Source organism: Mesorhizobium sp. 01N446 (assembly GCF_056399285.1).
Genome location: NZ_JBFTRA010000002.1, coordinates 671,581 through 727,431 on the forward strand (window position 1 = coordinate 671,581; position 55,851 = coordinate 727,431).

Annotated in this window: 57 protein-coding genes (2 of these 57 cut by a window edge); 18 read left to right on the forward strand and 39 right to left on the reverse strand. The window is 64.2% G+C overall.

The window, feature by feature from the left end; translation table 11 throughout:
• The 7 genes from AC1DPX_RS11520 to AC1DPX_RS11550 form a co-directional block, all read right to left on the reverse strand.
• Positions 1–14: the 5' end (the start) of a gluconokinase gene (locus AC1DPX_RS11520; RefSeq protein ID WP_202358970.1), read on the reverse strand. Its footprint begins 535 nt before the window's first position; only the first 14 of its 549 coding nucleotides appear in the window; the start codon lies at positions 12–14; its stop codon lies off the left edge, out of view.
• A gap of 2 nt (positions 15–16) precedes the next feature.
• Positions 17–1,003, reverse strand: coding sequence for an ABC transporter permease (locus AC1DPX_RS11525; protein ID WP_477237491.1), 987 nt, complete (start codon positions 1,001–1,003; stop codon positions 17–19).
• Positions 1,004–1,017: 14 nt separating this feature from the next.
• Positions 1,018–1,998 carry an ABC transporter permease gene (locus AC1DPX_RS11530; RefSeq protein ID WP_202358969.1) on the reverse strand — a complete coding sequence of 327 codons (981 nt, stop codon included), beginning with the start codon at positions 1,996–1,998 and terminating at the stop codon, positions 1,018–1,020.
• Positions 1,995–3,542, reverse strand: coding sequence for a sugar ABC transporter ATP-binding protein (locus AC1DPX_RS11535; RefSeq protein WP_477236654.1), 1,548 nt, complete (start codon positions 3,540–3,542; stop codon positions 1,995–1,997). The genes AC1DPX_RS11530 and AC1DPX_RS11535 overlap by 4 nt, the downstream gene beginning before the upstream one ends.
• 80 nt (positions 3,543–3,622) lie before the next feature.
• Entirely contained in the window at positions 3,623–4,750 is a 1,128-nt protein-coding gene (locus AC1DPX_RS11540) for a sugar ABC transporter substrate-binding protein (protein ID WP_019859208.1), read from the reverse strand.
• A gap of 306 nt (positions 4,751–5,056) precedes the next feature.
• Positions 5,057–6,091, reverse strand: coding sequence for an HTH-type transcriptional regulator GntR (gene gntR, locus AC1DPX_RS11545; protein WP_477236656.1), 1,035 nt, complete (start codon positions 6,089–6,091; stop codon positions 5,057–5,059).
• A 124-nt stretch (positions 6,092–6,215) separates the two neighbouring features.
• Positions 6,216–7,448 (reverse strand): MFS transporter, encoded by a 1,233-nt coding sequence (locus tag AC1DPX_RS11550; RefSeq protein WP_477236657.1) that lies wholly within the window; start codon positions 7,446–7,448, stop codon positions 6,216–6,218.
• Between the two features lie 178 nt (positions 7,449–7,626).
• On the opposite strand from AC1DPX_RS11550, the gene AC1DPX_RS11555 reads away from it, so the two are divergent.
• Complete coding sequence (locus tag AC1DPX_RS11555; RefSeq protein WP_477236659.1) at positions 7,627–7,917, forward strand: DUF3175 domain-containing protein; 291 nt, start codon at positions 7,627–7,629, stop codon at positions 7,915–7,917.
• A gap of 7 nt (positions 7,918–7,924) precedes the next feature.
• Here the strand turns inward: AC1DPX_RS11555 and AC1DPX_RS11560 are convergent, their stop codons facing one another.
• Together AC1DPX_RS11560 and AC1DPX_RS11565 are read right to left on the reverse strand one after the other, a co-directional pair.
• A complete protein-coding gene (locus AC1DPX_RS11560; protein ID WP_477236661.1) occupies positions 7,925–8,701 on the reverse strand; it encodes a FadR/GntR family transcriptional regulator in 777 nt (258 codons plus the stop codon).
• 103 nt (positions 8,702–8,804) lie between these two features.
• The gene (locus tag AC1DPX_RS11565; protein ID WP_477236663.1) at positions 8,805–9,701 is read right to left on the reverse strand and encodes an NAD-dependent epimerase/dehydratase family protein; all 897 of its coding nucleotides are present in this window, start codon (positions 9,699–9,701) and stop codon (positions 8,805–8,807) included.
• Positions 9,702–9,769: 68 nt separating this feature from the next.
• Between AC1DPX_RS11565 and AC1DPX_RS11570 the strand changes: the two genes are divergently transcribed.
• The gene (locus tag AC1DPX_RS11570; RefSeq protein ID WP_477236665.1) at positions 9,770–10,759 is read left to right on the forward strand and encodes an NAD(P)-dependent oxidoreductase; all 990 of its coding nucleotides are present in this window, start codon (positions 9,770–9,772) and stop codon (positions 10,757–10,759) included.
• A gap of 25 nt (positions 10,760–10,784) precedes the next feature.
• Here the strand turns inward: AC1DPX_RS11570 and AC1DPX_RS11575 are convergent, their stop codons facing one another.
• Together AC1DPX_RS11575 and AC1DPX_RS11580 are read right to left on the reverse strand one after the other, a co-directional pair.
• Entirely contained in the window at positions 10,785–11,567 is a 783-nt protein-coding gene (locus tag AC1DPX_RS11575; protein ID WP_477236667.1) for a FadR/GntR family transcriptional regulator, read from the reverse strand.
• Between the two features lie 181 nt (positions 11,568–11,748).
• Positions 11,749–12,738, reverse strand: coding sequence for a sugar-binding protein (locus tag AC1DPX_RS11580; protein WP_477236669.1), 990 nt, complete (start codon positions 12,736–12,738; stop codon positions 11,749–11,751).
• A 451-nt stretch (positions 12,739–13,189) separates the two neighbouring features.
• On the opposite strand from AC1DPX_RS11580, the gene AC1DPX_RS11585 reads away from it, so the two are divergent.
• The 11 genes from AC1DPX_RS11585 (at position 13,190) to AC1DPX_RS11635 (ending at position 23,388) form a co-directional block, all read left to right on the forward strand.
• Complete coding sequence (locus AC1DPX_RS11585) at positions 13,190–13,933, forward strand: ATP-binding cassette domain-containing protein (RefSeq protein ID WP_407660541.1); 744 nt, start codon at positions 13,190–13,192, stop codon at positions 13,931–13,933.
• Between the two features lie 55 nt (positions 13,934–13,988).
• Entirely contained in the window at positions 13,989–14,987 is a 999-nt protein-coding gene (locus AC1DPX_RS11590; RefSeq protein ID WP_202358958.1) for an ABC transporter permease, read from the forward strand.
• 207 nt (positions 14,988–15,194) lie between these two features.
• The gene (locus AC1DPX_RS11595) at positions 15,195–16,022 is read left to right on the forward strand and encodes a helix-turn-helix domain-containing protein (RefSeq protein ID WP_477236671.1); all 828 of its coding nucleotides are present in this window, start codon (positions 15,195–15,197) and stop codon (positions 16,020–16,022) included.
• Between the two features lie 107 nt (positions 16,023–16,129).
• On the forward strand, positions 16,130–16,573 hold the full coding sequence (locus AC1DPX_RS11600; protein ID WP_477236673.1) for an SRPBCC family protein: 444 nt from the start codon (positions 16,130–16,132) through the stop codon (positions 16,571–16,573).
• Between the two features lie 21 nt (positions 16,574–16,594).
• Positions 16,595–17,389, forward strand: coding sequence for an FAD binding domain-containing protein (locus tag AC1DPX_RS11605; protein WP_477236675.1), 795 nt, complete (start codon positions 16,595–16,597; stop codon positions 17,387–17,389).
• 61 nt (positions 17,390–17,450) lie between these two features.
• Positions 17,451–17,933: a (2Fe-2S)-binding protein gene (locus AC1DPX_RS11610; RefSeq protein ID WP_477236677.1), complete on the forward strand. Its 483-nt coding sequence runs from the start codon at positions 17,451–17,453 to the stop codon at positions 17,931–17,933.
• A 10-nt stretch (positions 17,934–17,943) separates the two neighbouring features.
• Positions 17,944–19,311: a xanthine dehydrogenase family protein molybdopterin-binding subunit gene (locus tag AC1DPX_RS11615; protein WP_477236679.1), complete on the forward strand. Its 1,368-nt coding sequence runs from the start codon at positions 17,944–17,946 to the stop codon at positions 19,309–19,311.
• Between the two features lies 1 nt (position 19,312).
• The gene (locus AC1DPX_RS11620) at positions 19,313–20,317 is read left to right on the forward strand and encodes a xanthine dehydrogenase family protein molybdopterin-binding subunit (RefSeq protein ID WP_010910368.1); all 1,005 of its coding nucleotides are present in this window, start codon (positions 19,313–19,315) and stop codon (positions 20,315–20,317) included.
• A 1-nt stretch (position 20,318) separates the two neighbouring features.
• Positions 20,319–21,200, forward strand: a complete 882-nt coding sequence (locus tag AC1DPX_RS11625) for an AAA family ATPase (RefSeq protein WP_477236681.1) — start codon at positions 20,319–20,321, stop codon at positions 21,198–21,200.
• The gene (locus tag AC1DPX_RS11630) at positions 21,197–22,501 is read left to right on the forward strand and encodes a vWA domain-containing protein (RefSeq protein WP_477236683.1); all 1,305 of its coding nucleotides are present in this window, start codon (positions 21,197–21,199) and stop codon (positions 22,499–22,501) included. Before AC1DPX_RS11625 ends, AC1DPX_RS11630 begins: the two co-directional genes overlap by 4 nt.
• Positions 22,501–23,388 (forward strand): amidohydrolase family protein, encoded by an 888-nt coding sequence (locus AC1DPX_RS11635; protein WP_477236685.1) that lies wholly within the window; start codon positions 22,501–22,503, stop codon positions 23,386–23,388. The genes AC1DPX_RS11630 and AC1DPX_RS11635 overlap by 1 nt, the downstream gene beginning before the upstream one ends.
• Before the next feature lie 55 nt (positions 23,389–23,443).
• On the opposite strand, the gene AC1DPX_RS11640 is transcribed toward AC1DPX_RS11635, so the two are convergent.
• The 14 genes from AC1DPX_RS11640 to AC1DPX_RS11705 form a co-directional block, all read right to left on the reverse strand.
• Positions 23,444–24,709: an ABC transporter substrate-binding protein gene (locus tag AC1DPX_RS11640; RefSeq protein ID WP_477236687.1), complete on the reverse strand. Its 1,266-nt coding sequence runs from the start codon at positions 24,707–24,709 to the stop codon at positions 23,444–23,446.
• A 40-nt stretch (positions 24,710–24,749) separates the two neighbouring features.
• On the reverse strand, positions 24,750–25,580 hold the full coding sequence (locus tag AC1DPX_RS11645; protein WP_477236689.1) for a carbohydrate ABC transporter permease: 831 nt from the start codon (positions 25,578–25,580) through the stop codon (positions 24,750–24,752).
• Positions 25,577–26,500, reverse strand: coding sequence for a carbohydrate ABC transporter permease (locus tag AC1DPX_RS11650; protein ID WP_477236691.1), 924 nt, complete (start codon positions 26,498–26,500; stop codon positions 25,577–25,579). The genes AC1DPX_RS11645 and AC1DPX_RS11650 overlap by 4 nt, the downstream gene beginning before the upstream one ends.
• The gene (locus AC1DPX_RS11655; RefSeq protein WP_477236693.1) at positions 26,493–27,644 is read right to left on the reverse strand and encodes an ABC transporter ATP-binding protein; all 1,152 of its coding nucleotides are present in this window, start codon (positions 27,642–27,644) and stop codon (positions 26,493–26,495) included. Before AC1DPX_RS11655 ends, AC1DPX_RS11650 begins: the two co-directional genes overlap by 8 nt.
• On the reverse strand, positions 27,641–28,477 hold the full coding sequence (locus AC1DPX_RS11660) for a metallophosphoesterase family protein (protein WP_477236695.1): 837 nt from the start codon (positions 28,475–28,477) through the stop codon (positions 27,641–27,643). Before AC1DPX_RS11660 ends, AC1DPX_RS11655 begins: the two co-directional genes overlap by 4 nt.
• A gap of 202 nt (positions 28,478–28,679) precedes the next feature.
• A complete protein-coding gene (locus tag AC1DPX_RS11665; protein WP_477237495.1) occupies positions 28,680–28,868 on the reverse strand; it encodes an N-acetyltransferase in 189 nt (62 codons plus the stop codon).
• Positions 28,869–28,877: 9 nt separating this feature from the next.
• Positions 28,878–29,210 (reverse strand): GNAT family N-acetyltransferase, encoded by a 333-nt coding sequence (locus AC1DPX_RS11670; protein ID WP_477236697.1) that lies wholly within the window; start codon positions 29,208–29,210, stop codon positions 28,878–28,880.
• Positions 29,211–29,239: 29 nt separating this feature from the next.
• Positions 29,240–29,647, reverse strand: a complete 408-nt coding sequence (locus AC1DPX_RS11675; protein WP_477236699.1) for a carboxymuconolactone decarboxylase family protein — start codon at positions 29,645–29,647, stop codon at positions 29,240–29,242.
• Between the two features lie 369 nt (positions 29,648–30,016).
• Entirely contained in the window at positions 30,017–31,513 is a 1,497-nt protein-coding gene (locus AC1DPX_RS11680; RefSeq protein ID WP_477236701.1) for a sugar ABC transporter ATP-binding protein, read from the reverse strand.
• Positions 31,513–32,556 (reverse strand): SMP-30/gluconolactonase/LRE family protein, encoded by a 1,044-nt coding sequence (locus tag AC1DPX_RS11685; RefSeq protein WP_477236703.1) that lies wholly within the window; start codon positions 32,554–32,556, stop codon positions 31,513–31,515. Before AC1DPX_RS11685 ends, AC1DPX_RS11680 begins: the two co-directional genes overlap by 1 nt.
• The gene (locus AC1DPX_RS11690) at positions 32,553–34,676 is read right to left on the reverse strand and encodes an ABC transporter permease (RefSeq protein ID WP_477236705.1); all 2,124 of its coding nucleotides are present in this window, start codon (positions 34,674–34,676) and stop codon (positions 32,553–32,555) included. Before AC1DPX_RS11690 ends, AC1DPX_RS11685 begins: the two co-directional genes overlap by 4 nt.
• 213 nt (positions 34,677–34,889) lie before the next feature.
• Positions 34,890–35,915: a sugar ABC transporter substrate-binding protein gene (locus AC1DPX_RS11695; RefSeq protein ID WP_477236707.1), complete on the reverse strand. Its 1,026-nt coding sequence runs from the start codon at positions 35,913–35,915 to the stop codon at positions 34,890–34,892.
• An 86-nt stretch (positions 35,916–36,001) separates the two neighbouring features.
• Positions 36,002–36,988, reverse strand: coding sequence for an ABC transporter permease (locus AC1DPX_RS11700; RefSeq protein ID WP_477236708.1), 987 nt, complete (start codon positions 36,986–36,988; stop codon positions 36,002–36,004).
• A 270-nt stretch (positions 36,989–37,258) separates the two neighbouring features.
• On the reverse strand, positions 37,259–38,692 hold the full coding sequence (locus tag AC1DPX_RS11705; protein WP_477236710.1) for a DHA2 family efflux MFS transporter permease subunit: 1,434 nt from the start codon (positions 38,690–38,692) through the stop codon (positions 37,259–37,261).
• Positions 38,693–38,812: 120 nt separating this feature from the next.
• Here AC1DPX_RS11705 and AC1DPX_RS11710 point away from each other — a divergent pair, with 120 nt between their 5' ends.
• Together AC1DPX_RS11710 and AC1DPX_RS11715 are read left to right on the forward strand one after the other, a co-directional pair.
• A complete protein-coding gene (locus AC1DPX_RS11710) occupies positions 38,813–39,814 on the forward strand; it encodes an ornithine cyclodeaminase family protein (RefSeq protein ID WP_477236712.1) in 1,002 nt (333 codons plus the stop codon).
• Positions 39,811–41,319, forward strand: a complete 1,509-nt coding sequence (locus tag AC1DPX_RS11715) for an HAL/PAL/TAL family ammonia-lyase (protein ID WP_477236714.1) — start codon at positions 39,811–39,813, stop codon at positions 41,317–41,319. The genes AC1DPX_RS11710 and AC1DPX_RS11715 overlap by 4 nt, the downstream gene beginning before the upstream one ends.
• Here AC1DPX_RS11715 and AC1DPX_RS11720 read toward each other — a convergent pair whose 3' ends face one another.
• From AC1DPX_RS11720 to AC1DPX_RS11785, 14 genes are all read right to left on the reverse strand, one after another.
• Positions 41,320–42,123, reverse strand: coding sequence for a 3-methyl-2-oxobutanoate hydroxymethyltransferase (locus AC1DPX_RS11720; RefSeq protein ID WP_477236716.1), 804 nt, complete (start codon positions 42,121–42,123; stop codon positions 41,320–41,322). It abuts the gene before it with no gap.
• A gap of 40 nt (positions 42,124–42,163) precedes the next feature.
• Entirely contained in the window at positions 42,164–42,475 is a 312-nt protein-coding gene (locus AC1DPX_RS11725) for a MocE family 2Fe-2S type ferredoxin (RefSeq protein WP_477236718.1), read from the reverse strand.
• A 14-nt stretch (positions 42,476–42,489) separates the two neighbouring features.
• Positions 42,490–43,584 carry a fatty acid desaturase family protein gene (locus AC1DPX_RS11730; RefSeq protein WP_477236720.1) on the reverse strand — a complete coding sequence of 365 codons (1,095 nt, stop codon included), beginning with the start codon at positions 43,582–43,584 and terminating at the stop codon, positions 42,490–42,492.
• A gap of 18 nt (positions 43,585–43,602) precedes the next feature.
• Entirely contained in the window at positions 43,603–44,517 is a 915-nt protein-coding gene (locus tag AC1DPX_RS11735; protein WP_477236722.1) for a sugar phosphate isomerase/epimerase family protein, read from the reverse strand.
• A 57-nt stretch (positions 44,518–44,574) separates the two neighbouring features.
• Entirely contained in the window at positions 44,575–45,663 is a 1,089-nt protein-coding gene (locus AC1DPX_RS11740) for a Gfo/Idh/MocA family protein (RefSeq protein WP_477236724.1), read from the reverse strand.
• 99 nt (positions 45,664–45,762) lie between these two features.
• Positions 45,763–46,206: an aconitase X swivel domain-containing protein gene (locus tag AC1DPX_RS11745; protein WP_477236726.1), complete on the reverse strand. Its 444-nt coding sequence runs from the start codon at positions 46,204–46,206 to the stop codon at positions 45,763–45,765.
• Positions 46,203–47,453: an aconitase X gene (locus AC1DPX_RS11750; RefSeq protein ID WP_477236728.1), complete on the reverse strand. Its 1,251-nt coding sequence runs from the start codon at positions 47,451–47,453 to the stop codon at positions 46,203–46,205. Before AC1DPX_RS11750 ends, AC1DPX_RS11745 begins: the two co-directional genes overlap by 4 nt.
• Before the next feature lie 73 nt (positions 47,454–47,526).
• Positions 47,527–48,591 (reverse strand): ABC transporter ATP-binding protein, encoded by a 1,065-nt coding sequence (locus AC1DPX_RS11755; RefSeq protein ID WP_477236730.1) that lies wholly within the window; start codon positions 48,589–48,591, stop codon positions 47,527–47,529.
• Positions 48,591–49,379 carry an ABC transporter permease gene (locus AC1DPX_RS11760; RefSeq protein ID WP_202359379.1) on the reverse strand — a complete coding sequence of 263 codons (789 nt, stop codon included), beginning with the start codon at positions 49,377–49,379 and terminating at the stop codon, positions 48,591–48,593. The genes AC1DPX_RS11755 and AC1DPX_RS11760 overlap by 1 nt, the downstream gene beginning before the upstream one ends.
• Positions 49,379–50,248: an ABC transporter permease gene (locus AC1DPX_RS11765; RefSeq protein ID WP_023690767.1), complete on the reverse strand. Its 870-nt coding sequence runs from the start codon at positions 50,246–50,248 to the stop codon at positions 49,379–49,381. The genes AC1DPX_RS11760 and AC1DPX_RS11765 overlap by 1 nt, the downstream gene beginning before the upstream one ends.
• A gap of 67 nt (positions 50,249–50,315) precedes the next feature.
• Positions 50,316–51,377 (reverse strand): ABC transporter substrate-binding protein, encoded by a 1,062-nt coding sequence (locus AC1DPX_RS11770; protein ID WP_477236732.1) that lies wholly within the window; start codon positions 51,375–51,377, stop codon positions 50,316–50,318.
• Positions 51,378–51,416: 39 nt separating this feature from the next.
• A complete protein-coding gene (locus AC1DPX_RS11775; RefSeq protein ID WP_477236734.1) occupies positions 51,417–52,394 on the reverse strand; it encodes a PfkB family carbohydrate kinase in 978 nt (325 codons plus the stop codon).
• Positions 52,391–53,419 carry an ADP-ribosylglycohydrolase family protein gene (locus tag AC1DPX_RS11780; protein ID WP_477236736.1) on the reverse strand — a complete coding sequence of 343 codons (1,029 nt, stop codon included), beginning with the start codon at positions 53,417–53,419 and terminating at the stop codon, positions 52,391–52,393. Before AC1DPX_RS11780 ends, AC1DPX_RS11775 begins: the two co-directional genes overlap by 4 nt.
• Before the next feature lie 3 nt (positions 53,420–53,422).
• Positions 53,423–54,148, reverse strand: a complete 726-nt coding sequence (locus AC1DPX_RS11785; RefSeq protein ID WP_477236738.1) for a GntR family transcriptional regulator — start codon at positions 54,146–54,148, stop codon at positions 53,423–53,425.
• A gap of 141 nt (positions 54,149–54,289) precedes the next feature.
• Here AC1DPX_RS11785 and AC1DPX_RS11790 point away from each other — a divergent pair, with 141 nt between their 5' ends.
• From AC1DPX_RS11790 to AC1DPX_RS11800, 3 genes are all read left to right on the forward strand, one after another.
• The gene (locus AC1DPX_RS11790) at positions 54,290–54,547 is read left to right on the forward strand and encodes a hypothetical protein (RefSeq protein ID WP_202358923.1); all 258 of its coding nucleotides are present in this window, start codon (positions 54,290–54,292) and stop codon (positions 54,545–54,547) included.
• Between the two features lie 134 nt (positions 54,548–54,681).
• On the forward strand, positions 54,682–54,975 hold the full coding sequence (locus AC1DPX_RS11795; protein ID WP_477236740.1) for a hypothetical protein: 294 nt from the start codon (positions 54,682–54,684) through the stop codon (positions 54,973–54,975).
• Positions 54,976–55,158: 183 nt separating this feature from the next.
• A protein-coding gene (locus AC1DPX_RS11800) for a sensor histidine kinase (RefSeq protein ID WP_477236742.1) crosses the window boundary here: on the forward strand, positions 55,159–55,851 show its 5' portion. It continues 378 nt past the right edge of the window; only the first 693 of its 1,071 coding nucleotides appear in the window; it begins with the start codon at positions 55,159–55,161; the stop codon falls past the right edge of the window.

A 55,851-nucleotide genomic window follows, 5' to 3' on the forward strand; every position in this document is an offset into this window, starting at 1 on the left:
GTTTCTCCGTCCATCGTCAGCGGCTTGCCGGCGCGCGGCCGTAGAGCAGGAGCATCGCAACAATGACGACGCCATAGATGATCTGCCGCCCCGCCTCCGGCATCTGCATGACCGACAGGATGGATTGCAAGAGCGTGATCAGGATGACGCCAGCGACGGTGCCGAGATAGGACCCACGCCCGCCGAGGATCGAGGTGCCGCCAAGCACCACCGCGGCGATCGATGGCAGGAGATAGGCATCGCCCATCGACTGCGCGGCCTTCGAGGCATAGCCGGCCAGAAGCACGCCGCCGAAGGCCGAAAGCCCGCCCGAGACGGCGAAGGCGATCATCACCACGCGCCTTGTGTCGATGCCCGAGAGATAGGCCGCGCGCTCGCGGTTGCCGATGCCGTAGACGGTGCGGCCGAAGCCGGTGCGGGTCAGCACGAAGACCATCGCGGCCCCGATCAGCGCCCAGATGATGACGGCGTTGGGCACGCCCGGAATGGCGAACCCTGTGGCCAGGTAACGCATGGCGCCCGTGGCCGAATCCTGGGGCGAGAAGCCGCCGGTGTAGACCACCATCAGCCCTTGCGCGACGGCGTTGGTGGCGAGCGTGATGATCATCGAGGGAATGCGCAGATAGGCGACGCCGATGCCGTTGACGATGCCGATCAGCACGCCGCAGAAGATGCCGAACGGAATGGCGAGCGCCACCCCGGCCGGACCGTACGCCGCCGCGGCGCAAGCCATCATGGCGCCCGCCGCCACCGACCAAGGCACCGACAGATCGATCTGGCCAAGCAGGATGACCAGCATCATGCCGGTGGCGATGACGCCGAGGAACGAGGCGACCTTCAGCTGCTGCAGCAGATATTCAGGCGACAGGAAGCTTCTGGAATAGAGGCTGCCGAGGAACAGCAACAGCACGATGCAGGCGAAGGCGGTCAGCACCGCCGGGTCGGCGCGGCGGATGAATTTCGGCATGCGGCCGGCAATGCCGCCGTCGCTCTTCCCAACCATCGGCGTCGTTTCGCTCACAGGAACCACTCCAGCCGGTTGCGGACCCGAAACAGGGCGAAGGCGCCGAGGCTGACCGCGATCAGCAGGATAACGCCCTGGAACAAAGGCTGCCAGAGCGGATCGAAATCGAACACGAACAACAAATCGCCGATGGTGCGGAAGGCAAGCGCGCCGAAGATGGCGCCGATGGCGCTGCCCTTGCCGCCGAACAGCGAGACACCGCCCAGCACCACGGCGGCGATCGAGAACAGCGTGTAGGCGTTGCCGCTGGCATAGGCCGCGTCGCCCGTATAGGTGAAGAAGGTCAGGAACAGCCCGCCGATCGCGGCCAGCAGCCCGGCCAGCGTGTAGGCGGCGAACTTGCCGCGCCTGATCGGAACGCCCGACATATAGGCCGCCGTCTCCGACGATCCCGCCGCATAGGCAGCGCGGCCAAGCACCGAGCGGCTGAAAGGCACCCAGATCACCAGCACGATGGCGAACAGCACGACGAGGCTCGCCGGCACGACGTCGAAGACACGCCCGGTCATCGCATCGGCCAGATCTTCATTGACCGAGCCGCCCGGGAAGGGCCGCAGCAAAAGGCCGATGCCGTAATAGACGGCCCCGGTGGCGATGGTGGCGACGATCGGCTGCAGCCGGCCGTAGATGACGATGGCGCCGTTGATGGCGCCGCACAGGAGACCGACCGCCAGCACGGCGATGACGCCGAGCGTCGTCTGCATGGGCGTGCCCACCACCAGCCAGGAGGCCAGGCAGTTGGTGAGGAGAAAGATCATGCCGACTGACAGGTCGATGCCGGCGGTGATCACCACCAGCGTCTGCGCCATGGCCACGAAGGCGAGCAGCACGCCCTTGTTCGCCGCCGTCTGCACCACATTGGCGGTGAAGCCGGCAGGGTGGTTCGAGGTGTAGATGATGAACATGACGATGAAGATGCCGAGCGCCAGCAGCGTTCCGCGTTGCTCTGCCAGCCAGTAGCGCCAATCCTTCACGCGCTTGCTCCCAGGCCCACCGGGCTCTCCTCGCCATGGATGTTGAGCGCGCTCGCAATCAGCGCCCGCTCGGTGATCTCGGAGCCGACCAGTTCGCGTTTGACCGCGCCGTCGTAAAGCACCAGCACGCGGTCGCAGCAGCCGATCAGCTCGTCATAATCGGTCGAATAGAACAGGATCGCCGCACCGGCGTCCGCCAGCTTGCGCATCAGCTGGTAGAGCTCCTGCTTGGTGCCGACATCGATGCCGCGCGTCGGATCGTTGAGCAGGATGATGCGTGGCTGGCGCATCAGCCATTTGGCGATGACCACCTTCTGCTGGTTGCCGCCCGACAGCGCGCCGACCGGAATGTCGAGGCCTGCCGTCTTGATCGCCAGCAGGCCGACCATGTCGTCGATCAGCCGCTGCTCGGCGGCGCGGTCGATGATGCCGCCCCGGGACAGCCGGTCGAGCGCGGCGAAGGACAGGTTCTCGCGCACCGTCATCGGCAGCATGAGGCCTTCGGTCTTGCGGTCTTCGGGGATGAGCGCCATGCCGATGGCATCCTCGCGGGCCGCCGCCGGACTTTTGATCGCCACCGGCTTGCCATCGATCAGCACCTCGCCGGAAAGGCCGCGCAGCACGCCGAAGAAGGCGAGCAGCAATTCGCGCTGGCCCTGGCCGTCGAGACCGCCGAGGCCGACCACCTCGCCTGCCCTGACGGTCAGCGAGATGTTGTGCAGCCGGTCGGTCCACGAGAGCTTGCGGGCCTCGAGCCTGGGTGCGGCTGCAGCCGGCACGGACGTCGGCTTGGGCGGGAAGATGTGACTGTATTCACGGCCGATCATCAGTTCGACCACCTCATTGTCGCTCTTCGAACCGGCCTTGTAGCTGGCGACATTGCGGCCGTTGCGGAACACCGTGCACTGATCGGCGAGTTCGGCGATCTCATTCATGCGGTGCGAGATGTAGAGCAGCGCCAACCCTTCCGAGCGCAGCCGTTTCAGGACACCAAAGATCTTGGAGACATCAGCCGCCGTCAGCGCCGAGGTCGCCTCGTCGAGGATCAGGATCCGCGGCTTTCTGGCCAGCGCCTTGGCGATCTCGACCATCTGCCTTCTTGAAAGGGGAAGATCCTTGACCAGCGCCAGCGGATGGATGTCAGCAGCTCCTGCGCGCGCCAATGCCTCCTCCGCGATGCGCCGTTGCGCCTTGCGGTCGATCATACCGAAGCGCTTGGGCGGATCTGATATGACGATGTTGTCGGCGACGCTGAGATCTGGAACCAGCGACAGCTCCTGGAAGATGCAGACGATGCCGGCCTTGTTGGCCGCGGCCGGCGACAGGAAGGTCGCCTCCCGGCCGTCCAGCGTCATGCGGCCCTCGTCGGGCGCCACGACACCGGCCATGACCTTGATCAGCGTCGACTTGCCGGCGCCGTTTTCGCCAAGGATGGCGTGGATGCTGCCGGATGTGACGACAAGCTCCGCCTTTTCCAGAGCTCGCACGCCACCATAGCGCTTGGATATGCCTTCCATCTGGAAGAGCGGAACCGCACTGTCCATCGGCCCTCCCGGGGCGCTTTGATCACCAGCGTATCAAGTGACCGGCGCCGTGAGACATCCCACGGCGCCGGGAGTGCAGCCTACTGGTCCGCCTTGGTCTGCCCCATGATTTCCTGCGCGGTGAAGTTGATGCCGCAGGTCGGGAAGGAATTGCCGACGAAGAAATTGTCTGACTGGTCGGGGAAGAAATCCTGACCGGCCTTGAAGTTCGGATCCTCGACGATCGCCAGCGGCAGCTTCACCGACTGCGGGACGACATTGCCTTCAAGCGCCGCGATCGCAGTCTTGATGGCAACCGCCACCTGCGCCGGGCCGGTACCGGCCGACGAGCATTTCAGCCCGTCGGCTGCGTGAGCCGCGCAGAACTTGCGGAAGCCGTTTTCGGTCTCGCCGCCGAACGGCACGAAGGGATGCTTGGCATCGATCATCGCCTGCACGATGCCRGTGTCGCCGCCCTGTCCGGTGACGCCGTCGAAGGGGCCGTTGGTGGCGATGGCGTCGGCCGAAGCCTTCTGCGCAACGCCGTCATCCCACTTGCCGACGACCTCGGTGACGGCCCATTTCTTGCCCGAGGCATCGAGAACCTCGTGGATGCCGTTGTGGCGGTCGGTGTCGACCGACGTCCCGGCAACGCCGCGCACCTCGAGCACCTTGCCGCCGTTCGGCACATGCGAGACCAGCCATTTGCCCCACAGCTCGCCAAGACCTTTCTGGTCGACATTGACGTTGATGGCGTCCTTGGTGTCGAGAATGTTGTCGAAGGCAACCAGCACGACGCCGGCTTCCTTGGCGCGCTTGATCACCGGCCCGAATGCGGTCGGGTTCTGCGCGTTGACGACGATCGCGTCATAACCGGAGTCGATGAAGTTGTTGATCGCCGAAATCTGCGCCGGCACATCTTCGCCGGTCGAGACGACCTTGAATTCCTTCAGCTTGGCGGCGACGTCCTTCTGCGCCGCATAGGCCTTCGCGGTCTGCACCATCTGGATGCGCCACGTATTGGCGATATAGCCGTTGGCGAGCGCGATGCGATACGGCCCGGCCTTCTTGGGGAACTTGAAGAATTGCGTGTCAGCGGCCCAGGGCGCGAAACAGTCGGGCTCGGCGGCCGGGCCTTTGACGATTTCGGGACCCGCGGCAATCGCCGACGAGCTCAGCATAACGAATGCACTGGCGGCAACGATGCCACCGACGAGTGACTTGATCATCGATAATCCTCCCGATTGCAGTTCTGATTTGTTGGTTCAGTTTCATGCAATTCCCGCGTTTCCGGCAGGCCCTCCCGCCTTGTCCAGTCACGCTTGCCAGGTGCCAACGACCTTCGCGCCCCCTCCCCTTGCCGTCCCCATCGACCGAAGAAAAACTATCATATTATACATAATAAACAAGCATGAGCTGTTGCTTATGTATAATAAACAAGTTCACTGCTTCGGAGGCGAGGCTCATTCTCGAAAATGGTAGCGCTACCATAGCGTTGTGTAAAGCGCCATTTGAGCGCGTTCTTAAAAGCGCGTTCAGCGGGCTGTGCTCTCGCGGCGCTTGAGCTCGAAGCCGAGATCGACGATCCGCTGCTGCGGCCGGTCGCCGGCGATCGCCGCCAGCGCCATGGCGACGGCGCGCCTGCCGATTTCGTAGCGGTAGGTGCGGATGCTGGTGATCGAGGGAAACGCCACCTGCATCATGTCGAGGTCGTTGAAACCGACAATGCCGATCGTCTTCGGCACGTCTATCGCGGCCCGATGGCACTCGAACAGCACGCCGAGCGCGATGTCGTCATTGTTGCAGAACACGCCGTCGAGCGTCGGCATCTTGGCCAGGGCGTCGCGGAACAATTCGCGGCCAAGCGGCACGCTGGACAGCAGCGGCGTCGTGGTGACCAGGCGCGGATCGAATAGGCCGGCTTTTTCCATGGCAGCGCGATAACCCGCCAGACGCCGCTGCGAGCGCGGGTCCATGCGCGCGCCGATGAAGCCGATGCGGCGATACCCCATCTCGATCAGGTGCTCAGTCGCCGTCCTGCCGCCGTCGAGATGCGAGAATCCGACCATCATGTCGACGGGATCGGGCCCGATCTCCATCACCTGCACCACCGGGCAGCCGGCATTCTCCAGCAGTTTTCGCGCGGTTGGCGTCTGGTCGATGCCGGCCACGATCAGCGCTGCCGGCCGTTGCGAGCCGAACAGCTGCAAGAGCCGCTCCTCCTCGAGGCCGGAATAGTGCGTGTTGCCGAGCTGGATGCGGAACGGACTGTCCGACAGGCTGTCATAGATGCCGCGCACCACTTCGGCAAAGACGTTGTTGGTAAGCGACGGAACCAGCACGCCGAACACCTCGGCACGCGCCGAGGCCAGCGCCCGCGCATTGGGGTCCGGTACATAGCCGAGCTCGTCGACGGCGGCCTGGATCTGGCGGCGCAATTCTTCCGAGACGCGCTCCGGCTCGCGCAAGGCGCGCGACACGGTGATGGCGCCGACGCCGGCCTTGCGCGCGACATCCGCTATGGTCGGGCGGCCGCCGCCCCGGCGCGAGCGCGGCTTGATCAAGGCCATCGCCCGCGCAGATGGCCGCCAAAGCGCGCCCGCAATACGATCATCGCCATTTCACCGGCCTGTTGCCGCAACCCTTGGCCGACTCGGGTCGCGCAGCCATTGCTCATTGTCAAGCCGGAGTGCCTCAGGCCGCCATGACGGCCCTGCCCCTTGCTGCCTTCCACATGAACAGCCCGATCGCCATTATGTTCAGCAAATTCCAGGCGATGCCATTGAGGAAGGCCACGGCGTAGGACCCGGTCAGATCGTAGATCCAGCCGGACATCCAGCCGCCGATCGCCATGCCGAAAATCGTCGCCATGATGACGATGCCGATCCGCTGGCCGGCCTCCTTGGCCGGCAGGTATTCGCGCACGATGATCGCATAGCAAGGCACGATGCCGCCTTGCGACAGGCCGAACACCAGCGACACGACATAGAGCGAGGCGAGCCCGTCGAACGGGATGTAGAACAGCAGCGACAGGCATTGCAGCACCGAGCCGATCAGCAGCGTCTTCACGCCGCCTATGCGATCGGCGAGAAAGCCGGAGGCAAGCCGGCTGACGACACCCGCCGCCATCATGATCGACAGCATGTCGGCGCCATGCGCCATGCCGTAGCCGAGATCCATGCAATAGGCGACGATATGCACCTGCGGCATCGACATCGCCACGCAGCAGCCGAGGCCGGCGACGACCAGCAGCCCCTGCAACGCCGCCGGCGACATGGGAATCGGCTGCACCGGCCGGCTTCCCGGCGAACCGGCGGCCGCGGCTTCCGGAGCCCCGCGCCGCAGCATCAGCACCAGCGGCACCATGGTGACCAGGCAGAAGATACCGATGGCCGCATAGGTGAACCGCCAGCCTTCCGCCTTGATCAGCGTCGGCATGATGGTCGGCCAGAGCGCGCCGGCGAGATAGTTGCCGGCAGCCGCCGCGGTGACGGCAACGCCGCGCCGGCGGTTGAACCAGTGGGAGATGTCGGCGATCAGCGGCCCGAAGATCACCGACGTGCCGACACCGATCAGCACCCCCTGAGCAAGGGTGAACTGCAGGATCGAGGTCGAAAGCGCGGCAAGCAGCAGGCCGGCCGAGAGCGCCACGGAAGAAATCAGCGCCGGGACCCAATAGCCCATGCGGTCGATGGCGCGGCCGACCAGCACATTGCCGGCGGCAAAGCCCACCATGGTCGCGGTGTAGGGCATGGATGCCGCGGCGCGGTCGACGCCGAACTCGGCCTGCACGGCGGGCAGCACCACGACGACCGCCCACATGCCGACCGCGCCGATGGTCGCGAGCACCATCGAAATGGCCAGGCGCATCCAGGCGTAGGAGCTGTCGATGCCGGGGCTGGTCCGGCTCAAATCGGTTCGGGTCAAAGGCGTTTCCTGTCGGCGGTCTCTGAAAACGGCTGCAGTTTGCGCCACTATCGGCGCATTCTGAGCGCACAGCAGCGCCAGAGCGGGCAAATCCGTGGCTCCAGAGCAGACAGGAAGGCGGGAACCGACGCCACTCTTTGGAGTTTCCCGACCATCAAACCGGAAAGGAGTGCCAGCCATGACCGCTGCCAGGCAAAAATGGTCGGCCGAGGTGACCGAGCATAGCGACGCCATGGATCTCGAGGATCACATCTTCGAATCCGACGATGCCAGGAAGATCGCCGCCTCGCTCAAGCGGTCGGCCGAACAAAGCCATCGCCGCAAGGCCGAACCCTTTCAGTCCGCCATGTCGATGCTGAATTTCTATATCAACCGCGCCGGCAAGAACCTGCCCACCGCGCGCAGACAAGTGCTCGAGCGCGCCAAGGACGAACTGCGCGTGGCCTTCGGCCGCGAGAAGGAAGATTAACTCCGGCCTAGCGCGACTTGATCACGTGGTCGGTGTTGGCGAGCAGTTTTCGCACCGCGGCGCGCGCCGCGTCCGGCCGTTGCAGCCGGATGTTCTTCTCGATCGCCTCATGCAGCTTCTGTACGTGATTGAGATCGTCGACCGCCCGCGTGGTGAAAGTGAAGAGATGGTCGAACGCGGATTCGATCAGCACGCCGAGCGGCACCAGAAGATCGTTGCCGGAAGCCCGCAGGATGGCCAGGTGGAAGCGTGTGTCCGCGCGCGTGCGTTCCTGCAGGCTGGCCGCTTCCCCCATCTCGCGGCAGGCCTGGCTGATCTCGGCCATCTGCTCGTCGGTCCGCCGCATGGCGGCGAAGGCGGTCGCTTCCGGCTCGATGATGTGGCGGAACTCCTGCACCGTCTTCAGGAACACCTCGCGGTCGGGCGACGTCGCGTACCAGGCTAGCACGTCGCGGTCGAGCAGGTTCCAGCGCTCCTTGGGCTCGACCCAGCTGCCGATCTTGGGGCGTGACGCCAACAGGCTCTTGGCCATCAGCATCTTGATCGCCTCGCGCACCGCCGAGCGGCTGACGCTGAAGGTCTCCGACCACTTGGCCTCATTGGGCAATATGGTGCCGGGCGGATAGTCGCCCCGCACGATCCTGAGCCCAATTTCGCTGGCCAGCGACGTGTGTACGCTGGCGCCGGGAATGCGCGCCGCGTCGGGCCGGCGAACACCGGAGGGGCGTTCGGCGGATGCCGGCTTTTTCGGCGGCTTTTCCTTGTTCGGCTTTGCGTCCCGCATAGACTTCAGAAAGGCCGGTTTGCGGAAGCTGTCAAGCACCGCCGGGCGGTTGGGCCGCAAAGCGCGCCGCTATGCACAGCCCAACCCCGTTTTGCCTGCTTGCTCAGGCGGTTTTGACGTATTTGCGCCAGCTATGCTCCGGGCGGAAGCCGAGCATGTCGCGCGCCTTGCGGTTCGACAGCAGCGTCTCGTACTCGCCGAGTTCGGCCTTGACCGGCACGTTGGGATAGAATCGCTTCAGGAGCTCGGACGTTGGCAGGTCGGACGAGGTGTCGTCATTGGCGGCGTTGAACACCTGGTAGCCGAGACCGTCCTTCTCGATGGCGCGCAGCGTGATCTGGCCGAGATCGCGCGCGTCGACATAACTCCAGGCGATGCGCTTGCGGAAACCCGGATCGGCGAACCATTTCGGGAACAGCGAATACTCATGCGGCTCGATGACATTGCCGATGCGAAGCGCGTAGATGTCGGTGCCGTTGCGCTGCGCAAAGGCCCGCGCGGTGTTCTCGTTGACGATCTTGGAGAGCGCATAGCTGTCCATCGGGTCGACGTCATACGCCTCGTCGAGCGGGAAATATTTGGGGTCGCGCGGCTCGTTGGCGAACACCAGGCCGTAGGTCGTCTCCGAGGAGGCGACGATCACCTTGCGGATGCCGAGCTTCACCGCGGCCTCGATGACATTGTAGGTGCCCATCGCGTTGATGCGGAACACTTCATTGTCGGGCGTGATCATGATGCGCGGAATGGCGGCGAAATGCACCACCGCATCCACCGGCTGCGGGCGCAGCGAGGGGTCGAATTCGTGCAGGCCCATATAGCTCGACAGCGCGTTGAACACCTGCCCGCTGTCGGTGATGTCGGTGATCAGCGTGCGCACCTTGGGATTGTCGAGCGGCTTGGTGTCGATGTTGAGCACCTGGCAGCCCTGTTCGACAAGATATTGCACGACATGACGCCCAGCCTTGCCGCTGCCGCCGGTGAACATGATCCGCTTCGTCATTCTTGTCTCCATCACAGACTCTGGAATTGCCGTCTATTGTCAGACAATATTGCTTTCTGCAACCGCATATGGCTAAAACAGCGGCGCAATTATCGATAATCTGGGATAGGACAGACGACATGAACACCTCCGCCGCACGCGAGACGATCGGCTTCATCGGCCTTGGCCTGATGGGGCACGGCATTGCCAAGAACATCGTCGACAAGGGCTATCCCCTGACATTCCTTGGCCGCAAGAACCGCAAACCCGCGGAGGACTTGGCTAGCCGCGGCGCCAAGGAGGCGTCGACCTCGCGCGATGTCGCGGCGGCGTCCGACATCGTCTTCATCTGCGTCACCGGGTCGCGCGAAGTGGAAGCCATCATCCGTGGCCCCGGCGGCCTCAAGGAGGGCTTGAAGAAAGGCTCGGTCGTCGTCGATTGTTCGACCTCCGATCCGGTCTCGACCGTGGCGCTTGCGGCCGAACTCAAGGCGCTGGGCATCGACTATGTCGACGCGCCGCTGAGCCGCACGCCGAAGGAAGCCTGGGAAGGCACGCTCGACGCCATGGTCGGCGCCCCCGACGCCGTCTTTGCCAGGGTAAAGCCGGTGATCGAAACCTGGGCCGGCCGCATCGTCCATATCGGCGACACCGGCGACGGCCACCGCATGAAGCTGCTCAACAATTTCATCTCGCTGGGCTACGCCGCCATCTATTCCGAGGCGCTGGCCCTGGCGCAGAAGGTCGGCATCTCGCCGCCGCGCTTCGACAGCGTCATCCGCAACGGCCGCATGGATTGCGGCTTCTACCAGACCTTCATGCGCTGGACGCTGGAGGGCGACCGCGACGCCCACAAATTCACCATCGCCAACGCCTTCAAGGACCTGACCTATCTGGAATCGATGGCCGGTGCGGCCGGCATCGCCAACCCGCTCGGCAACGCCACCAAGAATTCCTTCGCCGGAGCCCATGCCACCGGCCCGGCCGAGCAGTTCGTGCCGATGCTGGCAACGCATATCGGCAAGGTCAACGGCGTCGACCTGATGCCGACCAAGGATGGCAAGAAGCAGACGATTTAACGAATTGCTCTGACGGCCGGATAGCTTAGCGCCGCCGGCTTCCGATCCCCTCATCGGTGTCGGCGAGCAGCTTGTGCACGGCGCTGCGCGCCGCCGCCGGCCGTTGCAGGCGGATGTTCTTCTCGATCGCCTCGTGCAGCTTCTGTGCCCGGTTCTGATCGCCGACCTGGCGTGTCGTGAAGACGAAGAGATGGTCGAGTGCGGACTCGATCAGCACGCCGAGCGGCACCAGAAGGTCGTTGCCCGAGGCCCGCAGGATGGCGAGGTGAAAGCGTGTGTCGGCGCGGATGCGTTCCGGCAGGTTCGCGGCCTCCCCCATCTCGCGGCAGGCCAGGCTGATCTCGGCCATCTGCTCATCGCTGCGCCGCATGGCGGCAAAGGCGGATGCTTCCGGTTCGATGATGTGGCGGAACTCCTGCACGGTGCGCAGGAAGGCTTCGCGGTCGGGTGCGGTCGCGTACCAGGCGAGCACGTCGCGGTCGAGCAGGTTCCAGCGCTCCTTCGGCTCGACCCAGCTGCCGATCTTGGGGCGTGATGCCAAAAGGCTCTTGGCCATCAGCATCTTGATCGCCTCGCGCACCGCCGAGCGGCTGACATTGAATGTCTCGGCCCATTTGGCCTCGTTGGGCAGGATGCTGCCGGGCGGATAGTCGCCGCGCACGATCCGCAGACCAATCTCGCTGGCTAGCGAGGCATGAACGCTGGATCCGGGAAAGTGCGCCGCATCCGCCCTGCGCACGACCGCTGGATCGCGGCTGGCTTGCGCCTTGGCCCGGCTGGCTTGCTTCTTTGCCTTGTCCTGGGGCATCCACGTTCCAATAGGCAGCTGCCTGTCGCCCGGAGATGCTCCGAACCCTGTGGCGCGCCGATCCCGTCACCGAAAGATCCAAACCACGGACGCGTCAAAGCCGGAGCCTGTTGCCCCTTGCCACGGCGTCTCGCTCAGGATTTGACGGGGCGCCCGTTGCCGAGCGCCCCGGTTCGAAAGACTATTTCTGGATGCAGGTGTCGACCGTATCCTTGGTGCATTCGTCGAGGCCGGTGAAAACCGGATCGTCGACCTTCTTGCCCTCGATCAAGTCGATCATCACCGACGGCGCCTTGTAGCCCATTTCAAAGGGCCGCTGGCCGACCAGCGCAGTGACGAGGCCGTCGCGGGCGATCGCCACCTCGTCGCCGATCGTGTCGGCGGCACCGATGACGAAGTCGTTGCTAGCTATCCGGTCCTTGAGCGGCCCGAACAGATCGCGATAGGGCTGCGGCGCGCCGAACAGCGGCCAGCCGCCCATGATGCCGAAGGCGTCGAGCTTGGGATTGGCGGCGAGGATGTCGGTCATCGCCTGAACGCCCTTGGCGCCGTCGTCATTGGTGAACACCGGGCAGCCGGCGACTTCCGTCCATCCGCCCTCGCCCGCAAGTGCCGCTAGGCCTTCCTTGCCCGACAGGGCGTCACGCATGCCTTGCGCGCGGCGCAGGATGTTGTCGGCCGCCGGGTTGCCTTCGATCGTGCAGATCGTGCCGCCATTCGGCTTGCCCTTCTTGATGTACTCGCCGATCTTCTTGCCCATCAGATAGTTGTCGGTGCCGAGATAGGTCTTGCGAAGGGCTGCGTCTTCCTTGGCAAGGTCGGCGTCGACGGTCATGATCGGGATCGTCGGATTGGCGCTCTTGATCGTCTGCGCGATCAGCGGCGCGTTGGACGGCGAAATCGCCATCGCCACCGTGTCGGGCTTGCTCAGCATATCCTGGACGATCTGTGCCTCGCCGGCCTCGTCGGAAGTCGACGCCGGACCGGTGTAGAAGCATTCATATTCCGAGCTGGCGTTCTCCTTGTTCCATTTCTCGCAGCCCTGATGGATGGCTTCGAAGAATGGATTGTCGAGACCTTTCACCACGATGACGAGCTGCTTCTTGGCCAAAGCCGGCCCGGCGCCCAGCGCCATGGCGGCGACGGCGGCGAGCAATACTGTTTTCCTCATGTCAGTCCTCCCTTGGAAACAGACGGACACGGCGTGCCCGCCACACAAATCGGCTTGAATGCGAGATGGCAGAGCCAACGCTCGTGCCGGCAGGCAAAGCCGATAAGCATTTTCAGATGCGGCCGGACCGGCAACGCGCCGGAACGGCCGATAACCTCCCACCGGTCCCGCCGCAAGAATAGCCTGGGACCGGAAATCTTTCTCCGACCATCAACTAATAACGGCGCGGCGCCAACGTCAATTGCTATTTGTCCTACAAAACGGATTTTTCGGAACCGTATGTCACTATTCGTCTGACAAATACCCTATTTCTTGTCGATCCGACAATTGACGCCCGCGCGGGCATTCGCGTAAATGCCGGTCAACGTTGCTTCCGGGAGGAATGGGGAGCACGATATAGGCGCTGCGACCTGGAACAGGCGGCAGCAAGGCATGGGGAGGCTATAGGCTGGTGGCAGTTCTCGAACTCACCAATATCTCGAAGCATTTCGGCGCCATTCAGGCGGTCAACGACGTGTCGCTGTCGATCGAACCCGGCCAGGTCGTCGGCCTGATGGGCGACAATGGCGCGGGCAAGTCGACGCTGGTCAAGATGATCGCCGGCAATTTCCACGCCAGCCATGGCACCATGCGCATGGACGGCAAGGAATTGATCCTGAACAAGCCGGCGGAAGCTCGCCAGCACGGCATCGAGATCGTCCACCAGGATCTTGCGCTCTGCAACAATCTGACGGCCGCCGCCAATGTCTATCTCGGCCGCGAGCTGCGGCGCGGCATCGGCCCATTCCGCATCCTCGACTATGCCGCCATGTACAAGCGCGCCGGCCAGCTCTTTGCCGAATTGAAATCCGAGACCCGCCCGCGCGATCTCGTCAAGCAGATGTCGGGCGGCCAGCGCCAGGCGGTGGCGATCGCCCGCACCATGCTGTCGCAGGCCAAGATCGTGCTGATGGACGAACCGACGGCGGCGATCTCGGTCAGGCAGGTCGCCGAGGTGCTCAACCTGATCCGCCATCTGCGCGACCAGGGCATCGCGGTGGTGCTGATCAGCCACCGCATGCCCGACGTGTTCGACGTCGCCGACCGCGTCATCGTCATGCGGCGCGGACGCAAGGTCGCCGACAAGGCAATCGCATCGAGCTCGCCCGAGGAAGTCACCGGGCTCATCACCGGCGCCATCGAGCAGGTCTCGTAAGCGCGGCTAATTTCACCAGGCTGGCGCGTATCGCAGCCGGCAGGAAAGGTCGATAATGGCAGTCACCCTTGACCAGACGATCGCACAGAAGCAGCACAGTTTCCTGTCGCGGCTATTGTCCGCCCAGACCTTCTGGGTGGTCATCGCCGTCATCCTTGCCTGCATCTTCCTGTCGTTCGCCACCGACGCCTTCGCGACGTCGAAGAACCTCTACAACATCACCCGCAACATCACCTTCGTCGCCATCGTCGCGCTCGGCATGACCTTCGTCATCATCACCGGCGGCATCGACCTTTCGGTCGGCTCGGTTCTGTGCCTTTCGTCGATGGTGCTGGCCGTCACGATGCATGCCGGCTATTCGATCGAAATCGGCATCCTGGCCTCGATCGCCACAGCGCTTGCCATCGGCGCCTTCAACGGCATCCTGACCGCCTATCTCGGCTTTCCACCTTTCGTGGTGACGCTCGGCATGCTGTCGATTGCCCGCAGCCTGGCCATGGTCGCCTCCAACAACACCGTCGTCTTCCAGTTCGGGCCCGACCACGACAAGCTGCTGGCGCTCGGCGGCGGCGCCTGGGTGTTCGGCATCGCCAATCCGGTGCTCTACATGATCCTGCTGGCGTTGATCACCGGCTTCGTCCTGCGCTGGACCAAGTTCGGCCGGCACATCTTCGCCATTGGCGGCAACGAGCACGCGGCAACGCTGACCGGCGTCCCGGTGAAGCAGATCAAGGTCGCCGTCTACATGATATCGGCGCTGTCGGCGGGCATTGCCGGCATCATCCAGACCGGATGGCTCGGCGCCGTCACCACCAATCTCGGCACCGGCATGGAACTGCAGGTGATCGCCGCCACCGTCATCGGCGGCGCCAACCTGGCCGGCGGCGTCGGCACCGCCTTCGGCGCCATTGTCGGCGCGGCCCTGATCGAGGTGATCCGCAACAGCCTTGGCCTGCTCGGCATCAATGCCTTCTGGCAAGGCACCTTCATCGGCGGCGCCATCCTGCTTGCGGTGCTGTTCGACCGCATCCGCAATTTCCGGCGCAGCGACTGAAGTTGAGGCGTCTTTCCTTCTCCCCTGGCGGGAGAAGGAAAGTGCCAGGCGTTATTCGTTTCACTCCTATCGCTCAGTCTGAAAATCAGCCGGAGCGAGCCGCCACCGATCCCCGCCAACAGCCTATGTCTTGACGGAAACCGGCAACCGGCAGCACAATCTCCGGGCAGGCGAAGGGAGGCCAGTCGTCTGCGGGAGGATATACCCATGACGGACGCGATCAGGCTCTACTGGGGCCGGTTCGGACATGTTTCTGTCCTGAATGTCGCAAGCGACTTCGTCACCCATGCCCATGTCGAGGCGCATCTCATCATCTGGCTCGAAGGCACCGCCGGAGAGATGACCATCGGCCGCGAGACGGTGCGGCTCGGACCATGCACCGCCGCCGGCATCAATTCCTTCCAGCCGCACAGCCATGTGCTGTCGCAAAACGGGACGCCCGGTCTGTTTCTCGCCTTCTACATCGACCCCGACTGGGCGCGCCGGCGCCGCGACCTGCCCCCTTCCGCACCGCTGTTTGCCCAGGCCGCTATCACGCTGGAGCCCTGGCTGCACCAGGCCGCCGCCAGCCTGCTCGACCATCTGACCGACAATGAAAGCGTCGACGATGTCGCCAATTACGAGATAGAGCGCTTTATCGATTCGGTGCTCGATGCCGCCGACGCCTCTGCGCCGCAGGAGGCGCGTGCGCGCATCAACACCATGCAGGATTTCCGCGTCCGCAAGGCCATCCAGCTGATGAAGGCCAATGTCTGCGAACGCATCTCCTTCGATGACGTGGCGCGCAGTGTGGGCTTGTCGCGGCCGCATTTCTTCGCCTTGTTCAAGGAACAGACCAATCTGACGCCCAATGTCTACTGGAACACGCTGCGCATGGAGGAAGCGGTGCGGCAGCTGCAGTGGTCGCAGGAGCCTCTGATCTCGGTCGCCTGCAATCTCGGCTTCACCACGCAAGGCAATTTCTCGCGCTTCTTCCGCGACCATGTCGGCGTGCCGCCGACACTCTATCGCGAGGCCGCGCGCGCAACCGCCTGAGCCCGCTTTTTCAGACTCCTTGATACGCGCGCAAGACGCATTGATAAGCGTCGCTCGAGCCACCGCCCTACCCTTGCCCGACTGTCGCATTCGCAAGGGAACGTCCTATGGCAAAAGTCACCATCTCCAGCGTCATCGACGCGCCGGTCGAAAAGGTCTGGGCGCGCATACGCGACTTCAACGGCCTGCCCGGCTGGCATCCGCGCATGGTCGAGAGCCATATCGAGGACGGCAAGGATGCCGGCACGCTCGGCTGCGTGCGCAATTTCGAGCTCGCCAGCGGCGCCCGCATCCGTGAAAAGCTGCTCGACTTCTCCGATGAGAATTTTCTCGTCAGCTACTCCATCCTGGAAACGCCACAGCCGCTCACCAACCACAAGGCGACGCTGCAATTGCGCCGCGTCACCGATGGCGACCGCACCTATGCCGAATGGACCGCCAGCTTCGATGCGGCACCAGAGGAAGCCGACAAGATTGCCGCCGGCATGGGCGCCAACGTGTTTCAGGGCGGTTTCAACGCCCTGAAGAGCCATTTTACCGGCCAGAGCTGAATCGGGCTTCAGGAGCATTCCATGGCGCTTGCCCTCCAGACATTCCCGACCGTGAAGGACGCCAATGCGGCGCTGCAGACGGCCGGCACCCGCTATCTCGGCGGCGGTACACTGGTCATCCGCGCGGCCAATGAAGGCGATGTTTCGGTCTCCGGCCTTGTCAGGTCGACCGACCCGGCGCTGTCGGCCATCGCGATTGCCGGGGGCAAGGTCCGCATCGGCGCTTCGGTGACCATGGCGGCGATCGCCCGTCATCCCGACCTCGGTGCGCTTGCCAAGGCCGCGCGCGCCGTCGGCGGTCCGGCGATCCGCAACATGGCGACGATCGGCGGCAATCTGTTCGCGCCGGCGCCCTATGGCGATTTCGCCGTGGCCTTGCTGGCGCTCGACGCCACGGTCGGCACCGAGGATGGCGAATTGCCGATCGAGATCTTCCTGGCCAAGCGGGACGGCAGCCGTGCCATCGTCACAGCAGTCAGCTTCACGCTGCCGAAGGACGATAGTTTCCGTTTCCTGAAAGTGTCGCGGGTCAAGCCCAAGGGCGTCTCGGTGCTGAGCATCGCTGCCGTTCTGGAGCGGGTTGCCGATGGCACCGTGTCTTCGGCGCGGATCGCGCTTGGCTGCATGGCCGACCGCCCCGTGCGGGCCAAGGCGGCGGAAAAGGCGCTGCTGGGCAAGTCGCTCGACCGGGACGGCATCGCGGCGGCATTGGCCGCCGTCACCGAAGGCATCGCGCCCATCACCGATCCGATCGCCAGCGCCTGGTACCGCGCTGAAGTCCTGCCGGTCCATCTCGGCCGGCTGCTGCTGAGCTGAAATCACCCGTTGGGGGGCGCGCGTCTGCCCGATCCGTCGGGCAGGCGCGCAAGGAGGAAACATGGCGAAGGTCCCGGTTCAATTCACGCTCAACGGCTCCGAGAAAGCCGAATTCATCGACAGCGGTACGACGCTGCTCAACGCGCTGCGCGACAAGATCGGCGACACCTCGCCGAAAGGCGGTTGCCACCAGGGCACGTGCGGCGCCTGCTCGGTCATCGTCGACGGCGAACTCAGGCTGTCTTGCCTGACCTTGGCCGAGACCTGCAATGGCGCGGCCATCACCACGACATCCGGCCTCGCCGAAGGCGGCGTCCTGCATCCGCTGCAGCGCGCCTTCCTCGACACCTTCGCCACGCAATGCGGCTTCTGCACGCCGGGCATGATCATGGCCGCCAAGGTGCTGCTCGACCACACGCCCGATCCCAGCCGCGACGAGGTGGTGGAGGCGCTGTCGGGCAATATCTGCCGCTGCACGGGCTACGAGCCGATCATCCAGGCGGTGCTCACCGCGGCCCGCGCCAATTCGCAGAACGCGGCCTGAGGGAGCTACGATGGAACTGCGCAAGAATTACTTCGCCGATGTTCGCAAGGACGATCTGCACGAAATCGGCCAGCCCAGGCCGCGCTCGGATTCGCCCGGCCACGTCACCGGCAAGACCGCCTTTTTCGCCGACCGCAACTTTCCCGGCATGCTGCACCTGAAGATGGTGCGCAGCCCGCACCACCACGCCCGCATCCGCTCGATCGACACATCCCAGGCTGAAAAACATCCTGGTGTCGTCAAGGTGCTGACCGCCAAGGACGTACCGCACAATGTCTACACCATCCTGATCCTCATCCAGATCGGCCCCGAGGACGAGACGGTGCTGGCCGACGGGAAGGTGCGCTGGAAGGGGGAGGCGGTGGTGGCGGTGCTGGCCGAGACCGAGCGCGCCGCGCAGGAGGCCGCCGCCAAGGTCAAGGTCGACTATGAGGTTCTGCCGGCCGTCTTCGACATGGAGGAAGCGCTGAAGCCCGGCGCGCCTTTGGTCAACGAATATCACGGCCAGAATTACTATCTCTATGACAGCGGCGATTGCCGCAAGGTACGCTTCGGCGATGTCGAGGCGGGCTTTGCCGGCGCCGATCACATCCTCGAACAAAGCTACCAGTCCTCGCCGATCGAGCATGCGCCGACCGAGACCACCGGCTGCGTGGTGGCGCCCGAAGGCAATGACCGCTTCACCTGCTACACCAACACGCAGGCGATGTTCTTCACCCTCGACAACACCTCGATCATCCTGCAGATGCCGGGCTCGAAGCTGCATTTCGTCGGCGGCACGGTCGGTGGCGGCTTTGGCGGCAAGGTCGACGTCATCGTCGAGCCGATCGCCATCCTTGGCGCCAAGCTAACAGGACGACCGGTCTGTTTTATCTACAGCCGCGAGGAGGAGATGCAGATCTCCTCGCCCCGCGCCGCCGAAAAGGTCATCATCAAGGACGGCGTCATGAAGGACGGCCGCATCGTCGCGCGCAAGGTCACCGGCTACACCGATGCCGGCGCCTATTCGCGCCACTCGCCCTATGGCGCGCAGAAGGGCGCCGGGCATTATCCCGGCCCCTACACCATCCCGAATGTCTGGATCGACACCTATTGCGTCTACACCAACCGCACGCCGTCCTCGGCCATGCGCGGCTTTGGCGTCACCATCGGCGACTTCGCGCTGGAGGTGCAGATGGACAAGCTGGCGCGGCTGATCGGCATGGACCCGCTCGAATTCCGCTTCATCAACGCCTATCGCGACGGCGACATGAAGGCGCATCGCCAGCCGACGGAAGGGGCAGCACTCATCGAATGCATGCAGGAAGCCTCGCGCGCCGCCAACTGGCCGGTGGCGGAGAAATTCATGGCGATGTCCTCCTACAGGAAGGGAGCCTGATATGGCGATCCGGCGTGGACGCGGCGTGGCCGCGATCAACTATCCCACCGGCATGAACCTCGGCGGCGACCCGACCCAGGCGCTGGTGCATTCGACGCCGACCGGCAATTTCATGGTGACGCTGTCATCCGTCGATCTCGGCCAGGGCATGAAGCAGATCATGGCGCAGATCTGCGCCGAGACCATCGGCGTGCCCACCGACCGCGTCGTCGTCGACACCGCCGACACCGATACCGGCCCGCACTGCATGGGCACCTTCGCCTCGCGCGGCACCCACCGCGCCGGCAACGCCGTCATCCAGGCCGCCCGGGAAGCCCGCCAGGTGATGCTGGAAGTGGCGGCCGAGGAATTGGAGGTCAACGCCTCCGATCTCGAGACCGACGGCCAGGGCAACATTCTGGTCAAGGGTGCGCCGCAAAAGTCGATCTCGATCTTCGATGTCGCTTTGTCGGCGCATTTCAAACGCGGCCGGTCGATATCGGGACGCGGCATGTTCCTGATCCCGCGCTCCTATCCGGAGAAGGAGACCGGCGCGATGAAGCCCTCGACCTGCTACGCGCACGCCTGCACCGTGGCCGAAGTCGAGGTCGATGACGAAACCGGCGAAGTCACCGTGCTGACGGTCAAGAACGTCTTCGAGATCGGCCGCGCGCTGAACCCGAAAATGGTCGAGCAGCAGCTGGTCGGCGGCTCCTGGATGGGCATCAGCCACGCGCTCTACGAAACCACCGAGCCCTACTACCCCAACCGCGACCATGGCGGCACCGACTTCAACCAATATCTGATGCCGGGCCCCGGCGATCTCGCGCAAACCGAGATCATCGTGCTGGAGCGTCCTTCGGCGGATGGTCCCTACGGCGCCAAGGGGCCGGGCGAAATGTGCGCCAACCCGCAGATCCCGGCGGTCGCCAACGCCGTCTTCGACGCCGTCGGCGTACGCATCGACACGCTGCCGATCACGCCGGAGCGCATCCTGCGCGCGCTCAAGGCGCAAGCGGCGAACTGACATGCCCGAGGTGAAAGCCGAGACTGTCGCGACCTCGCCGGAGGCGGTGGCGCAGCACCTCGCCGCCTCGCGCTATCTGGCCGACGACAGCCTGGCGACCGCCATCTTCCTGGCGATCCGGCTGGGCAAGCCGTTGCTGCTCGAGGGCGCGCCGGGTGTCGGCAAGACCGAGGCCGCGAAGGCTGTCGCCGATCTACTCGGCCGCGATCTGGTGCGGCTGCAATGCTATGAGGGCATCGATGCCGCGCACGCGCTCTACGAATGGAATTATCAACGCCAACTGCTCGCCATCCGCCATGCCGGCGAGCATGAGATCGACATCTACGACGACCGTTTTTTGATCGCCCGCCCGCTCCTGCAGGTGCTGAAGGCGCCGGAGCAACGCGTGCTGCTGGTCGACGAAATCGACCGTTCCGACCATGAATTCGAAGCGCTGCTGCTCGAATTCCTCTCCGATTTCCAGATCAGCATCCCCGAGCGCGGCACGATCCGTGCCGCCGCCCAGCCGATTGTCATCCTGACCTCGAACCGCACCCGCGAACTCGCCGAAGCGCTGCGCCGCCGCTGCGTCTACCACTGGATCGGCTATCCCGACGCCGAGCGCGAGGCCGCCATCATCATGCTGCGCGCCGGCGATGTCGCTGAAGGCACCGCACGCGCCGTGGCGGCAGCCGTGCACACCATCCGCGCCCGGCCGCTCGCCAAGCCGCCGGGCATCGCCGAAGCGGTCGAATGGGCCAATGCCGCCACCATTCTGGAAAAAGGCGGCAGCCCGTGGCCCGAAGCCTTCCGCCGCGCCATCGGCGTGCTGATCAAGGACGAGGAAGACCTCTCCTATATCGCGCCGGAGCTTGGTCGGATTGTCGAGGAGGCGCTGGCGTGAGCCGGGACCTCGACAACCCCTTCTCCCCGTTTACGGGGAGAAGGTGCCCCGAAGGGGCGGATGAGGGGCAGCGCCATGGTGGGCAGAAGGTGGCGCCGCCCCTCACCTGCCTGCCGGCATCAGGGGTCGAGCCGCCTGTCTCGACCCGTCCTTCGGACCCCCGTAAACGGGGCGAGGAGAAGTTCCCCCGCGCCGCCGCGCCCTTCCTTGGCTTTGCCCGCCTGCTGCGCCGCCACGCTTTCCCCGTCGCGCCCGAGCAAGTCTCCAGCTTCATGCAGGCGGTCACACTGCTCGGACCACGCTCGATGGCCGACATCCACGAGGCCGCCCTCGCCACCCTGGCGCCGCAGCCCGACCGCCGCGACGAATTCGAGGCGCATTTCCAGAGCCATTTCTACGGCAACACTTCAGCCGTGATCGAAGGCGAAGCGGACGAAGAAACCCGCATCAAGGACGATGGCGGCGCCGACGACGAACGGATCGAAGCCGTGCACACCCAGGAAGGCGGCGAACTGTCGTCCGCCCTGGAACAGCTGAGCACACGCGATTTCCAGCGCGACGACGACAGGCTGGCCGCTTTCCGCCGCAAGCTCGCTTCGGCTCTTCCCGCCCGCCGCTCCTTCCGCACCGTGCGCACTCCTTCGCGCGGCAAGCTCGATCTGCGCCGCTCGCTGCGCGAAATCGTCAGCGCCGATGGCGATGTCCCCTCGCCGCTGCTGCGCCGCCGCCAGACCGTGCCGCGCAAGCTGCTGCTCTTGATCGACGTCTCCGGCTCGATGAAGCTGCACACGGCGGACTACCTCAAGCTGGCGCATGCGGTGGTGCAAGGCGCGGACCGTGCCGAGATATTCACCTTCGGCACTCGGCTGACGCGCATTACCGCTGCCTTGCGCATCCGCGACCGCGATCAGGCGCTGGCCCGCGCGGCGGCCCAGGTCGACGACTGGGACGGCGGCACCCGCATGGGACCGACGCTGCTCGCTTTCCTCTCGGTGCCGCGCTTTTCGTCCTTCGCGCGTGGTGCGGCGGTGGTGATCCTCTCGGATGCGCTCGAGCGCGGCGATCATGCCGAGCTGGAGACCGCGATACGAAGGCTGAGTGCCCGCGCTTTCCGGCTGTCGCTGGCCACGCCCTTGGCCGGCGATCCGCGCTTTCGACCGGCCACGGCGGCGCTGCGCGCCATCCTGCCTGACCTCGACGACCTCATCGACGGCTCGTCGCTGGACAGCCTCACCGATTTCATCCTGTCGCTCGCCCGCCCTGCCCCTGCGGCATCGACAATCTGGAAAAGGGTATCGTGATGCAGAAAGCCATCGACGCGCATTTCCACATCTGGCGCCAACAGGACCAGCCCTGGCTGGTCGGGCCGATGGTGCCGCGCATCTTCGGTCCCTACGAGCCGATCCGCCGCGACTATCCGATCGGCGAATTCCTCGAGGACCAGAAAGGATCAGGCGTCGAGAAGGCCGTCTATGTCCAGACCAACTGGGCGAAGGAGGATTTCGAGAAGGAAGTCACCTTCCTGCAGAAGACCGCTGACGAGACCGGCTGGCCGCACGCCATCGTCGGCTATACCGATATGACGGTCGACGACATAAGGCCCCAGATCGACCGGCTGAAAAAATATTCGCTGCTGCGCGGTGTGCGGATGCAACTGCACTGGCACGAAACCCCGGCCTTCCGCTTCGCCGCCTCGGCCGATCAGGTCATCGACCCCAGAGTGCGCGCCAACGTGGCGCGGCTGAAGGACTATGGCCTGTCCTTCGACCTGCAGCTCTTTCCCGCCCAGATGAAGGACGGGCTGACGCTGGTTGGCGAAAATCCCGGGATCAACTTCATTCTCACTCATGCCGGCATGCTGACCGGCTTGGATCAGGAAACCACCGAGGCCTGGAAGGCTGGCCTGCGCACGCTGTCCGCCGCGCCCAATCTCTATGCCAAGCTGTCCGGTCTCGGCACTTTCGCCCACCGCAACGACCCGGCGCTGATTGCGTATATCGTCGACAACGCAATCGATATTCTAGGGTCGGACCATCTGATGTTCGGCTCGAACTTCCCGATCGAGAAACTCTGGACCAACCACGCCGAACTGATCAAGGCGCACCGCGACGCGGTGGGCAGGCATGGTGCGGAAGCCGAGGCCGATATTTTCTGGAACACGGCGGAGAAGGTTTATCGGCCGGTGTAGCGCTCTCTTCCCTTCTCCCCTTGTGGGAGAAGGGAAGACCCGCGATAAAAAGCCCTTACTGCGTCGGCAGCATGCCTTCGACGTCGCTGGCCGCGTCATTGAGCGCTTCCTTCGGTGTCGCCGACTGGTCGACGATGCGCGACAGATTGTCGACGATCGTCTGCGTCACCTTCACACCATTGGTGCCCGGGAAGGCATACCACGGAACCATCAGCGGCATCTGGCTGAGCCCAGCCTGGAAGAGCGGGTTCTTCTTGTAGAAATCGCCGAGATAATCTGATGACTTCGCCGCGAGTTCATTGTTGGGGACATAGCCAGTGCCCGGCACGACGACGGAAGCGCCATAGGGGCCGGCGGCGAATTTAGCGAACTTCCAGGCAGCCTCCTGCTTGGCCGCGTCCTTGGTCAGGATGACCACGGCATTGCCGCCCGTCGGCAGATGGCCGTTGACCGGATCGATCAGCGGGATCTTGGCGGTGCGCAGCGTGAACTTGTCGCCGACATTCTTGATCGTGTTGACCAGCGCGCCGGTGGTCTGGAATTCGAAGCCGACCTTGCCGGCCGCGAAGGCCTGCTCGCCCGCGGGCTTGGTGAAGACCGGCATGCCGCCCTCCTTCACCATCCGCTGCAGGATCTCCACCGCCTTTTCGCCTTCCGGACCGTTGAAGGCGACCTTGCTTTCGTCCTCGTTCAGCATCTTGCCGCCGGCGCCGAACAGCAGCGCCGAGAACATCCAGTCATCGCCCTGCCAGCGGAAGTCGATGCCGTCGACGCCGTTGCCGAGCGCCTTGATCTTGCCGCCGAGCGCGATCACCTCGTCCCACGTCTTGGGCGGATTGTCCGGATCGCCGCCGGCCGCCTTCACCAGGTCGGCGTTGTAATACATGATCGGGTTGGAGGTGGCGAAGGCAAGCCCAACCTGCTTGCCGTTGACCTGCGCCAGCTTCAGGATCGTGTCGGAGAAGCCGAGCTCCGCCATATTGCCTTCCTTCTTGACCAGCGGGCCGAGATCGACGGCGACGTCGCGCTCATTGAGCATGCGCAGGCGGTTGAGGCCGATGAAGGTGATGTCGGGCATCTCGTCGGTGCCGGCCTGGCGAAGAATGGTCTGGATGCCTTCCTCATAGGTCGCCGACGGGCTGGCGAACTGGATCTTGATATCGGGGTTTTCCTCCATGAACTTCTTCGAGATCGTGTCCATCACGTTCTTGAAAAAGCCAGGCATCGGGTAGTGAACCGTCAGCGTCGTCTCGGCGTAGGCCGGAAGGGCCGCCGCCAGCGACACCGCCGCCGCGGCGAAAATCCTGGAAATATGCTTCATTGCTGGTTTCTCCTTGTTGGCCCAGTCAGTTGTTGGCAAATCAGCCTTTGAGACCGGTCATGGTGATGCCCTCGACGAAGCGCTTCTGCGCGAGCAGGAAGGCGGCGACGAGAGGAAGGGTTATGATCAGCGTGGCGGCCATCAGCGCGCCATAGTCGTCGCCGGCCTCGGCGGCGCGGAAATACATCAGGCCGAGCGGCGGCGTGGCGTAGGCCTGCTTGCTGACGACGATCAGCGGCCAGTAGAGGTCGTTCCAGTGCGCGACAACGGAAAAGATCGCGAAGGCGGTGACCGCCGGCCACGCATTGGGGACTATGACGCGCGCCACGATGCCGAGTTCGGACATGCCGTCGAGCCGCGCGGCGTGCAGCAGGTCGTCGGGCATGGCGCGGAAGAACTGCAGGAACATGAAGATCGCGAACACCGATATGGTGAAGGGCGCGACCAGCGAGGTGTAGCTGTTCAACAGCGACATCCTGTCGAAGGCGACGTAGAGCGGCAGCGCGGTGGCATGGATCGGCACCAGCAGGCCGAGCATGACCAGCACCATCATCAGCCGCGCGGCGCGGAACTTCAGCTTGGCCATGGCGTAGGCGCAAGGGATGGCCACCACGACCTGGAAGAAGAAGATCAGGCCGCAGACGACGACGCCGTTCCACAGCAGCGTCGCCATCGGCACCTTGGCAAACGCCTTGGCGAAATTCTCGGCGAAGTAGAAATGCTGCGGGATCAGCGCCAGCGACGAGGTGAAGATGTCGCTCTGCGTCTTGCCCGCCGTCGAGATCATGAAGATGTAGGGCGCAAGGATCATCAGCGCGCCGAGCGAAAGCAGCGCGAAGCGGATGATGCGGCCGGCCGGAATGCCTGTCATGTGTAGTGCACCCGCCGGTCGAGCACGCGGTATTGCAGAAGCATCAGCACAAGCAGGATCGCCAGGAAGGCGACCGTCATCGCCGAGGCGTAGCCGACGCGCAGATAGACGAAACCCTCCTGGTAGATGGTGAAAAGCAGCACTTCGGAGGCCTTGTTGGGCCCGCCATCGGTCAGCATTTTCACCGTCTCGAAAACCTTCACCGCATTGGTGACGCTGATGGTGACGACGAACAGTGTCGTCGGTCCGAGCATAGGCCAGGTGACCAGGAAAAACCGGTCGAGCGCCGATTGCGCGCCGTCGACATGGGCGGCGGCATAGAGCTCGCGTGGGATCGCCGTCAGCCCCGCCAGGAACAGCACCATGTTGAAGCCGACCGACTGCCAGATGCCGATGATCGACAGGCTGTAGAGCACGGTGTTCGACGCGCCGAGCCAGTTCGGGCCGGGAATGCCGGCGAGCGAAAGCAGCGCATTGAGCGGCCCGATCGTCGGGTGGAAGATGTATTGCCAGACGGTGGCCATGGCGACGATCAGCGATGCGACGGGCAGGAAATAGACGGTGCGGAAAAAGCCGCGCGCCCGCCCCTCGCCTTCGATCAGCAGGGCAACGCCGAGGCCAAGCACGATCGAAACCGGCGCGACGATGGCCGTGTAGACCGAGGTGTTCCACAGCGACCGGCGGAAGGTGCGGTCGTTCAAGAGATGCGCGTAATTCTCGAAGCCGACGAAGCGGAACTTGCCGTAGCCGAGCTCGAAATCGGTGAAGCCGAGAAAGATGACGGCGGCCACCGGCAACAGCACGAACAGCAGCAACAGCACGATGGCCGGCGCTGCCAGCAGCCAGGCGGTCCGGTCCTCGCTGCGTGCGCGCAGTGCCGCGGCGCCCGGCATATTGCCCGCCAGCGCGACGCTAGACATAGGCCGGCTCCTGCCGCGCGCCCGCCGCGATGCGCAGCCGCTTTCCCTCAGGCCCGAACACCATCGCCTGTTCGGGGGCCAGAAGGATCCCCACCTTCATTCCGGCGATCAGGTCCCTCGCCTCCTGCGGCGCCAGCTTGGCGACGACGCCGTCGCCGGAGGTGTCGAGCCGGCAATGGGCAATCACTTCCGAGCCGAGGAATTCGAGGCGTTCGATCCGACCGGCAAGGCCGCTGCGCCCGCTGGGGGACAGTTTGACGAATTCAGGCCGGATGCCGACGCTGACCGGTCCGTTCGCCACCTTCTCCAGCAAAGCCAGCCGCATGCCTTCGAACTCGACACGGCCGTTCTCGGCCTTCGCCGGGATGATGTTGATCCTCGGCTGGCCGATGAAGCGCGCGACCTCGATATGGGCGGGATCGTTGTAGATCATTTCGGGTGCTGCGAGTTGCAGCAGATTGCCGCCGATCATCACCGCCACGCGGTCGGCCATCGAAAGCGCCTCGGCCTGGTCGTGCGTCACATAAAGCGTCGGCACGCCGGCGCGGCGATGCAGTTCGACGATCTCGCCGCGCGCATGGACGCGCAGATTGGCATCGAGGTTGGAAAGCGGCTCGTCCATCAGGAAGATCGAGGGCTGGCGCACCATGGCGCGCGCCAGCGCCACGCGCTGGCGCTGGCCGCCCGACATCTGCCCCGGCTTGCGGTCGAGCAGATGGTCGATCTTGAGCAGGCCCGCCATCTCGCGGACATCGCGCGCAATGCCGGTGCGGATTTCTTTCTGGCCAGGCAGCAGCGAGCCGACCAGCGGCAGGCGCTGCGACCGGCCGAGCCGCTTCATGGCGAGCGGCACGGCGATGTTCTGTCCCGCCGTCAGATGCGGGTAGAGCGCGTAGGACTGGAACACCATGGCGATGTTGCGGTCGGCCGCGGCAACCGGCGACATGTCCTTGCCGCCGACGAAGATGTCGCCGCTATCGGCATGGTCGAGCCCGGCCAGGATGCGCAGCAACGTGCTCTTGCCGCATCCGGAAGGGCCGACGAGCGCGATAAATTCGCCGGCTTCGACATCGAGGCTGACGCCATTCAGAATGGCATTGCCGCCGAAGGATTTCTTCAGGCCGCGAAGCGACAGCGCGCTCATGACGCGACCCGCTTTCGAACCTTGTGCGCCTCGTGCGGATAGACCTCGGCCACCACATCGTCGAGGACGTAGGTGGTCATGCCGGGGATGGCGACGATCTCGCTGGCGACGGTATCGCTGAATTGGTGGATGACGGCGCCAAGCAGCCGCTCGCCCGGCATGTCGCGCTCCATCTCGCCGACCACGAAAGCCGCCGACGGCCCCCAGACCAGCGATGTGTTTTGGTACTCGCCTTGCCATGCCCGGTGCAAATGGCCGCTGGCGAACAGCGCGACATCGTGGGCGGCGATCAGGTCGTAGAGGCGCTGGCGCTGCGCCGGCCTGACGCTCCAGTAGCCGGTATCGCCCTCGCCGGGCTGGTCGACGAATAGCGGCTTGTGGGCAAAGAGCGCGACGCGCCGGCCGCCGCGGCTTTCCAGCCCGGTGCGCAGCCATTCGAACTGCGCCTCGTCCTCGGCATCGTCAAAACCCATCAGCAGGCTGTCGAGCCCGATGAAGCGCCAGCTACCGGCGTCCTCCATCCAGTAGTCCGGCCCAACCAGCCGGCGCCAGCGCTCGAGGCGCGCGGCACTGACCGGCTGCAGGGAGCCTGGGAGATGGCCGACATCGTGATTGCCCGGCACCAGCAGCATCGGCGTGGAGATTTCCCGCATCAGATCCATGCAGAAGGTGATGTCGTCATCCTTGTCGGCACCGTCGACGCTGAGGTCGCCGGTGTGAATGACAAGGTCCGCGCCGCTCTGCGCGATCCAGGCGGCCAGTGGCTGCCAATTGCCGTTGAAATGCGCCTTGGTCGGGCTGAAATGGGTGTCTGTAATCTGAACGATTCTCATGCCGGCTCCACCATGCGAGCCGCGCCCCCAGGCGAGCGGCATCGCATGGGGCTTCCTTAGTGCCGTTCCATGTCACTTCCTTAACAGCGGCTGGGCAAACTGTGGACTAGCGTCGGCGGGGGTGTCAGCGGCGGCCGCCAATACGCAAAACACGCAAACGTGCAGGACGGGTCGCGACCTCCAAGGCGCGCGACCGACTTGTTCACAACGGTCGGCCTAAAACCTCGACCATATGCCGCTTGGAGCCGATGCTGACCGGCCCCGCCGTTCGTACCGGGCCAAAACCTTGCCCCCGCCAAAATCGAAGCGCCGGCTCATTTTCCATGAGCACGCCAAGCTCCACGCGGGTGACCTGCCGGGATTTCAGCCACCTGAAAAAGGCGTCGCAGATGGCCCGTCCCTACCCTTGACCGCGAAGGGTTTGATCGATCATGAGCAACGCAATCCACCAACACCCGGCTTGCGGATAGTCGCGGTCGCAAGCCAGCAAGCCGACAAATTCGCCATTGGCGGCTTTTAATCCGAATACGAATTTGTCGGCATCCGTCCGGTTGGGCGGAAAGCTTTCGAATTCCTCCCGCGCGCTGTCGGCATTGGGCGGCTCGCCTCGCTCCAGCACGGCATAATCCGAGCAGGCCTGGTATAGCGGCGCCAACCGGGGGGCATCGTTTCCGACCAGCCCTTCAATCTCGTAGCCGGGAAGCGAAATTGGAAATCTGGTCGTCTTGTCCATGAAGATTCCGGATCTGGCGCAGCCGCCTCTCACTTCACCTCGAATTGCGGATCGACCGGGATCTGCATCGCAGTCACCAAATGGTTGGTCTGTCCCGCCAGCCCGATGATCGACACCAGTTCGCCATGCTGCGCGTCGGTCATGCCCTTCGCCCGCGCCGCCCCAGTGTGTGAATGGACGCAGTAGGAGCAGCCATTGGCCGTCGACACCGCGATGTAGATCATTTCCTTGGTCAGCGGATCGATGGCGCTGTCCGCCACCATCACCGCCTTGAGCTGTTCCCACACCCGCTTCAGCGACGCCGGATCATTGGCCAGCCCGCGCCAGAAATTGTTGACGAAATCCGATTTGCGCGTTGCGCGGATATCGTCGAACACGGCCTTGACAGCCGGGATTTTGTCGACCTCGGCATCGCTGAGGAGCTTTGTGGTGGCCATGGCGTTTTTCCTTCGTTGGATCGGTGGATCAGGTCGTTGAATCAGGTCTCGAGCAAAGACGGCTAATCGGTTCTTCTGACTCAGTTTTCGATGCCGATTGGCGCAGAACGTTGATGGTTAGCCGAACCCTCTCAGCTTCGTCATCCACGGGCGGAGCAAGGAGCGAAGCGACGCGGCGCAGACCCGAGGATCCATGCCGGGACTCGGAAGCGTCGCCACGGTGCAGGATTCTGCTCCGCTGCACTCTTCGATAGGCGTCACGGAATGGATCCCAGGGTCTCCGCGACGGCGCTTCGCGCCTGCTTCGCCCTAGGATGACGAAGGAGAGACGACTCGGCCAACCGTCGGACGTACGCACCGGCCAGAACCTCAATGCACCGCCGCGTACATGATCTTCTCCTCCGTGGCCTCCGCCGGCGAAAACTCCTCGACGATACGCCCTTGCCGGCAGACCAAAATCCGATCCGACAGGTTCATGATCTCCGGCAGGTAGGACGAGATAACCACCACAGCCAGCCCCTCGTCGGCCAGCCGGTTGATGATCTGGTGGATTTCCGCGATGGCGCCGACATCGACGCCGCGTGTCGGCTCGTCGAAGATGACGATGCGCGGCTGCTGCACCAGCCCCTTGCCGATCACCACCTTCTGCTGGTTGCCGCCGGAGAGTTCGACCACGCGCGCATTGTCGTTGATCGCCTTGATGTTCAGCGTCTTGGTCCACTCCGCCGACAGTTGCCGCATCTCCTGCTGGTTGATCACCCAGGCCTTTTCGCGGCCCGCGGCGAGCAACCCGCCGAACAGGTTCTCGGCAATGCCCATCGTCTCGAAAATGCCTTCGCTCTTGCGATCCTCGGTGACGTAGACGATGCCGTCGGCCACCGCCTCGCTCGGCACGAGATAGCGTACGGGCCTGTCGTCGAGCTCGATCGCCCCGCCACGCAAAAAATCGCGCTTGTAGATGCCGGACACGATCTTGAAGGTCTCGGTGCGGCCGGAGCCGATGAGACCGAACACACCGGTGATCTGGCCCTCGAAGATCGAGAAGGAATTGTTGCGCACGACATTGCTCATCGAAATGTCCTGCACCGACAGCACCTTCTTGCCGGCCTTGCGCAGCCTGGCCTCGTCGCGTTGGCGGTAAATCTGCCCCGACAAAGTGCGACCGACCATGGCGGCGACAATCTTGTCGCGATCGAAGGCCGACGTGTCGTCGGTGATGACCAGTTCGCCATCGCGCAAAATGGTGATGCGGTCGGCAATGGCAAGCGCCTCTTCCAGCGCATGGCTGATGAAGACGATCGACACGCCGCTCGCCTTCAGCCGACGGATCAGCGCGAAGAAGTGGCGTTTTTCCTCCGGCGTCAGCGTCGCCGTCGGCTCGTCGAAAATGATGATCTCGGCATTGTGGTGCACCGCACGCGCGATCTCCACCATCTGCCGCTTGGCAGCACCCAGCGTCGCCACCATGGTGTTGGGGTCGACGGGAAAATTCAACGACTGCAGGAACTGCTGTGCTGAAATATACGTCCCGCGCAGCCGGTTGAGGAATTTTTCAGTACCGAGATAGAGGTTCTGCGCCACCGTCATCGACGGCACCAGGCTGGTCTCCTGGAACACCATGGCGATGCCGGCTTCGAGCGCCGCATGCGGCGAGGCATAGGCGATCTCGCGTCCCCTATGGAACATCTTGCCCGACGTCGCGTCGACCACCCCGGCGATGATCTTGGTCAAGGTCGATTTGCCGGCGCCGTTCTCGCCGAGCAGTGCGTGGATCTCGCCCTTGCGCAGGTCGAAGCTGACATTCTTGACCGCGGGCACGCCGCGATAGTTTTTGGTGACGTTTTCGAGCCGGACGATCGGTTCCATCAAAAACCTCCCGCGTCGAGCACGCAGTCGCCGCCTTTGGAAGCAATGAACAGCCGGCCGTCCTTTTCGACGACGCTGCAGATGCCGTGGCGCGTGCCGTTGGCGCGGCTGTGCAGGCTGAATTGCGGCTGCAGCTTTGCGTCGAGCCTGACAACCAGCCCGTAGGAGCGGCTCGGCGACCATGGCTTGTGGATGCCCATGGTGCGGATGCCGCCGCATTGCAGCGGTTCAAGGAAACTGCGGTTGGAGGCCAGCGCCGGCGCGATCCAGTAGGCCGGCGGCACCTGGTCGATCATGTCCTGGCGGTAGTGCGTTTCCTGCAGCACGAATTCGATCAGCCGGTTGCGCGGCGCGAACAAGGCCAGCCAGGCGCCACCATCGCCAGAAGGCGCAAGCCGCGCGGGATAGCCGGGCAGATGCGTCAGCACCGTCGAACGGCTGCCGGTCGCGCCATCGAAGCGGATGAGCTGATGGCGCCAGCTTTCGCTGACCAGCACGTCCCCGCCGATTGGGTGGAGCCCATAGGGAAAAGCGAGATCGCTGGCCACTTTGCGGAACGCGCCGCCCGTCGCGTCCCGCTTCCAAAGCGAACCGGACGCGCCCTTCTTCATCAGATCGGCAGCCCATTGCGACGGCGCATGCTCGGCCGACCCGTTGGCCAGCCACAGCGTGCCGTCCTCGGCGTAGGCGAGCGCGGTGATGCAGCCGACATCAGCCGGCAGCGAAACCTCCTTGCCTGATATCAGCAGCTTGCCGCTTTCCAGCGCCACCGTCAGCTCGCCCGATGGCGACAGGGCCAGCGCCGTTATCGGCGACGGAAAGGTCTCGATCACCTTGGGATCGCTTCCCGCAGCGAGCGAATAGACGGCGTTGCCGCTGGTGGTGAGCAGCCGGTCACCGAAAACCAGCAGATTGTCCGGCTCGATCAGTTCTGCAAAGGCCGGCGCGTCGTCCAGCCGGGTGTTGGGCCGGAAAGCGCCGTCGAGTGGCGGGATGGTCACCGCCTTGCCGCGAAACATGTCCAGGATCGGATCGAGGATCATGGCTTTGCTCCCCAATAGGAAGCAGGGCTGGTCCAGTTCGGGTCGGCGCCAGAGATCTTGTAGCGGCCGATGCGGTTGTTGAGGATGCCGCCGACGAAGAGATAGCCCTTGTGCTCGCGCATGGAGGTGACCATCGGGTGCGCATCGCCAGAGAGGTCACCCATCGCCTCGACGATGCCGCCTGTCTCGTCGAATTTCACCACGCCGCCGGTGTTGATGTTGGGAAACAGCCATTCGTCCTGCGGCAGCCGGCGGGTCATGCGCTTGCGCATGTCGGGATGGCGCAGCGAGAGATCGAAGCTCGGCGTGCGCATGCCGAGCCAGGCCATCCAGTAATTGCCGTCGGAAGCGCGGTTGATGTTGTCGGGATAGCCCGGCATGTCGCGGATAACGCATTCGGCGGTGCCGGCCTTCGGCCCTTCCAGCCAGTAGCGATGCACGCGGCAGGCCCAGCTTTCGGCGAAGAACAACGACTTGCCGTCATGCGCCATGCACACGCCATTCGTGTAGCGGTAGCCGTCGAGCAGCGTCTTCGTCGAGCCATCCCTGGGATCATAGACCAGCAGCCGGCCGGTGGCGCGGTTCTCGATCGAGTCCAGCGCCCAGTCATGCGCGTCATAGCGCTTGGTCGAGTCGGTGAAATAGATGCGGCCATCCGGAGCGATGTCGCAATCATTGGGATCGCGCAGCCGCGCATCGTCGACGATCGAGGTCCAGGATCGCGCCGTCTCGGCCGAGAGGCGTTTTACCTCCCGATCCGGCGAGACGGAATATAGCCCCATGGCGCCGACGCAGCTGATCAGATTGCCCGATTTGTCGAAGGCGAGCCCCAGCGGAAACCCGCCAATATGGGCGAAGACTTCCGACTGGACATAGTCGGGCGCGAAGAAGCGGACGATCTCGCCATGGCGGGTGCCGCAATAGAGATGATCGTCGCGGTCGAGGATGACATCCTCCGGCCCTTCCAGCTCGCCGAGCCCGATATGGTCCGCCGCCGACAGACGGTTGTCGAGTTCGTATGATGTGCCGGAGCCCGGCACCGCCGACTGCGTCTCGCCCATCCTGAGGTAGACCGGCGCGACATAGACTTCGTTGAGCACCTTGTGGCGGTTCTTCAGCCAGCGGATGTCGATGGTAACCGCCACCGCCAGCATGATGCCGAGCACCATCTGGTTGGTGCCGGTGCCGTAACCCAGCCGGATCAGGCCGTTGGTCATGGTCAAGACGATGATGGCGCCCATCAGCCCCTTGATCACCGAGCCGCGCCCGCCGCCGAGGCTGACGCCGCCGACCACCGCCGCCGTCAGCGCCATGATTTCGAGGTTGAGGCCCGTGCCCGGCCCTGCCCCGCTCAGCCGGCAGGCGATGAGGAAGCCGCCGATCGAGGCGCAGAAACCGGAAAAGACATAGGTCATGAACACGGTGCGGCGCACGCGGATGCCGGCATTGTGCGCCGAGCGCCGGGAGCCGCCGACCGCCAGCACATGCCATCCGGGCCGCGAGCGCGTCAGCGCGATATGGGTGACGATGGCAAGGATGATCGCCAGCCACACCGAGACCGACAGACCCCAGAAAGTGCTGTCGCCGATGAAGTCGAGCACGTCAGATGTGGCGGTCGAAAGCTGCACGTCGGCGGCGTAGGTGGTGACGAGGATATCGAACAGCGCCCGGCCGAAAATGAAGGTGACCAACGTGGTGAGAAAGGCGCGCAGCCTGAGGTAGCCGACGAGATAGCCGTTGATGGCGCCAAAGACCAGGCCGGTGGCGAGCGAAGCGGCCATCGCCAGCCAGATCGACTGTTCGAGGATGAAGAAGACATAGACGGCCGAGAAACAGGACAGCGCGAAGATCGAGCCGACGGAGAGATCGATGCCGCCGCCCAGCATCACCACCGTCATGCCGGTGACGACCATGGAGAACTCGCCGAGCTGGCGGGTCGATTCCTGCAGCGAATTCAGCTTGAAGAAGCCGGGAATGATCGAGCCGAAAGTCGCCAATGTCACCACCAGCGCCAGGAACGGAATGGCGTTGTCGGTCCAACGCTTGGTCAGGATCTCGCCGACCAGATGGTCGGGCACGAGATTGTAGCGCCAGGACTGGAGGCGTTCACGAAGGGACATCAGGTCACTGCAGCAAGAGAAAAAAGAAAACGGCCGGGCTATCCGCGGAGACAATCACGTCAGGTTTGCGCCGCACCTCACCCCACCCTCTCCCCGTGAAGAACGGGGAGAGAGGGTCGCCTGCGTTGGTGCGTATCCCTTCTCCCCGTCACTATACGGGGAGAAGGTGCCGGCAGGCGGATGAGGGGCAGCGCCAAGCTCAGGAAAGCCGGCTTATTTCGCCGCCGCTTCGGCCTGCAGCGCCTTCAAATCCCAGCAGCTGTCGGGCTTGAGGTCGGCCTTGGTCGTCGCCTTCTCCAGCGTGTAGATGTAGGTGTGCGAGGTGCCGGCCGGCTGGCCGCTCTGCAGCAGGAACTTGATGATGGCGTTCATGTCGCCCGACTGGCGGGCGAGATCGGTCATCACCACGGCGCCATAGGTGCCGTCGTTCAGCTTGTCGCAATCGGCCGCCTTTTCGCCGCCGCCGGTGGTGACCAGGAACACCTTGCCGTCGAGCTTGGCGTCGCGGATCGCGGCCGATGCGCCGGTGGCGTCACCATCCCAGAAATCGATGATCGAGCAGATGTCCGGGTTCTGCTGCAGCATGGTCGTTGTCACATTGCGCGAGGTCGTCGCGTCCCAGTTGGAGTCGGGCTTGGCGACGACCTTGAAGTCGGGATGCTTGTCCAGCACCTTCATGATGCCGGCATATTGATAGAGGCTGGAGGAGTTCGCCTGGTCGCCCTGCACCAAACCGATCTTCTTCGACGAGTTTTCGCCGCAGCCCTTGATCGCCGCTTCGGCTTCGAGCTGGCCGAGCCGGTCCCAGTCGCTGCCGACAAAGGCGTCGGCCGGGAAGTTGGCCGGGTTGTCGATCAGGAGCACGTAGGTCCCAGCGGCCTGCGCCTTCTTCATCAGCTTGGAATAGGAGTTGAGGTCCGGTGCGTGGATGATCAGCACGTCGGGCCTGGTGTCGGAGGAAATGGCGTCGGTGATCGCCTGCGCGCCGGCATCGACCACCCAGTTCGGATCGCGCGTTTCGAACGTGCCGCCCCAGGCTTCGACCTCCTTCTTCAGATAGTGCGCCCAACCCTGCGCCAGGTCGAAGCCCATGGCCAGCGGCACCAGCATGACGCGCTTGCCCTTCAGCGCCTGCGCATAAGCCGCCGGGCCCGGATCGTCGGCGGCGAAGGTCGGCGCCACGAAGGCGGTAACGGCGAGCGCCGTTGCGGCGGCCATGAGAGTTCTGATCAGTTTCATGTCACGTCCTCTGGTTCGGTTTTCATTGCCGGCCGATCGTCGCGATCGGGCCGGGTACCCCGAGCAGATGGGCTAGCCCATCTGCCCTAAATGTCGCCCTGCTGCGCGGTCTGCTCGTCGCGCGGGTTGATGATGCCGTCGACGATGATGGCGCCCAGCAGGATCGCCGCCTTGATCAGGTTCTGGTAAAGCAGTGGAATGTCGATGATGGTCATGGCGTTGAGCAGGATGCCGATCAGCGCCGCCCCCACCAGCACGTTGCGCACCCCGCCCCGCCCGCCCGACAGGCCGATGCCGCCGATCACCGCCACCAGCACGATGTCGTAGAGCAGCGTCGAATTGACGATGCGGGTGTTGATCGAGTGCAGGCTGGCCGCCGTCAGCAGGCCGGCGATCAATGCCACGAAAGCCGAGAGCACATAGCGCAGCACCAGCATCGGCCGCACCGGAATGCCGATGTTGCGCGCAGCGACCGGATTGTCGCCGGCGAAATAGATGTAGCGGCCCCATTTGGTGTAGCGCAGGAACAGGAAGAACAGGAAGGACAGGCCGGCGAAGACGAACACCTCGATCGGGATATCGAGGAAGCGCAGGCCGCCGAGCAGTTCCACCCAATGGCCCTGCGGCACCGGCACCGCATCCTGCGTGATCAGTTGCGAGCGCACATAGCCGAAGACGAAGGAGCCGGTCGCCAGCGTCACGAAGATCGCCGGCACGTCGGCATAGGCGACGAGAAAGCCGTTGAGCAGGCCGATGGCGAGCACGCCGGCCAGCACATAGGCGAAGGCCAGCCCGTCCGAAGTGCCGGTGTTGAGCAGTTGCAGGTACCAGGCGACCGACATCGCCATGATCGCCACCGCCGACAGGTCGATGCCGCGGCCGATGATGACGACCGCCATGCCGAGCGCCAATATGCCCAGCACCGAGACCGATCTGACGATGGCGACGAGGTTGTTGGGGTCGATGAAGCCCGGCAGGCCTATGGCCGCGGCAACGAACAGCACCACCGCGATGGCAAAGACAATGCCTTCCTGATTCAGGCTCTTGAAGTTTAGCCGGCCAATCGCGCTCATGTCTGCATTCGCCCCGATGGCAGCGCTGCCATCCCGAAAGCAAAGGCTAATCGGCTCGGCGCCGGTTCGTCAAATGAATCCGCGTTCAGAATGCGGTCTTGTGCCGATATTTGCCGAGTGGACGCATCGATTGCCGAAACTGGCGCAATGCTCGGAAACTCCTGCGTTTTTGGCAATTGATTGCACCAACGCAGCCATTCGCGAAAGCGTTGCATCAAGGCGAAAGGATGAGGGAGAATTTATCTCCGCATCAGGCGCGAAAATCCGGTTTCAATTCCCCGGCGTGTGGCCGGAAACCTCGGCACCGGCGCCGGGCGGCAGCACCAGAAAACGCAGCGCCGCCACCAGACCGATGGCGCCGATGACGAAGAAGGCGATTCGAAAATCGACGAGGTCGAGCGCGGGTTGGGCCCTGACGATCTGCGACAGATTGAGGATCGCCGCCGCCACGGCGACGCCGAACAGCATAGCCACCTGCTGCAGCATGGAGGACAGCGTCGCCGCCGAACTGCGCTGCGCGGCGTCGATGTCGGCGAAAGCCAGCGTGTTGAGCGCGGTGAACTGCATCGAGCGCGACAGGCCGGCGATCAGCATCAGCGCCACAACCAGCGCCTGCGGCGTCTGCGGCGAGATCGCGCCGCAAGCCATGATCGCGGCCGAGGCGATGATGCCGTTGACCACCATCACCGAGCGGAAACCGAAGCGCCGCAGCGTTGGGGTCGTCACCGTCTTCATGCCGAGATTGCCGAGGAAATAGGCCAGGATCATCAAACCGGCATCGACGGGCGACAGGCCGAAGCCTAGCTGAAACAAAAGCGGCAGCAGGAATGGCGTGGCGTTGATCGCCACCCGGAAGATGGTGCCGGCGGCAAGCGTCGAGATGGCGAAGGTCAGCACCTTGAACGCGGAAAGGTCGAGCAGCGGATGGGGCGCGCGCCTGAGGTGCCGCACCGCCAGCCAGCCGATGACGATGCCCGCCACGATCAGCGCAAAAGTCGAAAACACGCCGTCCTCGGGATGCGCGATGCGCTCGAGACCGTAGAGCAGGCAGGCAAGCCCCAGCGAAGTCAGGAAAAATCCCGGCCAGTCGAGCGGCTTGGGTTCCGCCTCGCGATCGCCCGGAATGAAGCGGGCGACCAGCGCCAGCCCGACCAGCCCAAGCGGGATGTTGATGAAGAAATTCCAGTGCCAGGACAGATAGGTGGTGATGAAACCGCCGAGCACCGGCCCGACGACGGGCGCGAACAATGCCGGCCAGGTGATGAGCGCGGTGGCATTGAGCAGCTCGGATTTCGAGGCATTGCGCAGGACGAGGATGCGGCCGACCGGCGTCATCAGCGCGCTGCCCAGCCCCTGCACGGCGCGCGCGGCGACAAATTGGGTCAGGTTTCCGGAAAAGCCGCAAGCAAGCGAAGCCAGCGTGAACAGCGCGATCGCCACGAGAAAGATGTTGCGCGCGCCGAAGCGGTCGGCGAGCCAGCCCGACAGCGGCACGAACACCGCCATGGTCAGCATGTAGACGGTGATGCCGATGCTCATCGCCACCGCCGGCACGCCGAAGGAGGCGCCCATCTGCGGCAGCGAGGTCGAGATGATCGTCGAGTCCAGCAGTTGCATGAAGAAGGCGATGGCGACGATCAGCGCCACGCGCCGCGCATTGGTGGCCGTTTCCGGTAAGGCTTCAGTGTCGGGAATGGCAGTCATGTCGGTACGGGTTTGAACAGCATTTGGCCGGTTGCGTCCATAGCCAGCGCAACAAACTTTCGTGTCGCGCCGCGGCCTGCTATGGGATGGACGGGGCGGCCGAGGAAAGTGCGCGCGTAAATGAAGCCCATCTATATCGATTATCTCAATGCCCTCGATATCGAAGCGCTCGATATGACCGATGGCGAAATCATCGCCGCCGTCGAGGCTGGCCTTGTCGCCCAGGGCAAGGGCCAGACGGTGATCGAGCCGCGCGTCCACCTCGAACTGGACCCATCCTTCCACGGCCATTTCAACGTGCTGCGCGGCTATGTGGCGCCGCTCGACGCGGCGGGCGTGAAAATCGTCGGCGATTATGTCGACAATTACCTGCACGGCCTGCCCTCGGAATTCGGCATTCTCAATCTGTTCGATCCGCGCACCGGCACGCCGCGCGCCATCCTCGACGCCACCCTCATCACCGACATGCGCACCGGCGCCGTCACCGCCATCGGCGCCAGGCATCTAGCGCGCAAGAATTCCAAGGTGCTGGCCCATATCGGCGCGCGCGGCACCGCCTATTGGAACGTGCGCCTGCTCGACCATCTCTTCGATTTCGACGAGATCCGCGTCCATTCGCGCCGGCCGGAAAGCCGCGACGGTTTTGCCGCAAAACTCTCCGCCGATCTCGGCAAGAAGGTCACTGCGGTCGCCGACTGGGAAAGCTGCGTCAAGGGCGCCGACATCGTCGTCGAGGCTTCGCGGCTGCCGGAGCCGCAGCCGCTGCTCAAGACCGAATGGATCAAGCCCGGCGCGCTGGTCGTGCCCTATGGCACGATGAGCGCGGTGGAACTGTCGCTGACCGACATCATGCAGAAGATGGTTGTCGACGATTGGGGCCAGTGCAAGGGCGGCAAGTTCGGCTCGCTGCGCGCCCATGTCGAGACCGGCCGGTTGAGCGAAACGACGCTGCATGCCGAACTCGGCCAGATCGCCGCGGGTCTCAGGCCGGGCAGACAGAGCGACGACGAGACCATCCTGTTCTGGCATCGCGGCCTGTCGCTGTCCGACATCGCGCTGGGCAAGGCGATGCTCGCCAAGGCGGGCGAAAAAGGCATCGGCCAGAGGCTGCGTTTCGCATGAGCGCGCTTGTCCTCACCGGATCTGGCGTCAGTATCGGCGACGTCGCCGCCGTCGCCCGCCAGGCGCGCAAGGTGGAGATCGGACCCGAAATCATCGGCAGGCTGGAAAAGGCGCGCAAAGTGCTCGACCAGGCCGCCGCCTCCGGTCAGCAGATCTATGGCCTCAACACCGGACTTGGCGCCAATCTCGGCACCTCCGTCGAAGGCGACGCCAGCGCCTTCCAGCGCCAGTTGCTGGAGGGCCGCAGCGGCGCGGTCGGCGAGGCACTCCCGATCGAGACCGTGCGGGCCACCATGGTCGCCCGCGCCTCAATGCTGTCGGCCGGCGGCTCCGGCCTGTCGCCCGCCGTGTTTGTCGCCCTGGTCGACGCGCTCAATGCCGGCGTCCATCCGGTGATGCCGTCGCTCGGCTCGATCGGCGCCGGCGACCTCGTGCTGATGACGGCACTTGCCCGCCTGCTGATCGGTGAAGGCGAAGCCGACTACCAGGGCCGCCGCATGCCCGCGGCCAAGGCGCTGATGATGGCCCGCCTCGCCCCCATCACCCTGGCGCCGAAGGACGGGCTGTCGCTGATCAACGCCTCGGCGGTCTCCGCCGGCAGCGGTGCGCTGGTCGTGACGGATACGCTGTCGGCGCTGGCCCAGCAGCAGCAGGCCGGCGCGCTGACCATGGAAGGTTTTGGCGCCAACCGCACCATCCTCGATCCGCGCCTGCAGATGGCGCGGCCAGCCGCCGGACAGCAGGAGGCGGCGAAGGCCCTGCACGACCTTCTCGCCCGCGACGAGATGCCAGCGCCCACCACCTTGCAGGACCCGCTGTCGATCCGCTGCATGCCGTCGATCCACGGCGCGCTCATCGAGGCGATCGGTCAGGCAAAACGCGCCGTCGAGATCGAACTCAACGCGGCCGCCGACAACCCCCTGGTGATCGGCGACGACGAACTGGTGATGTCGACCGGCAATTTCCACACGGCGGCACTTTCGCTGGCTTTCGAGACGCTCAGCCTGGCGATCGCGCAATGCGCCGCCGCGAGCGCCGCCCGCTTCATCCAGCTCACCGGTTCGGGCCGCAACGGGCTGAGCAAATATCTGTCGCCCATCGGTGGCGCATCGGCCGGTTTCGTGCCGCTGCAGAAGACGGCGACATCGATCCTGGCTGCGATCCGCCATAAGGCCAATCCGGTGATGCTCGATTTTCTCCCGGTTTCGGAAGGCGTCGAGGATCACGCGACCCAGTCGCCTCTCGCTGTTTCGAAATGCGCCGGAATGATCGCGCTGTGGCGGCGGCTGATCGCCTTCGAATTGATGGCGGCCGCCCAGGCCGTCGACCTGCGCGAGGGATTGACGCTGGCGCCGCGCACCGGCGCGATCTACGCGGCGGTGCGCGCGCATGTATCGATGCTGAAAGACGACCGGCCGCTGGGGGCCGACGCCGAGGTGCTCCAGGCAATGCTCGCCGATGGAACATGGCAAGGCGCAGCGACGGTCGCCAAGGAAACCGAATAATCAGCTCTTTCCATCAACCCTTTTCATGAACAGGCTGAGCTCGGCCGGATCCATGTGCACGATGTGCCTGTCCTCGGGATAGGCGCCGCTGTTGACGTCGGCGACATATTCGGAGAAGGCCGCCACCCGCTCCGCCTGCAGCCGGTCATATTCGGCGGCGAAGTTGCGATAGACCTTGGAGTGGCGGGGCATGTGGCCCCGGTTCTGGCCGAGAATGTCGTCGGCGAACAGATATTGCGCGTCGCAGCCGGTGCCCGCCCCCATCGACAGCATGATCAGCGAGGTGCGTTCCGAGATCGCCTTGGCGACCTCGACCGGCACCACTTCGATCTCGGCGCCGACAGCGCCGGCGGCCTCCAGCTGCTTCACCGCCTCGAAAACCTGGAGGGCAGTGTCGGCGGTCTTGCCGACCGCCTTGAAGCCACCGGTCCAGGTGGCGCGCGATGGAATGAGGCCGACATGGCCGATGACGGGGATGGCGTCGTCGGCCATCCGTTTGATCGTGGCGTAGCCGGCGCTGCAATAGACCGCGTCGGCGCTTGCCTTGTAGAGCCGGAAGGCCCAGCGCAGGAAATCATCGGCCGCGCCGATCTCGAAGAAGTTCTCGCCCGGCATGGTGAACAGGCTGGGCGCGGCATCGCGATATTGCGGGTTGAGCACCAGTTCGGGCGGCACCGAGACGATGTCGACCCCTGCCCGCTCGGCGGCCTGCGCCTCGTCAAGGTTGAGCACGCGCAGCATGGTCAGCTGGCGCTTGCCCTTCATCGCGCGCAGATCGGCGACGGTCGGTCTCTTTCGGCTCATTAAAACGTCCCCTTTGTGATGCTGGATCGGTTGCCGCCCGTCAGATCTGGATCATCACCTTACCGGCCTCGATCTTGACCGGATAGGTCGCGAGATTGATGCAGACCGGCGCGCCCTTGGCGGCACCTGTCTTGTAGTTGAAGCGGCCATTGTGCTTGGGGCATTCGATGATGTCGTCCATCACCAGCCCGTCGGCCAGATGCGCCTTCTCATGCGTGCAATAGCCGTCGGTGGYGAAGAACTCGTCATCCGGCGAGCGGTAGACCGCGAAGGTCCGGCCGCCATGATCGAAGCGGATGACATCCTCTTCCTCGATGTCGTCCACCGCGCACGCTTCAACCCAATCGGCCATATCGGTCTCCTCAGCTATTCGGCCGCCGCCGACATATCGACCTCATGGAATTCGCCGCGATAGGGCCTGGCCGTCGGCGGCAATTCGCGCTTGAGATAATAATCCTCGTATTTCAGCTGCCGCAGCAGCACCGGCCAGACCTCGCGATAGGCGTGCCACATTGACGGGTTCGGCTCCGGCAGGTCGTGCTTGATCAGCGCATGCAGCCTGGGCAGCGCATGATACGGCACCATCGGGAACATGTGATGTTCGACATGGTAGTTCATGTTCCAGTAGATGAAGCGGCTGATCGGGTTCATGTAGACGGTGCGGGTGTTGAGCCGGTGGTCGACGACATTGTCGGCCAGCCCGATATGCTGCAGCAGGCCGGTCGTCACCATGTGCCAGGTGCCGTAGAGGCGCGGCAGGCCGATCAGCACCAGCGGCAGCCATGACCCCAGCGCGATCGCCAAAGCGATCGTCGCAGCATACACGGCCATGTGCCAGCGCGCGGCGACCACGGCTTTGTGCTGTTCCATCTCGGGGATGTAGCTCTTCTCGTCGTCCGACAGCGTGCCGAAGGCCTGGCGCACCAGCGTCGGCAGCGAATAGCGGAAATCGAGAATGCCGGTGAAGGCCAGCGCCGCCTTCAACAGGTCCGGCGGGCGCATGACCGCGATCTCGGCGTCGCGGCCGACAATGATGGTGTCGGTGTGGTGGCGGGCATGGCTCCAGCGCCATTGCACCGGATTGCGCATCAGCATGAAGGAGGCGATGTGGTAGACGACATCGTTCATCCAGCGCGTGCGGAAAGCCGTGCCGTGGCCGCATTCGTGCCAGCGCGAGTCGCTGGAGGAGCCGTAGAGCACGCCATAGACGAACAGGAACGGCACCACCCACCACGAGCCCCAGAACCAGACGATGCCGGCGGCCGAGCCGAGGATCGCGGCAAGCCAGATGATGGTGTCGCGGATCGCAGGACCGTCGGAACGCTGCATAAGCTCCTTCATCGCCTTGCGCGGCACGTCGGTGTGGTACCACTCGGCCGAGGCCAGGCCCGTCTCGATCGCGGCACGGGTGCTTTCGCCGACCAGGCTGTAGTCGCGCTTTGTCGTGGCCACCGTCGTCATCGTCGCCTCCCGCGCGCCCTATAGGCCGTTGGCGCGGAATTTTCCGTCGAGGAATGTTTTCGCGCGCGGCACGTCATCCTCGGTCAGATGCTCGATGATGACGGGAATGTTCGGGTGCTTTTCGCTGAGCCGTGTGAGGTAAAGGTCATAGTTGAGCGAACCAAGGCCAGGCGCGGGCAACTCGATCTCGCCGACGCCGCGGAACGTCAGCCCCTCATGCGCGTCCTGATCGCCGATGTCGGCGTGCTTTTCCGTCTTGTCGCTGCCGGAGCGCTTCACATCCTTGGCATGGGCGATCCGGATCTTGTCGGTCAGCGTGTCGAACACCTGGTTCAGCACCTGGTCCATGCGGTCGATGTTGTGCGCTTCGAAGTAATTGGTCGGGTCCATCAGCAGGCCGAGGCCGGGATGGTCGACCTGCGCGAACATCCTCACCGTCTCCTCGACCGAGCCGACGACATTGTTGACATAGGTTTCGAGCAGGAAGACCGCGCCATGGTCATAGGCGGTCTGGGCAAGGTCCGAGATCACCTTGCGGCATTCCTCGAAACCTTCCTCGGTCTTGTTTCTGGGGTGATGCACCCAGTCGGATTCGGCGTTGTAAGTTCCGGTCTCCGAGATCACGTAGGGCGAACCGAATTCGCGCGCGTTGCGGATGATCTCCTTGAGATAGCCGACGCGTTTCTCGCGCTCGACTTTGTCGGGATGGATGATGTTGGTGTAGCCCGAGATGCAGCAGACCGGCAGATTGTGGTCGCGGAACGTGTCGCGCACTTTTCTGGCCTTGTCCCGGGTGATCTGCCCTGCGGTGAGATCGATATCGCGGAAATGCAGGTCGAGCTGCACGGTGTTGAAGCCGAGCGCGCGGATGCGCCTGGCAGCTTCGTTGAGTTCGTAGGGAAAATAGCCGGTGAAGATCCCCGCCTGCATCATGATGTGAACTACTCCCGGTAAGCGATTCAGCCGCCACGCTTATTGCGCGGTCCCGCTTCAGTTGATCGAGATTTCGGAAAGCCTGACGGTGCGGCACTCCGCCATCGAGCGATAGCCGGCCTCGACCAGCGCCATGGTCCTGACGTTGTCGGCAACGGACAGCGCCGGCGGCGTGCCCGTCTTCACGGCATGCTGCAGCTGCTCCATCACGCCGATGAAGGCGTGCGGAAACCACATCGTGTCCCAGCTGGGCGTCACCCATTCGCCGCCCGTCGTCTGCGTCGAGGCATAGGTCAGCGTCGAAGCGACGCCCGTCGGCCAGCCGATCGTGCCCTTGGCGACACCCCTGGTGCCGTCGACACGCCAGTTGATGTGCTGGTCGTCGCGATAGCCCTTTTCACGCGGGCCGGACCAGACATCTTCCAGCGAGACGGCGAGCACGCCGGAGGGGAAGCGCAGCGTCGACACGGTGATGCCGTCGGAATGGTCGAAGGCCGTGCGCGGATCCTTGCGCGTCAGCGTCGTGATTTCCTGGGGATCGCCGAACAGGAAGCGCAATACGTCGAGATGATGCACGCTCATATTGGCAAGCGTCAGCCGGTCATAATCGGCGAGGAAAGCCTGCCAGTGCGGGATGGCATGCATGTCGATTTGGGCGAAGACGATATCACCCAGCGCACCGCTGTCGATGATCTGCTTCAGGACGCGCATCGACTGGTCGTAGCGCATGTTCTGGTTGACCGAGAGGATCTTGCCGGAGTTGGCGGCTTCGTCGCGCAGCTTGACCGCCTCCTCCACGGACAGCGCCAGCGGCTTCTGCGCCAGGATCGCCTTGATGTGCGGCTGCTTCAGCGCGTGACGGATGAGAGCCGGCTGCAGGTCGGGCGGAAAGGCAAGGTCGACGATCTCGACCTTGGCATCGTCGATCAATTGCTCGGGCGTATCGTGAACGATCGGAATATCCCAGCGCCTGGCCACCTTCTCGGCGCTGGCCTTGGTCCGCGAGGCGATCGCCACTACCGGGAAGCCGGCTTGCGCATAGGCGGCCAGATGGCATTCGGCCATGATCATGCCCGCACCGACGCAACCGATCCGGTATTCCCTGCTGCGAACCTTCACATCCGGTTCGAAATCCGTGCCTGCCATCCATTCCTCCCTGGAGGGCAGCATATAGCGCCACGGCTTGCCGGTCAGCCAAGGCCGGCACCATCATTTCCCATCACCGCCGTCATCAGGAACGAGCCGCTACTGGACTTTACGGATGACCGCCTCGCCCTCCTCACCAACACGGACCGCGATCCTGTCGCCGCAAGCAATCCCCGCAATGTCGCAGACCACCAGCGGCATATGGATGTCGTAGAGAAACTCGGCGACGATGGCGCCCACCGCCAGGATCGGGTCTGGACGCTCTAGAAGGATACCGGCCGGCGCGGTACCCCGGCGGATCGCTTCGGCCAGAACCGAGGACGAGGAGGACGACCCTCGCCCGCTCGGCATGACCAGGATCTTGCCCACGACATTCTGGCCGAGCCCGGGATGCGAATGGTCTGTTATGTCACCCGTCTCGGCGTCGATGCCACCCCAGAAACTGAGCGGCTGCGAAAACACCAGGGCAAGGCCCTCGGCCTCGCCGGCAAGTTGGAAAGTGCCCAGCCGTTCGACGGCTGCGGTTGCGGCCTCCAGCGTCATGAGGCGCCTCGCACGACATGCCCGACCGCGGCGGAGCGGATGCAATCCTTCATCTCGGCGAAGGCAACGGTCACGCCGATATTGCCGGGCGCGTAGTGCGCCCATTTGCCGGAATTGGTCATCACCACGCCGTCGAGCCGTTCGAGGATGGAGGTGACATAGGTGCAGGTGTCGGCGACCGGGATCAGGCCGAACGCCTCCATGCCGGCCAGCGCCCCTTCCTCCTGCAGCCGCGTCAGCGTCGCGCGCCCGGTGTTGACGTAGATCGGTATGCCCCTGCCCGGCGCTGCCTCACGCAGCAGCGGCAACAGGCGCGTCCACTCCTCGTGCGAGAAATGCGGCGTGCCCAGCGACACGGCTGCCAGCGGCGCCCCGTCAGCCACTCCGGACAATCTGGACAGCGCGTGGTCGATGTCTGCCTGGGTGATGCGGATCGTCTCTTGCGGCGCGTGGCCGTGGAACGCTTCGTCGAGGATTCCGGCCTCCGGCGTGATGCCGACCGCATGGAACAGCGCCACGGCACCGGTTGTCGCGGCCGCCGCACCCAGCGCTTTCAACTGATCCTCGTCGCGTGGTTGCGGCAGGCCTGATATGACCGGAATGCGGTCACCGCTGGCTTGCCCGACGATCAGCCCGACGCCGACGAACAGGCTGTCGCTTGGTTCGGCCCCGGCGATGTCCAGTTCGTACAGGATGCGGCCACGCCGGTTTTCGCTGAGATGCAGGCCCCAGGCCGGTGCGCGTCCGGTCATGGCGCAGCACAGATCGATGAAATCGCCATAGCGGTTGGTGCGTGCGCCAATCACCGAATTGGCAAAGACAATGGCGTTGGATTCGCCCCAGGCGATCTGCTGGCCGAATTCCGGCCGGAAGCGTGTCTGGTAGGGCGCGCAAGTGAAGGTCGCCTGGCAGCCAAGCTCCATATGCGCCTTCATCAGCCGCCGCGCCGGCACCTCCTCCGCCACCGGCATCTTCACCATGCCGGGATGGATAAGGTCGAACGAGCCGACATTGAGCGTCGTCGGCACCTGCACGCGCCCGCCGCCTTCGACTAGCCGTTCGACGAAATCGAGCCCGGCCTTGCCGTGGTAGAGGCAACCATCGATGTGGGCGCCCGTGATGTCGAGCAGGCCGCGCGCGCCGATCGCTTTGGAAAAGGCGGCGAGGATTTTCATGGCGGCAGCGGCGGATGGGCCTTGCTCGCCGTCGAGCATGGATTGGTCGTGCGCCGTCAATTCCAGCGTCATCGGAAAACTCCGGGCTTATGCGCGGCTATGCTGTTCCTTATTGCGTGCCATCTGGCAAGAGCCAGAACGAGGATCAGCTCGCAGCAATCAACACCGTGCTTTCCGGCGACCAGCGCAGCACCACATCCTGCCCTTCCGCCAGCCTGTCGGCGCCGGTGTTCTGCACGATAACCTTCAGCGTCTGGCCGGCACGCTCGACGAAATAGGTGCTGTTGTTGCCGGCGAAGATGCGCTTGGAAACCTGGCCCTTCAGCGTGTTCACATCGCCATCCGAAGCCCCGGCATCGGTGGCAATCCGGATGCGTTCCGGCCGCACGGCGCAGCTCGCCTTGGCGCCGGCGGCAAGAGTTGGCCCGACTCCCGCCGCGATCGCCGTGCCGTCCGGCAGCCGAATGCCGTTGCCGGTCGAATCCCCGCGAAAAATGTTGGCGTCGCCGAGGAAGGTCGCGGCGAATTCGCTCTTCGGCCGGTCGTAGATCTCTTCCGGCGGCCCTTCCTGCACCAGCCTGCCATCGCGCAATATGCCGATGCGGTCGCTCATCGTCAGCGCCTCTTCCTGGTCGTGGGTGACGAAGATGGTGGTGATGCCGATCTCGCGCTGGATGCGCTTGAGCTCGATCTGCATGTCGACGCGCAGTGCCTTGTCGAGCGCGCCGAGCGGCTCGTCGAGCAACAGCACGCGCGGCTTGGTGACGATGGCGCGCGCCAGCGCAACACGCTGGCGCTGGCCGCCGGAAAGCTGGTGCGGCCGTCGGCCGCCGAGCTTGCCCAATTGCACGAGGTCGAGCGCACGATGCACTTCCGCTGCGATCACCGCCTTGGCCTCGCCGCGCACCGACAGGCCGAAGGCGACATTGTCGGCGACGCTCATATTGGGAAACAGCGCGTAGTTCTGGAACACCATGCCGATGCGGCGTTTCTCGACCGGCACGCGTTCCACGCTTTCGCCGCCGATGGAAATGCGGCCGGTATCGGGAAAATCGAAACCGGCGATCTGTCTGAGCAGCGTGGTCTTGCCGCTACCCGATGGTCCGAGCAGTGCATAAAAGCCGCCATCGGCGAAATCGATGGAGACATCGTCCAGTGCCTTGTGGGCGCCAAAACTGCGGGAGACGTTGGATACCTGCACGCCGGCCATTATTTCTCTCCGCCGAATTTGAAGAAGCGCGCCGTGAGCAGCATCAGCGCCATCGACACGACAATGATGATGGTCGAGACCGCGTTGATCTCGGGCGTGAAACCCTTGCGGATCGCGGCATAGATTTCGACCGGCAGCGTCGTCTGGCCGGGCGTCGACAGGAAGTAGGAGACGACGAACTGGTCGAACGACACGGCGAAGGCGAACAGCCCGCCGGCGATGACGCCCGGCATGATCCAGGGCAGCGTCACGCGCATTGTCACCTGCCACTGGTTGGCGCCGAGCGAGCGCGCCGCCTCTTCCAGCTCCGGCGCGAAAGTCTGCAGCCGCGCCGAAACGACGACGATGACATAGGGCAGCGCCAGCGCGACATGGCCGAGCAGGATGGCGAACAGGCCGCGCCCGATGCCGACGCCGAAGAAGAAGATCAGCATCGCCGTGCCGGTGATCAGCCACGGAATGGCGATCGGCGGGAAGAGCAGCGCCTGCAGCACCTTCTTGCCGCGGAATTCATAGCGGTAAAGCGCCAGCGACGCCGCCGAGCCGAGAACCACGCTGATGAGCGTGGTGATGATTGCGATTTCCAGGCTGTTCCAGGTGGCCGCGATCAGCTGGTCGTTCTGCCACAGCGAAGCGTACCACTCGGTCGTCCATTCGAACGGCAATTGGTAGAAGGGCGAGACGTTGAACGACATCAGCGCCATGATGATGATCGGCAGATAGAGGAAGGCGAGCAGCAGGAAGATGTAGAACCGGCCCAGTCCTTCGAGGATGCGGTTGGTCTTCATCACGCGGCCCTCCGCAACACCGGCGAGGCGACGGCCAGAATGACCAGCACGACGGCGAGCAGGATGAAGGACAGCGCCGCCCCCAGCGGCCAGTTGAACACGGCGACGAACTGGTCCTCGATGACCGTGCCGTAGAAAGTGCCGGTTCGGCCGCCAAGGATGCGCGGCTCCATGAACGAGCCGACGACAGGCACGAAGATCAGCGCCGCCCCCGCCACCAGTCCCGGCATCGACAGCGGGATGATGACCCGCTTCAGCACCTGCAGCCGCGAGGCGCCGAGCGAGCGCCCGGCCTCGATCAGCGAGTCGTCGATCGCCTGCAGAGTGAGGTAGCAGGTCAGCACCATGTAAGGCACGTAGGAGTGCACCAGGCCGATGATGACGGCCGGGTAGGAATACATGAGATCGATGTTGATCTTGAACGGCAGCACGGCGTTGAGCGCCGTATCGAGGATGCCGCCCTCGCGCAAAACCATCGCCCAGGAGAAGATGCGCACCAGCCCGTTCGACCAGAACGGCAGGATGACGAGGAGAAAGATCGCCTCGCGGCTGCGCCCCTTCAGCACTTTGGCGAGCACGTAAGCCGCGGGATAGCCGATGACGACGCACCACAGCGTCACTTCAAGGCCGAGGCGCAGCGAAGCGAGCAGCAATGTCAGGTAGAGGCTCTGCGAGAAGAAGGCGGCATAGTTACCAAGCGTGAAAGCCCAGGGCTTTCCCGACAGCGGCAGGTCGGTCATGAAGGAGAAGAAGACCATGGCCGACAGCGGCAGGAAGATCGCCACCGTCAGCCAGAGATAGGCCGGCGCCAGCAACGGCAGAGCCGATCTCAGCCCGCTGCGCGACGCGACCGCGCCCTGTACTGCCATCGATACACTCCTCCCCAGGATTGAAGGACCAGCCGGCGCGAACCGCCGGCTGGTCCAGACGTGAACTTTACTTCACGTCGACCTTGAGCTGCTGCCAGAGCGCCAGATAGGCCTCGCGCTGGGCGTCGGTGATCGGTGCCTGGAACTGGATGCGCTTGGCGACCTCTGGATCGCCCATCACCTTGCGGTTGAAGGCATCTTCGGGCAGCGCCTCCACTGCCTTGGTGTTGGCGGAAACCGGAGCGCCGACCTTGGTCACCCATTCGACGTAGAATTTCGGGTCGATCATCCAGTTGATGAAGGCCTGCGCGCCTTCGACATTCTTGGAACCGACCGGGATGGAGAAGGCATCGAGCCACGCGACGGCGCCTTCCTGCGGAATGACCAGCGAAACCGGCAGCTTGAAGTGCGTCTTGGCGCGATCGGCCGAGCCGCTCCAGTAAGTGCCGATGTCGATCTGGTTGGAAGCGACCATCTGGTTCCAGTCGTTCTCCGAACTCCAGAAGGTCTTGATCTGCGGCATCAGCGAGGTGAGCTTCGTCTTGACCGCATCCATATCCTTGATGTCGTTGATGTTCTGGCCGGTCGCGATGGCGCCGAACTGCACCGCCTCGACGGCGTCGTCGCGGATGACGACGCGGCCCTTATGCGCGGGGTCCCACATTTCGGCGATCGACGTCGGCGGCTTGTCGAACGACTTTTCGTTGATGGCGAGCGCCGTCAGGCCCCAAACCCATGGCACGCCATAGACCTTGCCGTCATGGTCGAGCATCGGCGAGCCTGCCTTGTCCTTGCTGATGTCGGCATAGTTCGGCAGTTTCGAAGTATCGATCGGCTGAATCAGTTTTTCCGCCATCGCCTGGTCATTGAAAGCGGCGTTGATCATGACCACGTCGTAAAGCCCCGGATTGGTCCGGATCTTGGTCAGCATTTCCTGTTCGGAATTGAAGAAGTCGTTGACGACCTTGTTGCCGGTCGCTTTCTCGAAGGCAGCGACAGCCCAGGGCTCGTCGGCGCCGTAGCCTTTCCAGTTGAGCACATGCACCTCGGCGGCACTGGCGGCCAGCGTGAGTGCGGTGGTGAAGACGGCGGTCGCCGTCAAGAGAGCAGTCAGTCTTGGCATGCGCATGTTGGTTCCTCTCTTTGTTTGCCCGCTTGGCGGGGCTTGTCAGGCTGTCTGATGGGCCTTCTTTGTCCGGCTTGGCGCGCCGCTCGCGGCGGCCTGGCTCAGGAAAGTCTGGATTTCCGCATCGGTCGGCGCCGATGAACCGCCATGGCGGGTGACCGAAATGGCCGCCGCCGCATTGGCGTAGCGCGCCGCGTCGAACGGATGCACGCCGCGCGCCAACGCACTGACGAAAGCGCCGATATGGGTGTCGCCGGCGCCGTTGGTATCGATGGCATCGACCTTGAACCCGGCGACGGTCTGCGCCGTGCCGTCGGCCAGCCTGACATGGCAGCCCTTGGCGGCGGAGCGGATGACGATACCGGCAGCCTGCGGGCAATGGTCGCCAAGCAGCCGCGCCGCAAGCGCCTCGACATCACCTGGGCCGGCAATCTCGGCGGCTTCTGCTGCATTGCAGCTCAGCCATGTGGTGCGGGCAAGCACGCGCGACAGGATGGGACGCGGAATCTCAGAAATGACCGGCGTCGGGTCGAAGACGAAAGGAATGTTTGCCGGCAGCGCCTCGATCCAATCAGTAAGCGCGTCGCGGCTGCCCACATAGCTCAGCGTATAGCCTGAGGTGAACACCCAATCGCCCGGTGTCACCGATACCGGCGCCATCATGTCGAGGGTGAGAACGCTCTCCGCGCCCGGCCATGAGACGAAGGTGCGTTCGGCATCGCTCGAGATCATGGCGACGCAGTTGCCGCTGTCCATCACGGGCGATGGCGGCGTCAGCGTCTCGATGCCCTCGGCGGCGAAGGCTGCGCGCAAAAAATCGCCATTCGGCCCGCTGCCGAGCTGGCCGCCGAACACCACCGTCATGCCGGTGCGTCTGGCCGCAACCATCATGTTGAAGCCGCCGCCGGCGACCTGGGCAAAGCTCGATGCTGTCTTTTCGGTACCCGGCGCCGGCAAGGCGTCGATGCGGTAGACATAGTCGACCACCGCGCTGCCGATATGGACGAGACGCCCGCTCATGCCGCCGCGTCCTTGCCCGGGCCGGCCTTGGCCACCCTTGCCGCCACGAGATCGGCGGCAAGCGCGCGCACCTCCGACATGTCGATGCCGACAAGCCGGTCAATATGCTGCCGCGGTAACAGTGAAAAGCCGGTGCAGGCGCCGGCCATGCCGGCGGCGATGGCGCCGATCGTGTCGGTGTCGCCGCCGAGATTGGCGCTGATCACCGCCGCCTGCCAGGGATCCCCGGCGGCGACTTCCAGCACGGCGAAGGCCGCCGGAACCGATTCCTGGCTGGCGACGCCGGTGCCGACCAGATCTGTGATCAGCCGGATCGCATCCCCCGTCGCCTTGCCGCGCACCAGATCCTGTGCCCAGACGATACGCGCGGCGATGTCGCCGCCGGTCACCCAATGGCCAAGCGTCGCCCCTCGCCTCGCCGCCGCAACGGCGCTGTCGGATGCGGCGCGCCAGTCATCCCCGGCAACGCCGCGGCTGACGGCGGCCGCGACCGCCGCGGCCGAGGCTATGGCGATCGAGGTGTTGTGCGTGGCGCGGCAGGTCTCGGCCACCTTGGCGACGAACGCGTCGAGCGGCTCCAGCGGCATCATGATGCCGACCGGCGCGATGCGCATGGCAGCCCCATTGGTGTCGCCGCTGCGCCCGGCTTCATCGGCCGGCACCCCATTGTTGATGGCGTCGATGGCGCGCTTGGTCGATGGCCCCAGCAGATCGTAGCTGCCGCGCGCCTTGACCTCGCGCTCCCAGTCGAGAAGCGCGTTGACCCACCGCGTATGGTCGAACCGCTGGCCGGATTCGACCAGAATACGGCCGAGCAGCAGCGCCTGTTCGGTATCGTCGGTGATGGTGCCGGCCAGAAGTCCCTTGGACACCGGATGTTCGGCGAAGGGCGCGACGAAATCCTCGACATGGCCGTAGAGTTCGGCAATGCGCGCCGGCGACAAGAGCTGCGTCGGCATGCCGAGCGCGTCTCCCAGCGCCCCGCCGACAAGCGCGCCCATGGCGCGATCAAGCGTGTCCGCCATCGCTCAGAACCTCATATGCAGCGCGAAATGCGCGGGATTGAGCAGGCTGGTGACATATTCGATCGGCCGGTCGTCGGCCGCGCGCGTCAGCCGGCGGCCACGCAGGAAAGGCGTGCCTTGCGGGCAGCCCAGGATGGCCGCGTCCTCGGCGTTGAGCATTTCGATGCCGACCCATTCCTCGCCATGGTCGGGGATGAGGCCGGCGCCGCGCAGCGTCTGGTGCAGCGAGCCTTCGCGCAGGCCGCGCAGGGGCACATCCTCGAGCTCCGGCGACAGCGGCAGGCGGCTGCGCTCGATGGAAATCGCATGGCCGTCGCTGGCATTGGTGCGCACCCGGTCGACAGCGATGAAGAACGGGCTTTCGATGTCAAGCAGCGCGGCAAGGTCGGCGTCTTCGATGACCTCCAGCCGCAGCGTCCTCGTCTCGGCGTTGGCGCCGGCATTGGCCAGAGCCCGCGACCAGCCAATCGAATCGTCAACCGGCTTGCCGTCGAAGGTGACGAAGGAGCCGATGCCGACCTTGGTGGTGATAAGCCCGCGGCTGGACAGTTCCTCGAGGCCCTTGCGGACGGTGTTGCGGCTGACGGAGAAGCGCTGGACGAGCTCGTTCTCGCTTTGCAGGCGGTCGCCGAAGCCGAGCACACCGGAGCGGATTTCATGTTCCAGAACGGTCGCGATCTGCTCGGGCTTGCCCGTGCCGGGAGACAATTGAACCGCGCGTCGCTTCATATCCATACCTGTTCAGTGAACCTGTATAGTCCTGTTCAATATATGGCCGCGCCTGTCCTGTCAATGCGATACCGAGACAGATCAAACACCTCACTGCGGATTGCCGGCGGTGTGATAGGTTCTGCGTCGAAGGAGCAACCTGTGTCCCATTCAACAGAGCGTAAAAATCCCAAGCTGATCGTGGTGGTCGCGTTCGATCGCGGCGAGGACGGTGAATTGTTTCCGGCCTTCGGCCCAGCCGACCAGCAGAGTGAAGACCGCGCCATACGCACCGCCAGGGCTCTCGCGGCAAAACATGTCGGCGTCATCGCATGGAGCCGCGATGCCGACCCGACACTTGGCGACTACGGCACGCCGACAACGCTGTTTGTCAGTGGCGACGTGCCGGACATGGAGTAGGCGGCCATCCCGTGTAGGGGCGAGAAAATAAAAAGCGATCTTAATTTATGTTCGTATGAAGGAACAGTTTTCTCGCAGACCCGTTTATCTGCAGGTCGTTTATTCCAATGACCTCGACAGAGAGGAATTCCCAGATGAACTTCAAGATGCTCACGATGGGCGCGATGGCGCTTGCAATGATGACCGGTTCGGCGCTCGCAGGCGGCAGCACCGGAACGTCGGCGCTCGATGACCCGGCAAAGATGGCGCCGTTCTTCACAGATGCCGGCATGAAGACCATGAAGTCCGAGGCGGAATTCAAGACTGCCTGGATGGCCATGAAGGAAGAAGATCGCGCAGGCATGATGAAGGAATGCGGCGATGAGGCCATTGCCAAGTCGCATGACAATTTCTGCAAGATGACCAAGCAGCTCGGCGGCGCGAACTGACGCACCGCGATTTGGGCTCAGGCCCGATCGACCATTTGGACAAGGCGGGCCCCGTGCCCGCCTTATCCTTTCGGCGATAGGCCAACGACGCAGCCGCTGGCGGATTCAATTCGCGACAACGGTTCAGCAAAGGTGTAGCGTCAATCCTTGGAGCGGCAGAACGCCGCTCGTCTGGCTTTGCCCATGTTTCAACCCATTGCGAATATCCACGATGCGCAAACGCTGGCGCAGGCGATCGTCAACACGATCACCGAACCATTCCTGGTGCTCGACGAGCGGTTTTGTGTACTGGCAGCCAGCCGGTCCTTCTACAAGACATTCGAGGTCGACCCTGCGCAGACGCAGGGTACGCTGCTCTACGCGCTCGGCGACGGCCAGTGGGATATTCCCGCACTTCGCCTGCTACTGGAGACGATCATCCCTGAGAAAACCGCCATGGACGGCTTCGAGGTCGAGCATGATTTCCCGAGGATCGGCCGCCGCACCATGCTGCTCAACGCCCGCAAGGTGCTTTACGACCACAGCCCCGCCGTCACCATCCTGCTTGCCTTCAATGACATCACCGCCCGCCGGGTCATCGAGCGGGAAAAGGAGGAGCTGCTGCGCCGCACCGAGGATCTGCTCCAGCAGAAGGACGTGCTGCTACGCGAGATGGAGCACCGGGTTGCCAACAGCCTGCAGATCATCGCCAGCATCCTGTTGCTGAAGGCACGCTCGGTTACCTCGGAAGAGACGCGCCAGCATCTCAAGGATGCTCATCAGCGCGTGCTGTCCGTAGCCGAGGTGCAGCGCCATCTCCACACCTCGATCGGCGTCGACGAGATCGATGTCGGCTCCTACCTTTCGAAGCTGTGCGGCAGCCTCGCTTCGTCAATG

Bases quoted from the DNA above. Each gene is read 5' to 3' on its own strand.
- AC1DPX_RS11525 (WP_477237491.1), bottom strand. From the start codon at position 1,003: ATGGTTGGGAAGAGCGACGGCGGCATTGCCGGCCGCATGCCGAAATTC.
- AC1DPX_RS11535 (WP_477236654.1), bottom strand. From the start codon at position 3,542: ATGGACAGTGCGGTTCCGCTCTTCCAGATGGAAGGCATATCCAAGCGC.
- gntR (WP_477236656.1), bottom strand. From the start codon at position 6,091: ATGGCCTTGATCAAGCCGCGCTCGCGCCGGGGCGGCGGCCGCCCGACC.
- AC1DPX_RS11555 (WP_477236659.1), top strand. From the start codon at position 7,627: ATGACCGCTGCCAGGCAAAAATGGTCGGCCGAGGTGACCGAGCATAGC.
- AC1DPX_RS11560 (WP_477236661.1), bottom strand. From the start codon at position 8,701: ATGCGGGACGCAAAGCCGAACAAGGAAAAGCCGCCGAAAAAGCCGGCA.
- AC1DPX_RS11565 (WP_477236663.1), bottom strand. From the start codon at position 9,701: ATGACGAAGCGGATCATGTTCACCGGCGGCAGCGGCAAGGCTGGGCGT.
- AC1DPX_RS11570 (WP_477236665.1), top strand. From the start codon at position 9,770: ATGGCTAAAACAGCGGCGCAATTATCGATAATCTGGGATAGGACAGAC.
- AC1DPX_RS11575 (WP_477236667.1), bottom strand. From the start codon at position 11,567: ATGCCCCAGGACAAGGCAAAGAAGCAAGCCAGCCGGGCCAAGGCGCAA.
- AC1DPX_RS11580 (WP_477236669.1), bottom strand. From the start codon at position 12,738: ATGAGGAAAACAGTATTGCTCGCCGCCGTCGCCGCCATGGCGCTGGGC.
- AC1DPX_RS11590 (WP_202358958.1), top strand. From the start codon at position 13,989: ATGGCAGTCACCCTTGACCAGACGATCGCACAGAAGCAGCACAGTTTC.
- AC1DPX_RS11595 (WP_477236671.1), top strand. From the start codon at position 15,195: ATGACGGACGCGATCAGGCTCTACTGGGGCCGGTTCGGACATGTTTCT.
- AC1DPX_RS11600 (WP_477236673.1), top strand. From the start codon at position 16,130: ATGGCAAAAGTCACCATCTCCAGCGTCATCGACGCGCCGGTCGAAAAG.
- AC1DPX_RS11605 (WP_477236675.1), top strand. From the start codon at position 16,595: ATGGCGCTTGCCCTCCAGACATTCCCGACCGTGAAGGACGCCAATGCG.
- AC1DPX_RS11610 (WP_477236677.1), top strand. From the start codon at position 17,451: ATGGCGAAGGTCCCGGTTCAATTCACGCTCAACGGCTCCGAGAAAGCC.
- AC1DPX_RS11615 (WP_477236679.1), top strand. From the start codon at position 17,944: ATGGAACTGCGCAAGAATTACTTCGCCGATGTTCGCAAGGACGATCTG.
- AC1DPX_RS11620 (WP_010910368.1), top strand. From the start codon at position 19,313: ATGGCGATCCGGCGTGGACGCGGCGTGGCCGCGATCAACTATCCCACC.
- AC1DPX_RS11625 (WP_477236681.1), top strand. From the start codon at position 20,319: ATGCCCGAGGTGAAAGCCGAGACTGTCGCGACCTCGCCGGAGGCGGTG.
- AC1DPX_RS11635 (WP_477236685.1), top strand. From the start codon at position 22,501: ATGCAGAAAGCCATCGACGCGCATTTCCACATCTGGCGCCAACAGGAC.
- AC1DPX_RS11640 (WP_477236687.1), bottom strand. From the start codon at position 24,709: ATGAAGCATATTTCCAGGATTTTCGCCGCGGCGGCGGTGTCGCTGGCG.
- AC1DPX_RS11645 (WP_477236689.1), bottom strand. From the start codon at position 25,580: ATGACAGGCATTCCGGCCGGCCGCATCATCCGCTTCGCGCTGCTTTCG.
- AC1DPX_RS11650 (WP_477236691.1), bottom strand. From the start codon at position 26,500: ATGTCTAGCGTCGCGCTGGCGGGCAATATGCCGGGCGCCGCGGCACTG.
- AC1DPX_RS11655 (WP_477236693.1), bottom strand. From the start codon at position 27,644: ATGAGCGCGCTGTCGCTTCGCGGCCTGAAGAAATCCTTCGGCGGCAAT.
- AC1DPX_RS11660 (WP_477236695.1), bottom strand. From the start codon at position 28,477: ATGAGAATCGTTCAGATTACAGACACCCATTTCAGCCCGACCAAGGCG.
- AC1DPX_RS11670 (WP_477236697.1), bottom strand. From the start codon at position 29,210: ATGGACAAGACGACCAGATTTCCAATTTCGCTTCCCGGCTACGAGATT.
- AC1DPX_RS11675 (WP_477236699.1), bottom strand. From the start codon at position 29,647: ATGGCCACCACAAAGCTCCTCAGCGATGCCGAGGTCGACAAAATCCCG.
- AC1DPX_RS11680 (WP_477236701.1), bottom strand. From the start codon at position 31,513: ATGGAACCGATCGTCCGGCTCGAAAACGTCACCAAAAACTATCGCGGC.
- AC1DPX_RS11685 (WP_477236703.1), bottom strand. From the start codon at position 32,556: ATGATCCTCGATCCGATCCTGGACATGTTTCGCGGCAAGGCGGTGACC.
- AC1DPX_RS11690 (WP_477236705.1), bottom strand. From the start codon at position 34,676: ATGTCCCTTCGTGAACGCCTCCAGTCCTGGCGCTACAATCTCGTGCCC.
- AC1DPX_RS11695 (WP_477236707.1), bottom strand. From the start codon at position 35,915: ATGAAACTGATCAGAACTCTCATGGCCGCCGCAACGGCGCTCGCCGTT.
- AC1DPX_RS11700 (WP_477236708.1), bottom strand. From the start codon at position 36,988: ATGAGCGCGATTGGCCGGCTAAACTTCAAGAGCCTGAATCAGGAAGGC.
- AC1DPX_RS11705 (WP_477236710.1), bottom strand. From the start codon at position 38,692: ATGACTGCCATTCCCGACACTGAAGCCTTACCGGAAACGGCCACCAAT.
- AC1DPX_RS11710 (WP_477236712.1), top strand. From the start codon at position 38,813: ATGAAGCCCATCTATATCGATTATCTCAATGCCCTCGATATCGAAGCG.
- AC1DPX_RS11715 (WP_477236714.1), top strand. From the start codon at position 39,811: ATGAGCGCGCTTGTCCTCACCGGATCTGGCGTCAGTATCGGCGACGTC.
- AC1DPX_RS11720 (WP_477236716.1), bottom strand. From the start codon at position 42,123: ATGAGCCGAAAGAGACCGACCGTCGCCGATCTGCGCGCGATGAAGGGC.
- AC1DPX_RS11730 (WP_477236720.1), bottom strand. From the start codon at position 43,584: ATGACGACGGTGGCCACGACAAAGCGCGACTACAGCCTGGTCGGCGAA.
- AC1DPX_RS11735 (WP_477236722.1), bottom strand. From the start codon at position 44,517: ATGATGCAGGCGGGGATCTTCACCGGCTATTTTCCCTACGAACTCAAC.
- AC1DPX_RS11740 (WP_477236724.1), bottom strand. From the start codon at position 45,663: ATGGCAGGCACGGATTTCGAACCGGATGTGAAGGTTCGCAGCAGGGAA.
- AC1DPX_RS11745 (WP_477236726.1), bottom strand. From the start codon at position 46,206: ATGACGCTGGAGGCCGCAACCGCAGCCGTCGAACGGCTGGGCACTTTC.
- AC1DPX_RS11750 (WP_477236728.1), bottom strand. From the start codon at position 47,453: ATGACGCTGGAATTGACGGCGCACGACCAATCCATGCTCGACGGCGAG.
- AC1DPX_RS11755 (WP_477236730.1), bottom strand. From the start codon at position 48,591: ATGGCCGGCGTGCAGGTATCCAACGTCTCCCGCAGTTTTGGCGCCCAC.
- AC1DPX_RS11760 (WP_202359379.1), bottom strand. From the start codon at position 49,379: ATGAAGACCAACCGCATCCTCGAAGGACTGGGCCGGTTCTACATCTTC.
- AC1DPX_RS11765 (WP_023690767.1), bottom strand. From the start codon at position 50,248: ATGGCAGTACAGGGCGCGGTCGCGTCGCGCAGCGGGCTGAGATCGGCT.
- AC1DPX_RS11770 (WP_477236732.1), bottom strand. From the start codon at position 51,377: ATGCGCATGCCAAGACTGACTGCTCTCTTGACGGCGACCGCCGTCTTC.
- AC1DPX_RS11775 (WP_477236734.1), bottom strand. From the start codon at position 52,394: ATGAGCGGGCGTCTCGTCCATATCGGCAGCGCGGTGGTCGACTATGTC.
- AC1DPX_RS11780 (WP_477236736.1), bottom strand. From the start codon at position 53,419: ATGGCGGACACGCTTGATCGCGCCATGGGCGCGCTTGTCGGCGGGGCG.
- AC1DPX_RS11785 (WP_477236738.1), bottom strand. From the start codon at position 54,148: ATGAAGCGACGCGCGGTTCAATTGTCTCCCGGCACGGGCAAGCCCGAG.
- AC1DPX_RS11795 (WP_477236740.1), top strand. From the start codon at position 54,682: ATGAACTTCAAGATGCTCACGATGGGCGCGATGGCGCTTGCAATGATG.